The sequence below is a fragment of the Melaminivora jejuensis genome (assembly GCF_017811175.1).
In the GTDB taxonomy this organism is placed as follows: Bacteria; Pseudomonadota; Gammaproteobacteria; order Burkholderiales; family Burkholderiaceae_C; genus Melaminivora; species Melaminivora jejuensis.
Genome location: NZ_JACWIJ010000002.1, coordinates 56,663 through 109,524, shown reverse-complemented (window position 1 = coordinate 109,524; position 52,862 = coordinate 56,663). Strand labels below are relative to the sequence as shown.

The 52,862-nt window shown below is 67.2% G+C and carries 62 protein-coding genes, 1 tRNA gene and 3 pseudogenes (2 of these 66 running past the window's edge); 20 read left to right on the top strand and 46 right to left on the bottom strand.

The window, feature by feature from the left end:
• The 6 genes in view from pilB to IDM45_RS00785 are tightly spaced (at most 58 nt apart) and all read left to right on the top strand, a layout consistent with a single transcriptional unit that may run on beyond the window.
• Nucleotides 1–238: the final stretch of a type IV-A pilus assembly ATPase PilB gene (gene pilB / locus IDM45_RS00810; protein ID WP_209421226.1), read on the top strand. 1,496 nt of this gene lie to the left of the window's left edge; 238 of the gene's 1,734 nt are visible here — the last part of the coding sequence; its start codon lies beyond the left edge, outside the window; it ends in the stop codon at nt 236–238.
• Nucleotides 239–279: 41 nt separating this feature from the next.
• Nucleotides 280–1,497 (top strand): type II secretion system F family protein, encoded by a 1,218-nt coding sequence (locus IDM45_RS00805; protein ID WP_209421225.1) that lies wholly within the window; start codon nt 280–282, stop codon nt 1,495–1,497.
• Entirely contained in the window at nt 1,497–2,396 is a 900-nt protein-coding gene (locus IDM45_RS00800) for a prepilin peptidase (RefSeq protein ID WP_209421224.1), read from the top strand. Before IDM45_RS00805 ends, IDM45_RS00800 begins: the two co-directional genes overlap by 1 nt.
• Nucleotides 2,393–3,007, top strand: a complete 615-nt coding sequence (gene coaE / locus IDM45_RS00795) for a dephospho-CoA kinase (RefSeq protein ID WP_209421223.1) — start codon at nt 2,393–2,395, stop codon at nt 3,005–3,007. Before IDM45_RS00800 ends, coaE begins: the two co-directional genes overlap by 4 nt.
• Before the next feature lie 58 nt (nt 3,008–3,065).
• Complete coding sequence (gene zapD, locus IDM45_RS00790; protein ID WP_209423939.1) at nt 3,066–3,821, top strand: cell division protein ZapD; 756 nt, start codon at nt 3,066–3,068, stop codon at nt 3,819–3,821.
• A 12-nt stretch (nt 3,822–3,833) separates the two neighbouring features.
• The gene (locus tag IDM45_RS00785; protein ID WP_209421222.1) at nt 3,834–4,049 is read left to right on the top strand and encodes a DNA gyrase inhibitor YacG; all 216 of its coding nucleotides are present in this window, start codon (nt 3,834–3,836) and stop codon (nt 4,047–4,049) included.
• On the opposite strand, the gene IDM45_RS00780 is transcribed toward IDM45_RS00785, so the two are convergent.
• The 7 genes and pseudogenes from IDM45_RS00780 to secA form a co-directional block, all read right to left on the bottom strand.
• On the bottom strand, nt 4,037–4,324 hold the full coding sequence (locus IDM45_RS00780) for a DUF1330 domain-containing protein (RefSeq protein ID WP_209421221.1): 288 nt from the start codon (nt 4,322–4,324) through the stop codon (nt 4,037–4,039). The two genes, IDM45_RS00785 and IDM45_RS00780, sit on opposite strands and share 13 nt — an antisense overlap.
• A 28-nt stretch (nt 4,325–4,352) precedes the next feature.
• A pseudogene (locus tag IDM45_RS17380) lies at nt 4,353–4,982 on the bottom strand (ABC transporter ATP-binding protein).
• 65 nt (nt 4,983–5,047) lie between these two features.
• A complete protein-coding gene (locus IDM45_RS00770) occupies nt 5,048–6,142 on the bottom strand; it encodes an ABC transporter ATP-binding protein (protein WP_209421220.1) in 1,095 nt (364 codons plus the stop codon).
• An 85-nt stretch (nt 6,143–6,227) separates the two neighbouring features.
• Nucleotides 6,228–6,659, bottom strand: coding sequence for an NUDIX domain-containing protein (locus IDM45_RS00765; RefSeq protein WP_269783619.1), 432 nt, complete (start codon nt 6,657–6,659; stop codon nt 6,228–6,230).
• Complete coding sequence (locus tag IDM45_RS00760; RefSeq protein ID WP_209421219.1) at nt 6,656–7,528, bottom strand: ATP-binding protein; 873 nt, start codon at nt 7,526–7,528, stop codon at nt 6,656–6,658. Before IDM45_RS00760 ends, IDM45_RS00765 begins: the two co-directional genes overlap by 4 nt.
• A 66-nt stretch (nt 7,529–7,594) precedes the next feature.
• Nucleotides 7,595–8,824 carry a bifunctional glutamate N-acetyltransferase/amino-acid acetyltransferase ArgJ gene (argJ, locus tag IDM45_RS00755; protein ID WP_209421218.1) on the bottom strand — a complete coding sequence of 410 codons (1,230 nt, stop codon included), beginning with the start codon at nt 8,822–8,824 and terminating at the stop codon, nt 7,595–7,597.
• Between the two features lie 84 nt (nt 8,825–8,908).
• Complete coding sequence (secA, locus tag IDM45_RS00750) at nt 8,909–11,671, bottom strand: preprotein translocase subunit SecA (RefSeq protein WP_209421217.1); 2,763 nt, start codon at nt 11,669–11,671, stop codon at nt 8,909–8,911.
• 223 nt (nt 11,672–11,894) lie between these two features.
• Between secA and IDM45_RS00745 the strand changes: the two genes are divergently transcribed.
• Nucleotides 11,895–12,194 carry a hypothetical protein gene (locus tag IDM45_RS00745; protein WP_209421216.1) on the top strand — a complete coding sequence of 100 codons (300 nt, stop codon included), beginning with the start codon at nt 11,895–11,897 and terminating at the stop codon, nt 12,192–12,194.
• A gap of 69 nt (nt 12,195–12,263) precedes the next feature.
• Here IDM45_RS00745 and IDM45_RS00740 read toward each other — a convergent pair.
• The 6 genes from IDM45_RS00740 to petA all read right to left on the bottom strand — a co-directional run bounded on the left by IDM45_RS00740 (nt 12,264) and on the right by petA (nt 16,546).
• Nucleotides 12,264–12,339: transfer RNA gene (locus tag IDM45_RS00740), tRNA-Thr, on the bottom strand.
• A gap of 104 nt (nt 12,340–12,443) precedes the next feature.
• On the bottom strand, nt 12,444–12,983 hold the full coding sequence (locus IDM45_RS00735; RefSeq protein ID WP_209421215.1) for a ClpXP protease specificity-enhancing factor: 540 nt from the start codon (nt 12,981–12,983) through the stop codon (nt 12,444–12,446).
• 29 nt (nt 12,984–13,012) lie between these two features.
• Nucleotides 13,013–13,624, bottom strand: coding sequence for a glutathione S-transferase N-terminal domain-containing protein (locus tag IDM45_RS00730; RefSeq protein WP_209421214.1), 612 nt, complete (start codon nt 13,622–13,624; stop codon nt 13,013–13,015).
• Nucleotides 13,625–13,731: 107 nt separating this feature from the next.
• Complete coding sequence (locus tag IDM45_RS00725) at nt 13,732–14,487, bottom strand: cytochrome c1 (protein WP_209421213.1); 756 nt, start codon at nt 14,485–14,487, stop codon at nt 13,732–13,734.
• Nucleotides 14,488–14,509: 22 nt separating this feature from the next.
• Nucleotides 14,510–15,931 (bottom strand): cytochrome b, encoded by a 1,422-nt coding sequence (locus IDM45_RS00720; RefSeq protein WP_209421212.1) that lies wholly within the window; start codon nt 15,929–15,931, stop codon nt 14,510–14,512.
• Between the two features lie 15 nt (nt 15,932–15,946).
• Nucleotides 15,947–16,546 carry a ubiquinol-cytochrome c reductase iron-sulfur subunit gene (petA, locus tag IDM45_RS00715; protein WP_209421211.1) on the bottom strand — a complete coding sequence of 200 codons (600 nt, stop codon included), beginning with the start codon at nt 16,544–16,546 and terminating at the stop codon, nt 15,947–15,949.
• Nucleotides 16,547–16,680: 134 nt separating this feature from the next.
• On the opposite strand from petA, the gene mscL reads away from it, so the two are divergent.
• On the top strand, nt 16,681–17,136 hold the full coding sequence (gene mscL, locus IDM45_RS00710; protein WP_209421210.1) for a large conductance mechanosensitive channel protein MscL: 456 nt from the start codon (nt 16,681–16,683) through the stop codon (nt 17,134–17,136).
• On the opposite strand, the gene pdxA is transcribed toward mscL, so the two are convergent.
• Nucleotides 17,117–18,187 carry a 4-hydroxythreonine-4-phosphate dehydrogenase PdxA gene (gene pdxA, locus IDM45_RS00705; RefSeq protein ID WP_232653644.1) on the bottom strand — a complete coding sequence of 357 codons (1,071 nt, stop codon included), beginning with the start codon at nt 18,185–18,187 and terminating at the stop codon, nt 17,117–17,119. The two genes, mscL and pdxA, sit on opposite strands and share 20 nt — an antisense overlap.
• Nucleotides 18,188–18,238: 51 nt before the next feature.
• Nucleotides 18,239–18,994, bottom strand: coding sequence for a Nif3-like dinuclear metal center hexameric protein (locus IDM45_RS00700; RefSeq protein ID WP_209421209.1), 756 nt, complete (start codon nt 18,992–18,994; stop codon nt 18,239–18,241).
• An 86-nt stretch (nt 18,995–19,080) separates the two neighbouring features.
• Here IDM45_RS00700 and IDM45_RS00695 point away from each other — a divergent pair, with 86 nt between their 5' ends.
• On the top strand, nt 19,081–20,223 hold the full coding sequence (locus IDM45_RS00695; RefSeq protein WP_209421208.1) for a trypsin-like peptidase domain-containing protein: 1,143 nt from the start codon (nt 19,081–19,083) through the stop codon (nt 20,221–20,223).
• A gap of 104 nt (nt 20,224–20,327) precedes the next feature.
• Here the strand turns inward: IDM45_RS00695 and tatC are convergent, their stop codons facing one another.
• The 24 genes and pseudogenes from tatC to IDM45_RS00575 all read right to left on the bottom strand — a co-directional run bounded on the left by tatC (nt 20,328) and on the right by IDM45_RS00575 (nt 36,704).
• Nucleotides 20,328–21,116 (bottom strand): twin-arginine translocase subunit TatC, encoded by a 789-nt coding sequence (tatC, locus tag IDM45_RS00690; protein ID WP_209421207.1) that lies wholly within the window; start codon nt 21,114–21,116, stop codon nt 20,328–20,330.
• 105 nt (nt 21,117–21,221) lie between these two features.
• On the bottom strand, nt 21,222–21,713 hold the full coding sequence (gene tatB, locus IDM45_RS00685) for a Sec-independent protein translocase protein TatB (protein ID WP_209421206.1): 492 nt from the start codon (nt 21,711–21,713) through the stop codon (nt 21,222–21,224).
• A 51-nt stretch (nt 21,714–21,764) separates the two neighbouring features.
• Complete coding sequence (gene tatA / locus IDM45_RS00680; RefSeq protein WP_209421205.1) at nt 21,765–22,010, bottom strand: Sec-independent protein translocase subunit TatA; 246 nt, start codon at nt 22,008–22,010, stop codon at nt 21,765–21,767.
• Nucleotides 22,011–22,131: 121 nt separating this feature from the next.
• The gene (locus IDM45_RS00675; protein ID WP_209421204.1) at nt 22,132–22,491 is read right to left on the bottom strand and encodes a histidine triad nucleotide-binding protein; all 360 of its coding nucleotides are present in this window, start codon (nt 22,489–22,491) and stop codon (nt 22,132–22,134) included.
• A gap of 133 nt (nt 22,492–22,624) precedes the next feature.
• The gene (locus IDM45_RS00670; RefSeq protein ID WP_209421203.1) at nt 22,625–23,008 is read right to left on the bottom strand and encodes a DUF4870 family protein; all 384 of its coding nucleotides are present in this window, start codon (nt 23,006–23,008) and stop codon (nt 22,625–22,627) included.
• The gene (locus tag IDM45_RS00665; protein WP_209421202.1) at nt 23,005–23,397 is read right to left on the bottom strand and encodes a phosphoribosyl-ATP diphosphatase; all 393 of its coding nucleotides are present in this window, start codon (nt 23,395–23,397) and stop codon (nt 23,005–23,007) included. Before IDM45_RS00665 ends, IDM45_RS00670 begins: the two co-directional genes overlap by 4 nt.
• Nucleotides 23,398–23,403: 6 nt before the next feature.
• Nucleotides 23,404–23,814: a phosphoribosyl-AMP cyclohydrolase gene (gene hisI, locus IDM45_RS00660; protein ID WP_209421201.1), complete on the bottom strand. Its 411-nt coding sequence runs from the start codon at nt 23,812–23,814 to the stop codon at nt 23,404–23,406.
• Between the two features lie 111 nt (nt 23,815–23,925).
• Complete coding sequence (gene hisF / locus IDM45_RS00655; RefSeq protein WP_209421200.1) at nt 23,926–24,705, bottom strand: imidazole glycerol phosphate synthase subunit HisF; 780 nt, start codon at nt 24,703–24,705, stop codon at nt 23,926–23,928.
• Between the two features lie 85 nt (nt 24,706–24,790).
• The gene (hisA, locus tag IDM45_RS00650) at nt 24,791–25,531 is read right to left on the bottom strand and encodes a 1-(5-phosphoribosyl)-5-[(5-phosphoribosylamino)methylideneamino]imidazole-4-carboxamide isomerase (RefSeq protein WP_209421199.1); all 741 of its coding nucleotides are present in this window, start codon (nt 25,529–25,531) and stop codon (nt 24,791–24,793) included.
• A gap of 47 nt (nt 25,532–25,578) precedes the next feature.
• Nucleotides 25,579–26,247, bottom strand: a complete 669-nt coding sequence (hisH, locus tag IDM45_RS00645) for an imidazole glycerol phosphate synthase subunit HisH (protein WP_209421198.1) — start codon at nt 26,245–26,247, stop codon at nt 25,579–25,581.
• A 50-nt stretch (nt 26,248–26,297) separates the two neighbouring features.
• Nucleotides 26,298–26,933, bottom strand: a complete 636-nt coding sequence (gene hisB / locus IDM45_RS00640; protein ID WP_209421197.1) for an imidazoleglycerol-phosphate dehydratase HisB — start codon at nt 26,931–26,933, stop codon at nt 26,298–26,300.
• On the bottom strand, nt 26,930–28,075 hold the full coding sequence (gene hisC, locus IDM45_RS00635; RefSeq protein ID WP_209421196.1) for a histidinol-phosphate transaminase: 1,146 nt from the start codon (nt 28,073–28,075) through the stop codon (nt 26,930–26,932). The genes hisB and hisC overlap by 4 nt, the downstream gene beginning before the upstream one ends.
• Nucleotides 28,076–28,115: 40 nt before the next feature.
• Nucleotides 28,116–29,447, bottom strand: coding sequence for a histidinol dehydrogenase (gene hisD, locus IDM45_RS00630; protein ID WP_209421195.1), 1,332 nt, complete (start codon nt 29,445–29,447; stop codon nt 28,116–28,118).
• Nucleotides 29,448–29,449: 2 nt separating this feature from the next.
• The gene (gene hisG / locus IDM45_RS00625) at nt 29,450–30,127 is read right to left on the bottom strand and encodes an ATP phosphoribosyltransferase (RefSeq protein ID WP_209421194.1); all 678 of its coding nucleotides are present in this window, start codon (nt 30,125–30,127) and stop codon (nt 29,450–29,452) included.
• Nucleotides 30,128–30,216: 89 nt separating this feature from the next.
• Complete coding sequence (locus IDM45_RS00620; protein WP_209423936.1) at nt 30,217–30,465, bottom strand: BolA family protein; 249 nt, start codon at nt 30,463–30,465, stop codon at nt 30,217–30,219.
• Between the two features lie 60 nt (nt 30,466–30,525).
• Nucleotides 30,526–31,281 (bottom strand): ABC transporter permease, encoded by a 756-nt coding sequence (locus tag IDM45_RS00615; RefSeq protein ID WP_209421193.1) that lies wholly within the window; start codon nt 31,279–31,281, stop codon nt 30,526–30,528.
• Nucleotides 31,278–32,207: an ABC transporter ATP-binding protein gene (locus IDM45_RS00610; RefSeq protein ID WP_209421192.1), complete on the bottom strand. Its 930-nt coding sequence runs from the start codon at nt 32,205–32,207 to the stop codon at nt 31,278–31,280. The genes IDM45_RS00615 and IDM45_RS00610 overlap by 4 nt, the downstream gene beginning before the upstream one ends.
• Before the next feature lie 169 nt (nt 32,208–32,376).
• A pseudogene (locus IDM45_RS00605) lies at nt 32,377–32,670 on the bottom strand (STAS domain-containing protein); the annotation flags it as partial.
• A gap of 19 nt (nt 32,671–32,689) precedes the next feature.
• Nucleotides 32,690–33,316, bottom strand: a complete 627-nt coding sequence (locus IDM45_RS00600; RefSeq protein ID WP_209421190.1) for an MlaC/ttg2D family ABC transporter substrate-binding protein — start codon at nt 33,314–33,316, stop codon at nt 32,690–32,692.
• A 38-nt stretch (nt 33,317–33,354) separates the two neighbouring features.
• Nucleotides 33,355–34,134, bottom strand: coding sequence for an MlaA family lipoprotein (locus IDM45_RS00595; protein ID WP_209421189.1), 780 nt, complete (start codon nt 34,132–34,134; stop codon nt 33,355–33,357).
• On the bottom strand, nt 34,131–34,613 hold the full coding sequence (gene mlaD, locus IDM45_RS00590) for an outer membrane lipid asymmetry maintenance protein MlaD (RefSeq protein WP_209421188.1): 483 nt from the start codon (nt 34,611–34,613) through the stop codon (nt 34,131–34,133). The genes IDM45_RS00595 and mlaD overlap by 4 nt, the downstream gene beginning before the upstream one ends.
• 42 nt (nt 34,614–34,655) lie before the next feature.
• Nucleotides 34,656–35,450, bottom strand: coding sequence for a lipid asymmetry maintenance ABC transporter permease subunit MlaE (gene mlaE, locus IDM45_RS00585; RefSeq protein ID WP_209421187.1), 795 nt, complete (start codon nt 35,448–35,450; stop codon nt 34,656–34,658).
• Nucleotides 35,447–36,277, bottom strand: coding sequence for an ABC transporter ATP-binding protein (locus IDM45_RS00580; RefSeq protein ID WP_209421186.1), 831 nt, complete (start codon nt 36,275–36,277; stop codon nt 35,447–35,449). Before IDM45_RS00580 ends, mlaE begins: the two co-directional genes overlap by 4 nt.
• Before the next feature lie 175 nt (nt 36,278–36,452).
• Complete coding sequence (locus IDM45_RS00575; protein WP_209421185.1) at nt 36,453–36,704, bottom strand: hypothetical protein; 252 nt, start codon at nt 36,702–36,704, stop codon at nt 36,453–36,455.
• Between IDM45_RS00575 and speD the strand changes: the two genes are divergently transcribed.
• Complete coding sequence (gene speD, locus IDM45_RS00570) at nt 36,703–37,113, top strand: adenosylmethionine decarboxylase (RefSeq protein ID WP_209421184.1); 411 nt, start codon at nt 36,703–36,705, stop codon at nt 37,111–37,113. The two genes, IDM45_RS00575 and speD, sit on opposite strands and share 2 nt — an antisense overlap.
• Entirely contained in the window at nt 37,110–38,051 is a 942-nt protein-coding gene (speE, locus tag IDM45_RS00565; RefSeq protein WP_209421183.1) for a polyamine aminopropyltransferase, read from the top strand. Before speD ends, speE begins: the two co-directional genes overlap by 4 nt.
• Before the next feature lie 88 nt (nt 38,052–38,139).
• Here the strand turns inward: speE and IDM45_RS00560 are convergent, their stop codons facing one another.
• Complete coding sequence (locus IDM45_RS00560; RefSeq protein WP_209421182.1) at nt 38,140–38,841, bottom strand: ABC transporter ATP-binding protein; 702 nt, start codon at nt 38,839–38,841, stop codon at nt 38,140–38,142.
• Nucleotides 38,834–40,087 (bottom strand): lipoprotein-releasing ABC transporter permease subunit, encoded by a 1,254-nt coding sequence (locus IDM45_RS00555; protein ID WP_209421181.1) that lies wholly within the window; start codon nt 40,085–40,087, stop codon nt 38,834–38,836. Before IDM45_RS00555 ends, IDM45_RS00560 begins: the two co-directional genes overlap by 8 nt.
• A 101-nt stretch (nt 40,088–40,188) precedes the next feature.
• On the opposite strand from IDM45_RS00555, the gene IDM45_RS00550 reads away from it, so the two are divergent.
• From IDM45_RS00550 to IDM45_RS00535, 4 genes are read left to right on the top strand one after another with little or no spacing between them, the layout of a single operon-like run.
• Nucleotides 40,189–41,148, top strand: a complete 960-nt coding sequence (locus IDM45_RS00550) for a phosphoglycerate mutase (protein ID WP_209421180.1) — start codon at nt 40,189–40,191, stop codon at nt 41,146–41,148.
• Nucleotides 41,145–42,860, top strand: coding sequence for a single-stranded-DNA-specific exonuclease RecJ (recJ, locus tag IDM45_RS00545; RefSeq protein WP_209421179.1), 1,716 nt, complete (start codon nt 41,145–41,147; stop codon nt 42,858–42,860). The genes IDM45_RS00550 and recJ overlap by 4 nt, the downstream gene beginning before the upstream one ends.
• 39 nt (nt 42,861–42,899) lie before the next feature.
• A complete protein-coding gene (locus tag IDM45_RS00540; RefSeq protein ID WP_209421178.1) occupies nt 42,900–43,205 on the top strand; it encodes a type II toxin-antitoxin system HigB family toxin in 306 nt (101 codons plus the stop codon).
• A gap of 2 nt (nt 43,206–43,207) precedes the next feature.
• Complete coding sequence (locus IDM45_RS00535; RefSeq protein WP_325168996.1) at nt 43,208–43,591, top strand: helix-turn-helix domain-containing protein; 384 nt, start codon at nt 43,208–43,210, stop codon at nt 43,589–43,591.
• Nucleotides 43,592–43,615: 24 nt separating this feature from the next.
• On the opposite strand, the gene IDM45_RS00530 is transcribed toward IDM45_RS00535, so the two are convergent.
• The 5 genes and pseudogenes from IDM45_RS00530 to IDM45_RS00510 form a co-directional block, all read right to left on the bottom strand.
• Nucleotides 43,616–45,127: a tripartite tricarboxylate transporter permease gene (locus tag IDM45_RS00530; protein WP_209421176.1), complete on the bottom strand. Its 1,512-nt coding sequence runs from the start codon at nt 45,125–45,127 to the stop codon at nt 43,616–43,618.
• Between the two features lie 25 nt (nt 45,128–45,152).
• Complete coding sequence (locus IDM45_RS00525; RefSeq protein ID WP_209421175.1) at nt 45,153–45,647, bottom strand: tripartite tricarboxylate transporter TctB family protein; 495 nt, start codon at nt 45,645–45,647, stop codon at nt 45,153–45,155.
• A 112-nt stretch (nt 45,648–45,759) separates the two neighbouring features.
• Entirely contained in the window at nt 45,760–47,520 is a 1,761-nt protein-coding gene (locus tag IDM45_RS00520; RefSeq protein WP_209423935.1) for a GspE/PulE family protein, read from the bottom strand.
• Nucleotides 47,521–47,647: 127 nt separating this feature from the next.
• Nucleotides 47,648–48,438: pseudogene (locus IDM45_RS00515) on the bottom strand (class I SAM-dependent methyltransferase).
• Between the two features lie 79 nt (nt 48,439–48,517).
• Nucleotides 48,518–49,354: a TatD family hydrolase gene (locus IDM45_RS00510; protein ID WP_209421174.1), complete on the bottom strand. Its 837-nt coding sequence runs from the start codon at nt 49,352–49,354 to the stop codon at nt 48,518–48,520.
• A gap of 302 nt (nt 49,355–49,656) precedes the next feature.
• Between IDM45_RS00510 and IDM45_RS00505 the strand changes: the two genes are divergently transcribed.
• From IDM45_RS00505 to IDM45_RS00485, 5 genes are all read left to right on the top strand, one after another.
• Nucleotides 49,657–50,019, top strand: a complete 363-nt coding sequence (locus IDM45_RS00505) for a roadblock/LC7 domain-containing protein (protein ID WP_209421173.1) — start codon at nt 49,657–49,659, stop codon at nt 50,017–50,019.
• Between the two features lie 11 nt (nt 50,020–50,030).
• The gene (locus IDM45_RS00500; RefSeq protein WP_209421172.1) at nt 50,031–50,525 is read left to right on the top strand and encodes a PAS domain-containing protein; all 495 of its coding nucleotides are present in this window, start codon (nt 50,031–50,033) and stop codon (nt 50,523–50,525) included.
• Complete coding sequence (locus tag IDM45_RS00495; protein WP_209421171.1) at nt 50,522–51,277, top strand: PhnD/SsuA/transferrin family substrate-binding protein; 756 nt, start codon at nt 50,522–50,524, stop codon at nt 51,275–51,277. Before IDM45_RS00500 ends, IDM45_RS00495 begins: the two co-directional genes overlap by 4 nt.
• 3 nt (nt 51,278–51,280) lie before the next feature.
• Nucleotides 51,281–51,853 (top strand): hypothetical protein, encoded by a 573-nt coding sequence (locus tag IDM45_RS00490; protein ID WP_209421170.1) that lies wholly within the window; start codon nt 51,281–51,283, stop codon nt 51,851–51,853.
• Between the two features lie 833 nt (nt 51,854–52,686).
• Nucleotides 52,687–52,862 carry the 5' end (the start) of a hypothetical protein gene (locus tag IDM45_RS00485; protein WP_209421169.1) on the top strand. The gene runs 520 nt beyond the window's last position, so only the first 176 of its 696 coding nucleotides appear in the window; it begins with the start codon at nt 52,687–52,689; its stop codon lies off the right edge, out of view.

Sequence of the window (52,862 nt, the reverse complement as noted above, 5' to 3'; positions counted from 1 at the left end):
TTATCGGGCAGTGGGCTGCTCGGCCTGCAACAACGGCTACAAGGGCCGAGTCGGCATCTACCAAGTCATGCCCATCAGCGAGGAGATGCAGCAGATTATCCTGCGCGACGGCAGTGCGCTGGACATCGCTGCCCAGGCCAGGCGCGAAGGCGTGCGTTCCCTGCGCGAATCGGCTCTGCACAAGGCTAAGTTGGGCGTGACATCGCTGGACGAAGTGCTGGCGGTCACCAATGAGTGATGCAAGCGGTGCAGAAAAAACAATGACGAGGGATTGACGACATGGCCACGACTGCAGCGCGCGACATCAAGGATGTCGTCTATGAATGGGAAGGCAAAGATCGCAGCGGCAAGATCGTTCGCGGCGAACTGCGCGCATCTGGAGAAAACCAGGTCAAGGCCACGCTGCGGCGCCAGGGCGTGCTGCCCACCCGGATCAAGAAGCGGCGCATGCGCTCGGGCAAGAAGATCAAGCCCAAGGACATTGCCCTGTTCACGCGCCAGATGGCCACCATGATGAAGGCCGGCGTGCCCCTGCTGCAATCCTTTGACATCGTCGGGCGCGGCAACGCCAATCCCAGTGTCACCAAACTGCTCAACGACATCCGCTCGGATGTGGAAACCGGCACGTCGCTCAATACCGCGTTCCGCAAATACCCGATGTATTTCGATGCGCTGTACTGCAATCTGGTCGAGGCCGGCGAGGCGGCGGGCATTCTGGAGGCGCTGCTGGATCGACTGGCCCTGTACATGGAAAAGACCGAGGCCATCAAATCCAAGATCCGCTCGGCCCTGATGTATCCGATTTCGGTAATCGTGGTGGCTTTCATCGTGGTCACCATCATCATGATTTTCGTGATTCCGGCGTTCAAGGAGGTCTTCACTTCCTTCGGCGCCGACCTGCCCGCGCCAACCCTGCTTGTCATGGGCATCAGCGAGTTCTTCGTCAGCTATTGGTGGTTGATCTTCGGCGTGATCGGCGGCAGCTTCTATTTCTTTATGCAGGCCTGGAAGCGCAGCGAGCGTATGCAGCAGGTCATGGATAGGGCGCTGCTCAAGCTGCCGATTTTTGGCGTGCTCATCGACAAATCCGCCGTGGCGCGTTGGACGCGCACCCTGTCCACCATGTTTGCTGCCGGCGTGCCTCTGGTGGAGGCCCTGGACTCGGTGGCGGGCGCCAGCGGCAACTACGTGTACGCATCAGCGACGGAAAGGATCCAGCAGGAAGTCTCCATCGGCACCAGCCTGACCGCTGCCATGGGCAACGCCAACGTCTTTCCGTCCATGGTGTTGCAGATGACAGCCATCGGCGAGGAGTCCGGCGCGCTGGATCACATGCTGGGCAAGGCTGCCGATTTCTACGAAGCCGAGGTCGATGAAATGGTGGCCGGCCTGTCCAGCCTGATGGAGCCCATCATCATCGTCTTTCTGGGCTCGCTGATCGGCGGCATCGTGGTGTCGATGTACCTGCCCATCTTCAAGCTCGGTCAGGTGGTCTGATGTTCGGCACACTGCTGGTCGATGCGCTGGTCGTCGGCATCCTGGGTCTGCTGGTGGGCAGCTTCCTGAATGTGGTCATCCATCGCCTGCCACAAATGATGGAGCGCCAGTGGGCTGCCGAATATGCTCAGTACGCGCAGGAAAGCGGGTTGCCGGTGCAGACGGGCGGGCCAGCCAACGCCGTCAATGCTGCAGATGCCGCACCCTTCAATCTGTGGACACCGCGCTCGCGCTGCCCTTCCTGCGGCCATGGAGTGCGTTGGTTCGAGAATATTCCAGTGCTGAGCTGGCTGTTCCTGCGCGGACGCTGCTCGGCCTGCCAGGCTCCTATCGGCCTGCGCTACCCGCTGGTCGAGTTGGCCACCGGCGCACTGTTTCTTGCCTGTGCCTTGCGCTGGGGCTGGACGCCAGTCACAGCGCTATGGTGCGCCTTCTGTGCGACCCTGGTGACCCTGACGGCCATCGACTGGGACACCACTTTGCTGCCCGACGACATCACGCTGCCGCTGCTGTGGGGCGGGCTGCTGGCTGCCGTGGCCGGCCTGACCGGGGTGTCGCCAGCGGACGCCATCATCGGCGCAACAGGCGGCTATCTGTCCCTGTGGGCGGTGTACTGGGCCTTCAGGTTGGCCACTGGCAAGGAGGGCATGGGCTATGGCGACTTCAAGCTGTTCGCTGCCCTGGGGGCGTGGTTCGGCTGGCAAGCCCTGGTGCCCATCATCCTGCTAGCCTCGGTCATCGGCGCCATCGTCGGCATTGCCCTGAAGCTGGCCAGCAATCTGCGCGAGGGCAAATATGTCCCCTTCGGCCCCTTTCTGGCCGGCGGTGGTCTGGCCGCGCTGCTATGGGGGCCGCAGCGCATCATGCAGGCCGTGCTGTCCGTGCTGGGGTTGGCATGACCATTCGCTCCCACATCCGACTGGGCGTCACCGGCGGCATCGGCAGCGGCAAGAGCACTTTCGCTGCCATGCTGCGAGGCTGCGGCGCGGCTCTGGTCGATGCGGATCAGCTGGCCCGTGGGGTCACGCTGCCTGGCGGCTCGGCCATTGAGGAGATCCAGCGCCAGTTCGGCGCTGAATTCATCGACGCCTCAGGCGCGCTGGATCGAGCCCGGATGCGCGCCCTGGCCTTTGCCGACCCGGCAGCCCGCGCCCGCCTGGAGGCCATCGTGCATCCGCTGGTAGGCCAGGCCATTGCCCAGGCCGAAGAAGCGGCGTCGGCTGCTGGCTACGAGTTGGTGGTGCTGGACATCCCCTTGCTGACCGAATCGGCCCACTGGCCACGTCAGCTCGATGCCGTAGTGGTCGTGGACTGCCTGGAGGCGACGCAGATCAGGCGCGTACAGGCGCGCAGCGGGCTGGACGTGGCGGCCATCGAAGCCATCATGGCGACGCAAAGCAGCCGTGCCAGGCGCCGGGCCACAGCCGACTGGGTAATTTTCAACGATGGGCTGTCACTGCAGCAACTGCAGGCGCTGGCGCACAAAGTCGCGTCACACTTCGGGCTATGATCCAAAAGCAAAAGCCGGTCTTGCCGCCATGCGCCCGCCGCCCCAACAACCCCGCAGCGTGATCCTCTACGAATACCCTTTCAACGAACGACTGAGAACCTATTTGCGCCTGGAGCAGTTGTTTCGTCGCCTGGGCGAGCTCATGGGACGCGCCCACTCGCTGGATCATCACTATGCTCTGGTCAGCATTTTCGAGGTCATGGACGTGGCCGCGCGGGCCGACCTGAAGGCCGACGTGCTCAAGGATCTGGAGCGCCACAGGCACCAGTTCGAAGGCTACAGGGGCAATCCGTCAATTTCCGAAAGCGCTCTGGAGAGCGTGATCGGACAGCTCGACGAGTGTTTTGCCCAGCTCAACGCCCAAAACGGCAAGGCTGGTCACTCTCTGACCGAAAACGAGTGGCTGATGAGCATCCGCAGCCGCATCGGCATCCCCGGTGGCACCTGTGGCTTCGACCTGCCGGCCTACTACGCCTGGCAGCAGCTCCCGCCCGAGCGACGCCAGCAGGATCTGCAGCGCTGGTCGGCCACTCTGGCTCCTCTGGCCGATGCCGTCCTGCTGCTGCTGCGCCTGCTGCGCGACGCCGGTCTGCCGCAAAAGGTCGCCGCCCAGAACGGGCAGTTCCAGCAGAACCTGCCGCAGGGCCGCAGCTTTCAGCTGCTGCGCCTGCGCATCGATCCCACGCTGGGCCTGATTCCTGAAATCAGCGGCAACCGCCTGATTGTCTCGGTGCGCCTGATGCGCCAGGAGCCTGGTGGCCGCCTGGTGGCCAGTCATGAAGATGCCTCGTTCGAGCTCACCCTGTGTGCCTGAGGAGGCCTCTCCATGACCAGTGACACCACACCCTTTCCAGCCTCGAAGCAGGTCGCCTGCCCGACCTGCGGCGGCCCCAGCCTGTACAGCGCGGCCAACCCATACCGACCCTTTTGCAGCAGGCGCTGCCGCGACATCGACCTGGGTGCCTGGGCAGCCGAGGAGTTTCGCGTACCCGATGCGGAGCCGGATGCAGGTCTGCCGCCGGATGGCGATCAGGCCTCGTAGATTGACAAGACCACATCGGCGGCACGCTGTCGCAGCGCGATGAGGGCCTGGTACTGCGCCGAGGCGAACCAGCCGCGTGCCGCAACCAGATCGGGAAAGCCGATCACGACCACATCCTCATGCGACTCATGACCCGAGAGCCGATCGGCCCGCGTGCCACGCATTAGCATCTCGCCTTGCCAGGGCAGCAGCGTCTGGCCAACCCGGCTGCGGTACTCGGCCCACAGCCGCTCGTCCAGCACGGTGATGCGACCGATGACTTGGGCCTGGCTCATGGCTCGCCGCTCCTTGCCGCGTCAGACGTCATACGCCGAGATAGCGCTGGATGATCTCGGGCTGGGCCTTCAACTCTGCGGCTGTGCCTTCATGGGCAATGTGGCCATTGTTCAGGATATAGACCCGCTTGGCCAGCGACAGCGTTGCCGCCAGGTTCTGCTCGATCAACAAGATGGTCTGCCCGGCCTGGGCCAGTTCGCGGCAGATGCGCACCAGATCCTTGACGATGACTGGCGCCAGCCCCTCGAAAGGCTCGTCGAGCAGGATGATCTTGGGGTCGCGCACCAGGGCGCGGGCAATGGCCAACATCTGCTGCTCGCCACCCGACAGGTCGGTGCCCCGGCTGCGGCAGCGGTCGCGCAGGCGCGGGAACATCTCGTAGATGCGCGCCAGCGGCCACTTGTTGCTGGCAGTCAGCCCGGCCAGGATGATGTTCTCCTCAACCGTCAGGCTGCCGAAGATGCGCCGCTCCTCATGCACCAGCTACATACCGTGGCGCGCGATGGCATGGGCCTTCTGGCCGGCCAGCTCCACGCCATCGAGCCTGACGCTGCCGCTGCGCGGCTTGACCACGCCCATCAGGCTCTTGAACGTGGTGGATTTGCCGGCGCCGTTGCGCCCCAGCAGCGCCACGACTTCGTTCTTCTCGACGCGCATCGCCACGTCGAACAGGATGTGGCTGTCGCCGTAGTAGCTGTTCAGTCCACTGACTTCGAGCAGGCTCATGCCATCTCCTCATAGACACCACCAAGGTAGGCTTCCTGCACCTTGGCATTGGATTTGATTTCTTCCGGCGTGCCTTCCACCAGCAGACTGCCCTCTTGCAGCACTGTGATGCGCTCCACCAGCTCGAACAGCGAGTCCATGTCGTGGTCGATGACCACCAGAGTTCGGCCCTGGGCGATGGACTTGAGCAGCGCTACGGTCTCGACACGTTCCTCGTGGCTCATGCCGGCCAGGGGTTCATCGAGCAGCAGCAGCGAGGGCGAGGAAGCCAGCGCCAGGCCGATCTCCAGGCGGCGCTTCTCGCCGTAGGCCAGCTCGGATACCGGAGCATCCAGGCGGCGCGTCAGATGCACCAGGGCTGCCGTGCCCTCGACCTGCTCGGTCAGGCCGGGCACGCGATTCATGCTCTTGAGAAAATCCAGCTTGAACTTGCCACGGATTTCCGCCAGTGCCGAGATCTGCAGGTTCTGCCGCACCGTCAGGCGCTCGAACAGCTGGTTGATCTGGTAGCTCTTGGTCAGGCCAAGCTGGCAGGCGTCGACCACGCCCATGCCGGTGATGTCGCGACCCTCGAAGGTGATAGCCCCCGTGGTCGGCTCGACCTCGCAGGTCAGCATCTTGAAGAAGGTGCTCTTGCCGGCGCCATTGGGGCCGATGATGCCGCGAATCTCGCCGTGATCGACGCTGAAGTCGATGTCCTTGTTGGCCAGCAGGCCGCCATAGCGCTTGCTCAGGCCCTTGACCTGCAGGATGGGGCCGCTTTGCCGCCCAGCCGGGCTTTGTCGCTGCTTGAGCGTCACTGCACCCATGCGTTGCGCCGCCGGTACCGTGGCGCTGGCCGGAGCCGTCTGCGCCGGCTGGCGCCCGCGCGTGATCAGCATGTACAGATCGGCCAGGCCGCCGGCAATGCTGCGCCGCAGGAAAACCACCAGCAGCACAAAGACCAGGCCCAGAATCAGCTTCCAGGTCGTGCCCAGCTTGAAGGTGACTTGGAACAGATCGCTCAGATACAGCCAGGTAGCCGCGCCCAGTAGCGGGCCGAACAGGGTGCCGGCACCACCGATGGCCGTGGCACTTTCCGCCAGAAGCAAGAGAGTCAGCGTTTTGTAAGGTTTGGGATTTATTGAAACTTGCACACAGGCCCGACCGGCGGCGGTCGGAAAGCCCGGGGCAGCTTCAGGAAGGCTGGCGTGCGATACCCGGGCGGGCAGCCAGCAAGTCCAGGATGGGATAGGCCCCCGGCAGTACGGGCGCAACATCGGGCGGGCAGGCTTGCCAGCTCAGCTCCTGCCCCTCGCGCGCCTGCAGGGCGCCTTGCCAATGTTCGACGAGGCACCAGTGCAGGCGCACCCGGGCATGGGGATAGTCGTGCTCGGTGACCTGCCAGGTCTGGATGCGCTGGGCGTCCATGCCCAGCTCTTCGTGCAACTCGCGCCGCAGCGCCTGCTCGATCGTCTCGCCAGCCTCGACCTTGCCGCCCGGAAACTCCCAATAGCCCGCGTAGGGCTTGCCCGGCGGACGGGTGGCCAGCAGGAAGCGGCCATCGGCACGCAGCACGATGGCGACTACCACTTCGGTGCGCGGGCGGGCTTGGTCGGCCTGGATCACGCCGGCTGCCGCCCTGCGTAGTCGCGGGCGAACTGCCAGGCGACCCGGCCACTGCGCGAGCCGCGCTCCAGCGCCCAGACCAGCGCCTCGGGGCGCGCCGCCTCGATGGCTTCCTGCGCCACGCCAAAGGCCGACAGCCACTGCGCCACGATGGTCAGATACTCGTCCTGGCTGAAGGGGTAGAAGCTGACCCACAGGCCGAAGCGCTCGGACAGGGAGATCTTTTCCTCCACCACCTCGCCCGGATGGATTTCGCCATCGGCGCTGGTGGTGTAGCTCAGGTTGTCCTTCATCTGCTCGGGCAGCAGGTGGCGGCGGTTGCTGGTGGCATAGACCAGCACGTTGGGCGTGCTTGCCGCCACCGAGCCGTCCAGGATGGACTTGAGCGCCTTGTAGCCGCCCTCGCCTTCCTCGAAGCTCAGGTCGTCGCAGTAGATGATGAATTTCTCGGGCCGCCCGGCCACGACCTCGACGATGTCGGGAAGATCGGTCAGGTCGGCCTTGTCCACCTCGATCAGGCGCAGGCCATCGGCGGCGTAGGCCTGCAGGCAGGCACGGATCAGCGAGGACTTGCCGGTACCGCGCGCGCCGGTCAGCAGCAGGTTGTTGGCGCTGCGCCCATGCACGAACTGCTCGGTGTTGCGCTGCACCTTTTCCTTCTGGGCATCAATCTCCTTGAGATCCTCCAGCCGCATCACCGCCACCTGGCGCACCGGCTCCAGCGCGCCGTGGCCGCTGGCGCGCTTGCGGTAGCGCCAGGCTACGGCTGCCGACCAGTCGGGCGCGGCCAGCGGCCCGGGCAGGACAGCCTCGATGCGCGCCATGAGGCGCTCGGCACGTTCCATCAATTGTTGAAAATTTATGGTCATTTTGGCTTCAATGCCTTGCTGGACAAGCGGTGTCAGCTATTATTTTAGTAGTAAATCAAAGTGATATCAGGAGCGGTAGTCCGCGTTGATGGTCACGTAGTCATGGCTCAGATCACACGTCCAGACGGTGTCCGCCGCCTCGCCCCGGCCCAGCAGCACGCGCACCGTGATCTCGCTCTGGCGCATGACGCGCTGGCCGTCCTCCTCGCGGTAGGCCGGGTTGCGCCCGCCCTGCACGGCCACATGCACATCGTCCAGGTACAGGTCGATCAGCGTCTGATCCAGATCGGCAATACCGGCGTAGCCGACAGCAGCCAGGATGCGGCCCAGGTTCGGGTCGCTGGCGAAGAAGGCCGTCTTGACCAGTGGCGAGTGCGCGATGGCATAGGCCACCTGGCGGCACTCCTCGCCTGTCCTGCCGCCCTCGACGCGCACGGTGATGAACTTGGTCGCACCCTCGCCGTCGCGCACGATGGCCTGCGCCAGCTCCTGCGCCACGGCCAGCAGGGCAGCCTTGAGTTGCTGGCCCGCTTCGCTGCCCAGCTGCGTGATGGGCGCGTGGCCGGCCTGGTGTGTAGCCACCAGCATGAAGGAGTCGTTGGTCGAGGTGTCGCCGTCGATGGTGATGCGGTTGAAGGACGCATCGGCCAGCTCGCACACCAGCGGCTGCAGCAACTCGGGCGCGATGCAGGCATCGGTGGCGACAAAGCCCAGCATGGTGGCCATGTTGGGCCGGATCATGCCGGCGCCCTTGCTAATGCCAGTGATGCTGACCGTGCGCCCTTCGATCTCCACCCGCCGGCTGGCGGCCTTGGGCAGGGTATCGGTGGTCATGATGCCCTCGGCAGCGCGGCCCCAGTGCGCCGGCTGCGCGTCGGTCAGCGCGGCCGGCAGGCCGGCGACGATGCGCTCCACGGGCAGCGGCTCCATGATGACGCCGGTGGAAAACGGCAGCACCTGACTGGTTTCGATGCCCAGTTGCTGCGCCAGCGCCGCGCAGGTGTCCCGCGCCGCCTGCAGCCCGGCGGCGCCGGTGCCGGCATTGGCGTTGCCGGTGTTAACGACCATGGCGCGGATGGCGCTGCCGCCATGCAGGTGCTCGCGGCAGACCTGCACCGGCGCAGCGCAGAAGCGGTTGCTGGTGAAGACACCGGCCACGCTGGCGCCCTCGTCCAGCAGGAACACCGTCAAATCCTTGCGATTGGCCTTGCGCACGCCGGCTTCGGCGACGCCGATGCGGACACCGGCGACGGGGTGCAGACTGCGGACATCGGGGGCGGACAGATTCACGGGCATGGCCTCATCCTTGACAAGTGGCGATGAAATGAAAAAGCCGGCGCCGCCCTGGATGCGTGCGCCGGACTGTGGCGGCTCAGTGCTTCAGGTCAGCTTGCCGTGGCACTGCTTGTACTTCTTGCCGCTGCCACACGGGCAGGGGTCGTTGCGGCCCACACGCACGCCAGGTGTCGCCAGGGCTGCAGTGCCGGCCTGGGCAGCGCCCTCGTTCACCTGCGGGTTGCCGTCCTCGCCCGGCGCGGTGTAGGTCACGTTGGCAATGCTGCCCTCGCCGCGCTGCTCCATGGCCTGGGCGGCCTCGTCCAGTTGGGTGGGCGACTGCACCTGCACCGTCATCATGACGCGGGTGACTTCGTTCTTGACCTGGTCGATCAGCTGGCGGAACAGCTCGAAGGCCTCGCGCTTGTATTCCTGCTTGGGCTGCTTTTGCGCGTAGCCGCGCAGGTGGATGCCCTGGCGCAGATAGTCCAGCGCCGCCAAGTGGTCACGCCAGTTGGTGTCGAAGCTCTGCAGCAGCACCATGCGCTCGAACTGGGTGAAGTTCTCCTGCCCGACCTGCGCCACCTTGGCCTCGAAGGCCTCGCGACCGGCCTTCTGCACCAGCTCCAGGATGTCCTCGTCGGTGATGGCCTCCGAGCCCTCGACCAGCTTTTGCAGCGACAGCTCAATCTGCCAGTCCGTGGCCAGGGCCTTTTCCAGCGCCGGCAGATTCCATTGCTCCTCCACTGACTCGGGCGGCACGTACTGATGCACGACATCGGCCAGGCAATCGTCGCGCATGACGTCGATCAGCTGGGCCAGCTCGGTGGTGTCCAGGATTTCGTTGCGCTGCTGGTAGATGACCTTGCGCTGGTCATTGGCCACGTCGTCGTATTCGAGCAGCTGCTTGCGGATGTCGAAGTTGCGCGCCTCGACCTTGCGCTGGGCGCTCTCGATGCTGCGCGTGACGATGCCGGCCTCGATGGCCTCGCCCTCGGGCATCTTCAGGCGATCCATGATGGCCTTGACGCGGTCGCCGGCAAAGATGCGCATGAGCTGGTCGTCCAGGCTCAGGTAAAAGCGCGAGGAGCCCGGATCGCCCTGGCGGCCCGAGCGACCGCGCAGCTGGTTGTCGATGCGCCGCGACTCATGCCGCTCGGTGGCGATGATGCGCAGGCCGCCCAGGGCCGACACCCGGGCGTTGTCTTCCTTCCACTGGGCGCGCAGTTCTTCGGCGCGGGCGGCGCGCTGTTCGGGCGTCAGACTCTCGTCCTCATCCAGTGCGGCGATGGCCTTTTCCACGTTGCCGCCCAGCACGATGTCGGTGCCGCGCCCGGCCATGTTGGTGGCAATCGTGATCATGCCGGGGCGGCCCGCCTGGGCGACGATGTCGGCCTCGCGGGCGTGCTGCTTGGCGTTGAGCACCTGATGCGGCAAGTTGGCCTGCGTCAGCAGCTGGGCGATGATTTCCGAGTTCTCGATCGAACTCGTGCCTACCAGCACCGGCTGGCCGCGCTCGTGGCACTCGCGGATGTCGGCAATCGCCGCGTCGTATTTCTCGCGCGTGGTCTTGTACACGCGGTCGAGCTGGTCATCGCGCCGGCTGGGCCGATTGGGGGGGATGACCACGGTCTCCAGGCCGTAGATTTCCTGGAATTCGTAGGCCTCGGTGTCCGCCGTGCCGGTCATGCCCGACAGCTTGGCGTACAGGCGGAAGTAGTTCTGGAAGGTGATCGAAGCCAGCGTCTGGTTCTCGGCCTGGATGGTCACGCCCTCCTTGGCCTCCACCGCCTGGTGCAGCCCCTCGCTCCAGCGCCGGCCCGACATCAGGCGACCGGTGAACTCATCGACGATGACGATCTCGCCGCCCTGCACCACGTAATGCTGGTCGCGGTGGTACAGGTGGTGCGCGCGCAGCGCCGCGTACAGGTGGTGTACCAGGGCGATGTTGGCCGGGTCGTACAGCGTCGCGCCTTCGGCAATCAGGCCGTGGCTGGCCAGGATGCGCTCGGCGTTCTCGTGGCCCTGCTCGGTCAGGAAGACCTGGTGTGTCTTTTCATCGACGGTGAAGTCGCCCGGCTTGGTCACGCCCTCGCCAGTGCGCGGGTCGGCCTCGCCCTCCTGGCGCGTGAGCAGCGGCACGATCTTGTTGATGGCCACGTACATGGCCGTGTGGTCATCGGCCTGGCCGCTGATGATCAGCGGCGTGCGCGCCTCGTCGATCAAGATGGAGTCCACCTCATCGACGATGGCGTAGTTCAGCGGCCGCTGCACGCGCTCGCGCGCGTCATAGACCATGTTGTCGCGCAGGTAGTCGAAGCCGTATTCGTTGTTGGTGCCGTAGGTGATGTCGCTAGCATAGGCTGCCTGCTTTTCCTCGCGCGGCATCTGCGGCAGGTTGATGCCCACCGACAGGCCCAGGAAGTTGTACAGCCGGCCCATCCATTGCGCGTCGCGGCTGGCCAGGTAGTCGTTCACCGTGACAACATGCACGCCCTGGCCCGACAGGGCATTCAGATAGACCGGCAGCGTGGCCGTGAGCGTCTTGCCCTCGCCGGTGCGCATCTCGGCGATCTTGCCGTGGTGCAGCGCCATGCCACCGATCAGCTGCACGTCGAAGTGGCGCATCTTCATGACGCGCTTGGAGCCTTCGCGCACCACGGCGAAGGCCTCGGGCAGTAGCGCGTCCAGGGTTTCGCCGCGGGCGATGCGCTCCTTGAACTCCTGCGTCTTGCCGCGCAGTGCTTCGTCGCTCAGTTTTTCGTACTCCGCTTCCATGGCGTTAATGCGCGCGACGGTTTTGCGGTATTGCTTGAGCAGCCGGTCATTGCGGCTGCCGAAGATCTTGGTGAGGAAGTTGGTGGCCATGCGTGCAGGACCGCCGGAGCGCGCCGACTGGGCGGCGCCTAGGCGGGCGCGTTTCCTAGATGAGAGGTGTCCGACTTGCCGCCCCGGATGCCTGTGGACAACACAAGGCACAGGAGCAGCAAAACAGGGCATTCTACATTTGCGCTTTTGCTGCCTCGAATGGCCGCCTGCCGAGCTGGTCGATAATTGCCGCCCCGTCCGTCGCCCCTGCCCTGTCGCCTCCATGAACCGCCGCCACCACGCCATCACCGTCCAGCAGGCCAGCCAGGAAGCGCCCACGCTGGCGCGCCTGACGGCACTCACGCGCGAGTCCAGCGAACGCCTGCGGGCCGTGGAAGTCCTGATTCCGCCGCTGCTGCGTCCGGCCCTGCAGGCCGGCCCGATCGAGGGCGATAGCTGGTGCCTGCTGGTGCGCGGCAATGCTGCCGCCGCCAAGCTGCGGCAATTGCTGCCGGCGCTGCAGGCACATTTGCGCAGTCGGGGCTGGGAAGTGAACTCGATCCGCCTGAAGATCCACAGCTGAAGGCCGGGGCAGCAAGGCCCGCACAATGCCTGTGTGGCGCGGCGAATGAAAAAAGAGGGGGTGGGGAGATGGTGCCGGTTGTCGGATTCGAACTGACGACCTACCGCTTACAAGGCGGGTGCTCTACCAACTGAGCTAAACCGGCATCTGGGCATCTGGGTGAAGGCGGCATTGTAGCCGCCAAAACCGCCCACGACATGCAAAACTGATCATGCCATCCGGTCGGCATCCTGCCTGGGCAGGCTGGGGCTACTTCACACGCTTAAGGGAAGGCCGGGAAACGCCGCCGCCCGGAGGCTGGGGCGGGCGCGGCTCGTCGCCATCGTGCTGGTCGCTCCCCTCGCCCTCCTCTTCCGGCGCCAGGCTGCCCACCGATTGCAGCGCCCGGGGGCCGCGCCCGCTGCCTTCGGCAGGCGCTGCGCCCAGGAGCGCCCCGGCGGTCTGGACTTCGGGTTCATCGTCCAGCGGGAAGGCCATGCCCTGGCCATTCTCACGTGCATAGATGGCGATCACGCGGCGCATCGGCACGATGATGTCGTGTGGCCGACCGCCGAAGCGCGCCTTGAACTCGACGAAGTCATTGCCAAGCTGCAACCCGCCCGTGGCGTCATAGCTGACGTTGAGCACGATCTCGCCGTTATTGACGTACTCGCGCGGCACGCGCACCGACTCGTTGACCCGCACGACCAGATAGGGCGTGAAAGCGTTGTCCGTACACCACTCGTGCAGCGCCCGGATCAGGTAGGGCCGGGTGGACGGAAAGGCCAGGGAATCGTCGTTGGTCGTCATGCGGGCAGGCTCAGGTCAGGCGGTGGCAGTCACTTGCGCATGACTTTTTCGGATGGCGTCAGCGCTTCGATGTAGGCCGGGCGCGAGAAGATGCGCTCGGCGTATTTGAGCAGCGGTGCGGCGTTCTTGGACAGCTCGATGCCGTAGTAGTCCAGGCGCCACAGCAGTGGGGCAATGGCCACGTCCAGCATGGAAAAGCCCTCGCCCATCATGTATTTTTGCTTGAGAAACACCGGGGCGAGTTGCGTCAGACGCTCGCGGATGTGGGCGCGCGCGGCCTCCTGGGCCTTTTCGTTGCCCTTGGTGGCGCGCGACTCCAGCGTGTTCACGTGGACGAACAGCTCTTTCTCGAAATTCAGCAGGAACAGGCGCACGCGCGCGCGATCCACCGGGTCGCCCGGCATCAGCTGCGGGTGCGGGAAGCGCTCGTCGATGTACTCGTTGATGATGTTGGACTCGTACAGGATGAGGTCGCGCTCGACCAGGATGGGCACCTGGCCGTAGGGATTCATCACGCTGATGTCCTCGGGCTTGTTGTACAGATCGACGTCCCGGATCTCGAAATCCATGCCTTTTTCGAACAGCACGAAGCGGCAGCGGTGGGAGAAGGGGCAGGTCGTGCCCGAGTAAAGCACCATCATGGTGTGTGGCTCCTGAAAATCAAAAAGAGTGGACGCGCCGGCGCGACCACTCTGGAATCCGGCCGGACAGCAGGCCTGCACCTGCTGCCCGGCCTGGGTTGCAACGCTTACTTGACGTCCTTCCAGAAGGCGGCATTCAGCCTCCAGGCGATGAAGGTGAACACGGCCAGGAAGGCCAGCACCCAGACGCCGATGCGCACGCGGGTGTTCTGCGCCGGCTCGCCCATCCACTGCAGGTAATTGACCAGATCGCCCACGGCCTGGTCGTACTGCTGCTCGCTCATGCTGCCCGGCGAGATCTGCTCCCAGCTGCGGAACACATGCTCGGTGCTGTCGCCCACGGTGCGCTCCTCGAACACCGGACGGCGCTCGCCTTGCAGCTGCCACAGCGCGTGCGGCATACCGACGCTGGGGAAGGCCAGATTGTTCCAGCCCGTGGCCTTGGTGTCGTCGCGATAGAAGGTGCGCAGGAAGGTGTAGAGGTAGTCGGCACCTGAGCCGCCGGAGCCGGCGCGAGAGCGGGCAATCACCGTCAGGTCGGGCGGGTTGGCGCCGAACCATTCCTTGGCCTTGAGCGGGTCAATGGCCGCCTTCATGGTCTCGCCGACCTTGTCGGTGGTGAACAGCAGGTTGTCCTTGATCTGCTCGTCGGTCAGGCCGATGTCCTTCAGGCGGTTGAAGCGCATGAAGGCTGCCGAGTGGCAGTTCAGGCAGTAGTTGACGAACAGCTTGGCGCCGTTTTGCAGCGATGCGGTATCGCTGACGTTCACGGGCGCCTTGTCCCAGGCCACGCCGCCCTCGGCAGCGTGGGCACCGGCCATCAAGCCCACGGCGGTGAGCAACGCAAAAAGCATCTTCTTCATGTTGATGTTCTCCAGCTCGGGCTCAGTGGGCGGCAAAGGTCACGCGCTCGGGCACGGGCTTGGGTGTGCCCAGGCGGCTCCACCAGGGCATGAGCAGGAAGAAGCCGAAATAGAACAGCGTGCCGACCTGCGAGACGCGCTCGCCGATGGGCGACGGCGGCTGCACGCCCAGATAGGCCAGGATCACGAAGTTGACCACGAACACGGCATAGACCCACTTGTGCCAGTCGGGACGGTAGCGGATGGAGCGCGCCGGGCTCTGATCTAGCCAGGGCAGGAAGAACAGGATCACCACGGCACCGCCCATGACCACCACGCCCCAGAACTTGGCGTCGATGGCCAGCATCAGGGCGATGCCCACCACGGCGGCGCCCAGCACGATGGCCTTCATGATGCCGGGCAGGCGGGCCTTGAGCACGCCAAAGCCGGCACCCAGCACCACGCAGGCGATCAGCGCATACATCATCTCGCTGGTGATGGCACGCAGCATCGAATAGAACGGCGTGAAGTACCAGACCGGGGCGATGTGCGCGGGCGTCTTCAGCGGATCGGCCGGGATGAAGTTGTTGTACTCCAGGAAATAGCCGCCGAACTCGGGCGCAAAGAAGATGATGGCCGAGAAGATGAACAGGAAGATGGCCACGCCGAAGATGTCATGCACCGTGTAATACGGATGGAAGGGCACGCCGTCCAGCGGATGGCCGTTGGCGTCCACTGGCTTGCCCGGGCCCTTGATCTCGATGCCGTCGGGGTTGTTGGAGCCCACGTCGTGCAGCGCCAGCAGGTGCGCCACGACCAGGCCCAGCAGCACCAGCGGCACGGCGATGACGTGGAAGCTGAAGAAGCGGTTCAGCGTTGCATCGCCCACCACGTAGTCACCACGGATCAGCAGCGCCAGGTCGGGGCCGATGAAGGGAATAGCCGAGAACAGGTTCACGATCACCTGCGCGCCCCAGTACGACATCTGGCCCCAGGGCAGCAGATAGCCCATGAAGGCTTCGGCCATCAGCGCCAGGAAGATGGCGCAGCCGAAGATCCAGACCAGCTCGCGCGGCTTGCGGTAGCTGCCGTACAAGAGGCCACGGAACATGTGCAGATAGACCACGACGAAGAACGCCGAGGCGCCCGTGGAGTGCATGTAGCGGATCAGCCAGCCCCAGGGCACGTCGCGCATGATGTACTCGACCGACTCGAACGCCTTGGCAGCGTCGGGCTTGTAGTGCATCACCAGAAAAATGCCGGTGACGATCTGGATCACCAGCACCAGCAGCGCCAGCGAGCCGAAGATGTACCAGAAGTTGAAGTTCTTCGGAGCGTAGTACTCCGACATGTGAACCTTGTAGGCATCGAAGGCCGTCGGAAAACGGTTCTCCAGCCAGTTCATCGTCTTCGCACCCGCCGAGGCATTGGGCGAAAGCTCCTTGAATTCGCGGTAAGCAGCCATCTGTCAGTGCCTCCCTCAGGCTTTCTTGTCTTCGCCGATGAGCAGCCTGGTGTCCGACAGGTACATGTGCGGCGGCACCGGCAGGTTGTCGGGCGAAGGCTTGTTCTTGAACACCCGGCCCGCCATGTCGAAAGTCGAGCCGTGGCAGGGGCACAGGAAGCCGCCGTGCCAGTCATTGGGCAGCGAGGGCTGCGGGCCGGTGGCGAATTTGTCCGAAGGGGAGCAGCCCAGGTGCGGGCAGATGCCCACGGCCACCAGGATTTCCGGCTTGATGGAGCGGTGCTCGTTTTGCGCGTAGGGCGGTGTGAACTCTGCCGGGTTGCGCTGGGACTGCGGATCGGCCAGCTGGCCATCGAGCTTAGGCAGATCGGCCAACTGCTCGGGCGTGCGGCGGATGATCCACACCGGCTTGCCGCGCCACTCGACGGTAATCTTCTCGCCCGGCTTGAGCTGGGAGATATCCACCTCGACCGCAGCGCCGGCCGCCTTGGCCTTCTCGGACGGCTGGAACGTGCTGACAAAGGGAACGGCAACTGCCACGCCGCCCGCCGCGCCAGCGCAGCCGGACGCGATCAGCCACGTCCGCTTGCTGGAGTCGATCGGAGTATCACTCATGGGGATCCTCGGTATGCATCGTTATAAAAGGTCAACGGCAAATTGTAGCGGAGCGAAAAAGTTCCCCGGCCGCGCCGCGCCGCGCCATGCTCGGCAATACTGCCGGCCTTGTTCCAACACACGAAAGGCTGCACATGAGCATTGCACAGGAATTTCGCGAATTTGCCGTCAAGGGCAACGTCATCGATCTGGCCGTAGGCGTGATCATCGGCGGCGCCTTCGGCAAGATCGTGGACTCGGTGGTCAACGATCTGATCATGCCGGTGGTCGGCCTGGTCTTTGGCAAGCTGGATTTTTCCAACCTGTTCATACCGCTGGCGCACATTCCGCCGGACACGCCGCACACACTGGAGGCGGTGCGCAAAGCCGGCGTACCAGTGTTCGCCTATGGCCACTTCATCACCGTGGGCCTGAACTTCTTCATCCTGGCCTTCATCATTTTCATGATGGTCAAGCAGATCAACCGCTTGAAGCGCGAGTTTCCGCACCACGCCGAGGAGCCGAAGAAAGACGAGCCGCCTCCGCCGCCGCCCGAGGACATCGTGCTGCTGCGCGAGATCCGCGACAGTCTCAAGCGCCCGCAGAACTGAGTGCGCGTGCCATGCGCACGGCCTCGATCAGGCTGGCCGCATCGGCCACGCCGCGCCCGGCGATGTCGAAGGCCGTGCCGTGATCCGGGCTGGTGCGCACCAGCGGCAGGCCCAGGGTCACGTTGACGCCCTTGTCCACGCCCAGGTACTTCACCGGGATCAGGCCCTGGTCGTGGTACATGGCCAGCACCACGTCGAACTCGCCTGGCCGCTGCGGAGTGTGCCGGGCGCGCATGAAGACCGTGTCCGGCGCGTACGGGCCATGCGCGTCCAGCCCCGCCGCGCGCGCCGCCGCAATGGCCGGCGCGATGATGTCGAGCTCCTCGCGCCCAAACAGGCCGCCCTCGCCAGCGTGCGGATTCAGCCCGGCCACGGCCATGCGCGGCGCCCGGCCCAGGCTGCGGCCCAGTGCTGCATGGGTGATGTGCAGCGTCTGCAGCACGTTGTCCAGCGTCACGGCAGCAATCGCCTCGCGCAGCGCCATGTGGATGCTGACCAGCACGGTGCGCAGCTCGTCGCTGGCCAGCATCATGCGCACCGGCATCTGCGCAATCGGCACGCCGGCGTGGCGCGCGGCCTCGGCCTGCAGCAGCTCGGTATGGCCCGGATAGGGCACGCCGGCGGCGGCCAGCGCCTCCTTGTGCAGCGGCGCCGTGACCAGGCCGGCCACCTGCCCGGCCAGCGTGGCGCGCGTGGCCCAGAGCACGCAGTCGGCAGCGGCGCGACCCGCCTCGGCGCTGACCACGCCCAGCGGCACGGATTGCGGCAGGCCCGGCAGCTGCCACACCGGCAGGATGTGCGGCGGCAGATCGGCCAGCGTATCCAGATGCTCGATGCGCTGCACTGCCAGCGCCGGGCGGCCAGGCGGCTGCACCAGCGCCAGGGCGCGCGCCAGCGTGGCCGTGTCGCCGACCGCGAAGCAGCCCTGCAGCAGCTCGGGCGCCGTGCAAAAGGCCTGCGCGACGATCTCCGGGCCTATGCCTGCCGGGTCGCCCTGGGTGATGGCCAGGGGTTTGGAATATGCCGAAAAGGCCTGGGAAATATCAGTCAAATCGACCTCCAGCCCTTGCTGGACAAGCGTTGACAGCTATTGAAATCATAGTCAAGCCGGATTGTCGATGTCGATGAATTCATGCTCCAGGCCCAGCTCGGCGGCCACGTAGGCGGCCACGGCCGGTGCGCCGTAGCGCTCGGTCGCATGGTGGCCGGCGGCGATGAAGGCCACGCCACTCTCGCGCGCCAGGTGCGGCTGCGGCTCGGACATCTCGCCGGTGATGAAAGCATCGGCCCCGGCGGCAATCGCCGCCTCGAACCAGTCCTGCGCCCCGCCCGAGCACCAGGCGACGCGCCGGATGGGCCGTGGCGTGCCGTCCGGTGCCACCAGCGTCACCGCCCGGCCCAGCGCCTGCTGCACCAGCTGCGCCAGCACCTGGGCGCTGGCCACCTCGCAAGGCGCGGCAAAGCCCAGGTCATATTCGCCAAAGCGCGCGTCCCACTGCCAGCCCAGGCGGGCGCCCAGCTGCGCGTTGTTGCCCAGTGTCGGGTGCGCGTCCAGCGGCAGGTGGTAGGCGATCAGGTTGATGTCGTGCGCCAGCAGGCGCTGGATGCGCTCTTTGAGCCAGCCGGTGATGCGCCCGTCCATGCCGCGCCAGAACAGGCCGTGATGAACGAACAGCGCGTCGGCATGCGCCGCTATGGCCGCGTCGATCAGCGCCCGGCTGGCCGTTACGCCGCTGACGATGCGGCGGATATGCGGCCTGCCCTCAATCTGCAGGCCATTGGGGCCGTAGTCCTTGAAGCGCGCCGGCTCCAGCAGCGCATCCAGGCGGGCCAGGAGATCTTGTCTTGCAATGCTCATGTATTCATTGTGCCGCGCCCGTCCGACGCCGGGGCTACCCGTGCAGGCGCGACAATCAGGGCCTTTGCCCCCACGCCCCACCTGCCATGAAGCGCTACTGGTTGCTGTTTTCCCAGGCCGTGACGGTACTCGTCGCCGCCTACTTCGTCGTTGCCACACTGCAACCCACCTGGCTGCAGCGCGGCGTGGCCACCACGCGCGCCGGCATCTCAGTCATCGAGGCGCCCGAGGTGCCGGGCGGCCAGCCGGTGGCCGGCAGCTTCAGCGCGGCAGCGCGCAAGGCCTCGCCGGCGGTGGTCAGCATCAACACCAGCAAGGCGGTGCGCCACCCGCGCAGCAACGACCCGTGGTTCCAGTTCTTCTTCGGCGACCAGGGCACGCAGGCGCAAATGGGCCTGGGCAGCGGCGTCATCATCAGCCCCGAGGGCTACATCCTGACCAACAACCACGTGGTCGAGGGCGCCGACGAGATCGAGGTGACGCTCTCGGACAGCCGCCGCGTGCGCGCCAGCGTGATCGGCACCGACCCCGAGACCGATCTGGCCGTGCTGCGCGTGCAGCTGGACAAGCTGCCCGTGATCGTGCTGGGCGACTCCGATCAGCTGGCCGTAGGCGACCAGGTGCTGGCCATTGGCAACCCCTTTGGCGTCGGCCAGACGGTGACCAGCGGCATCGTCTCGGCACTGGGGCGCAGCCAGCTGGGCATCAACACCTTCGAGAACTTCATCCAGACGGATGCCGCCATCAACCCCGGCAACTCGGGCGGCGCGCTGGTCGATGTCAACGGCAATCTGATGGGCATCAACACGGCCATCTATTCACGCTCGGGCGGCAGCATGGGCATAGGCTTTGCCATCCCCGTGTCCACGGCGCGGCTGGTGCTCGATGGCATCGTGCGCGACGGCCAGGTCACGCGCGGCTGGATCGGCGTGGAGCCCAATGAACTCTCGCCCGAGCTGGCGCAGACTTTTGGCGTGCGCGCCACCGAGGGCGTGATCATCACCGGCGTGCTGCAGGGCGGCCCGGCGGCGCAGGCCGGCGTGCGTCCGGGCGACGTCATCCTGCAGGTGGGCGGCAAGCCGACCAACACCGTGCCGCAGCTGCTCACCGCCGTGGCGGCGCTGAAACCCGGCGCGAGTGCGCCCTTCCAGGTGCAGCGCGGCGACGAGCGCATCGAGCTGGCCGTCGTGCCCGGCACCCGCCCGCGCGCCCTGCAGCAGCGCCGTTGAGCATCAATAGAGAACTATCAAAAAATAGCTGCCAACGCTTGTCCCACAAGCCCTGGCAGCCGTTTCGGCTACAAACCCGGCGGTGAAGACCGCCGAAGGCGCGCTCAGCGGGCCGACTCGGTGCCGTCCTCGGGCGCCTTGGTGTGGCGGATGAACAGCTGCGCCGCCCAGATGCCCAGCTCGTACAGCAGGCACATCGGGATGGCCAGCGCCAGTTGCGAGACCACGTCCGGCGGCGTGACGATGGCCGCCACGATGAAAGCGCCGACCACGAAATAGCCACGGATGCTCTTGAGCTTGTCCACGCTCACCACCTCCAGGCGCGCCAGCACGACCACGGCGATCGGCACCTCGAAGGCCAGGCCGAAGGCCAGGAACATGGTCATGACGAAGCCCAGATAGGCCTCGATGTCGGGCGCGGCGGTGATGCTCTTGGGGGCAAAGCCCTGGATGAAGCTGAACACCTGGCCGAAGACGAAAAAGTAGCAGAACGCCACGCCCAGAAAGAACAGCAGCGTGCTGGACACCACCAGCGGCAGCACCAGGCGTTTTTCGTGCGAGTACAGCCCCGGCGCGACAAAGGCCCAGACCTGGTACAGCACGAAGGGCAGCGCGATCAGGAAGGCCGACAGCAGCAAAATCTTGAGCGGCACCATGAAGGGCGAGATGACCGAGGTGGCGATCATGGTCGCGCCCTGGGGCAGATGCGACACCAGCGGCGCGGCCAGCAGGTCGTACAGCCGCCCCGGCCCGGGCCAGAAAAACAACACGGCGGCCACGAGGCCCACGGCGATCAGCGCGCGCACCAGCCGGTCGCGCAGCTCCATCAGGTGCTCGACAAAAGGCTGCTCGGTGCCGGCCAGCTCGTCTTGGGATTTGGTGGGTTCAGACATGGCTTCAGGTGGCGGCGCGCTGCCACCGGCAGCGGGGCGCCGCTGCACCGGCGGTCGTCAAGCGGGCTGCCGGTGCCAGGGTTCAAGGGGAAAGGCCCAGGCCTCTCAGCGGAACTTGCGGGGCCGAAAGCGCGCCACGCGCGCCGCACCCGATTGCACATGGGTGCGCACGCCGGCGCGCGCCTTGTACCAGCGCGGCACGGCGGCGCGCTTGAGGCGCCAGTTCTTGCCCGGATGGCGATAGCTGGGCACCACTGCCGACGCATCGGCAAAGCCGGACGCCGCACCGGCACTGCCGTCGGCGGAGGACTCCAGCCCGGCGACGGCCTGATTCCAGTCCTTCTCGAAATTGCCGGCCTCGGTGCGGATGCTGTGCTCGACATCGCGCGCCGCGCCCTCGATGTCGCTCTTCATCTTGCGCAGCTCGTCGAGCTCCATGGAGCGGTTGACCTCGGCCTTGACGTCGGCGACGTAGCGCTGCGCCTTGCCCAGCAGCGTGCCCACGGTGCGCGCCACGCGCGGCAGTTTCTCCGGGCCGATGACGACCAGCGCCACGGCGCCGATCAATGCCATCTTGGACAGGCCGATGTCGATCATGCGGGCTTCAGCGGACGGTGCAGGGGGCAGATGCAGGCAGCATCAGGCACTTCAGCCCTTGCGCCGGGCTTCGACATCGATGGTGGAGCGGTCGGCGGACGGGGCATTGCCCGTCACCTGGCCCACTGGCGGCTGGGCCGCAGCATCGGCCTCGGCAGAGCCGTCGCGCATACCGTCCTTGAAGCCCTTGACGGCGCCGCCCAGATCGGAGCCGATGTTCTTGAGCTTCTTGGTGCCGAAGACCAGCACCACGATCAAGAGCACCACCAGCCAGTGCCAGATGGAAAACGTACCCATGAAAATCTCCTAATGTTTGCTCGCTCGCTTCAACCCGGACGCCGCTGCCGGCTGACGGGTGCCACGAATCCAGGCCATTTTAGACGCCGGGCCGGCCACGGCCCTGGCGATGCCCATGCGCTCAGCCCTTCTTCCAGGGCCGCGGGCCGCCGATGACGTGCAGGTGCAGGTGGTGGATCTCCTGCCCGCCCTCCTCGCCGGTGTTGATGACCAGGCGAAAGCCGCCCTCGGGATAAGGGTTGCAGCCTTCTTGCTGCGCCAGCCTGGGTGCCAGGGTCAGCATGTGGCCCAGCAGCGCCGAGTGTTCGGGCGTCACCGCTGCCATGGACGGGATGTGCTGCTTGGGGATGACCAGGAAATGCACCGGCGCCCAGGGGGCGATGTCGTGGAAGGCGAAGACCTGCTCGTCCTCATAGACCTTCCTGGACGGGATCTGGCCGGCGGCGATCTTGCAGAACAGGCAATCGGGGTCGTGTTTCATGATGGCGGGAAGAGAAGGTGAGGTTGAGCGTCATGCGTTGTGCGTCGGCGGCCCTTGCGGCTGCTTGCGCCGAACGCCCGACGCTCATCGCACAACCGGCATCCAGCGCGCCGCGCCTAGACGACACCCTACCTCAGGGACGAACGACCTGGTTCTTGTTCATGGCCACCATGCCCAGCACGATGCGATACAGAAACCAGATGGAGATCAGGCCCCAGGCAATCCAGCCCGGGAAGATCAGCAGCCACAGCGGCGCCGTCAGCACGTACAGCACACCGGCCCAGATCACGGTGCGGATGCGCCAGGAGAAATGGCTGGCCTGCCAGGTGCCCTCGGCGTCGCTCTTTTTCACCAGGTCGATGATCAGCGCCACGATCAGCAGCGCCGCACCCGGCTGCGTACCCGGCAGCACTGCACCCAGGGCGACGATCAGGTGCAGCACATAGCTGACCCAGCCGATGGCCTTGAGCGAATTGGCGCGCTGGTCGGGCTCGATATCGATGATGTCGCGGTTCACGGCGTGGCACCTCCTGCGTCCTCGCGCTCGCGCGATTGCACCTTGCGCAGCGCCTTTTCCTCGATGCCGCTGGTGCCTTCGCGGCGCTCCAGCTCGGCGATCACATCGGCCGGCTGCAGGCCGAAGTGCGCCAACGCGATCATGCTGTGGAACCACAGGTCGGCCACTTCATAGACCAGTGTGGCCGCCTCGGCGCTGCCGTGCTGCACGTCCTTGGCGGCCATGACGACCTCGGTGGCCTCCTCGCCGATCTTCTTCAGAAAGGCATCCGGCCCCTTGTGCAGCAGGCGCGCGACGTAGCTGCTCGTGGCGTCGCCGCCGCGCTCGGGCTTGCGGCTGTCGATGATGGCGGCCAGGCGGGCCAGGGAATCGTTGCTGCTGGTGGACATGGGGTGTCAGTTGTAGATGCTGGCCGGGTCTTTCAAGACCGGATCGACGGCCTGCCACTGCCCGTCCCGCAGGACACTGAAGAAGCAGCTGTGCCGCCCGGTGTGGCAGGCTATTGCCGGATCATGGCCTTGCTGGGTCACGCGCAGCAGCACCACGTCGGCGTCGCAGTCCAGGCGGATCTCATGCACCGTCTGCACGTGGCCCGACTCCTCGCCCTTGAACCACAGCTTGCCACGCGAGCGGCTGAAGTACACGGCGCGGCCCAGCTCGGCGGTCTTTTGCAGCGCCTCGCGGTTCATCCAGGCCAGCATCAGCACGTCGCCGCTGCCGGCCTCCTGAGCGATGGCCGGCACCAGGCCGCGCTCGTCCCAGCGCACCCGATCCAGCCAGGCACAGGTGTCATCAGCAGCGTTCATGGAATCCTGTTCATCATCAAAAATGATAGCTGCCACCGCTTGCCAGACAAGGGTTTGCAGCCGATTTGGCTTGAAATACGGCTTGAAACACGGCCGGCAATCCGCTTGCAGTCACAGCCGCACCGGGATGCCGCGCGCGCGCAGATGCTCCTTGGCCTGGCGCACGGTGAACTCGCCGTAGTGGAAGATGCTGGCCGCCAGCACGGCGTCCGCCCCGCCCTCGCTCACGCCATCGGCCAGGTGATCCAGATTGCCCACGCCGCCCGAGGCGATGACCGGCACCTCCACCGCATCGCTCACGGCGCGCGTGAGCTGCAGGTCGAAGCCGCTCTTGGTGCCGTCGCGATCCATGCTGGTCAGCAGGATTTCGCCGGCGCCGCGCCGCGCCATCTCGGCAGCCCATTGCACGGCATCCATGCCGGTGTTCCTGCGCCCGCCGTGGCTATAGACATCCCAGCCTTCGCCGCGCTCGGCCACCTCGCCGCCCTGGCGGCGCTTGGCATCGATGGCCACGACGATGCACTGCGCGCCGTACTTGCCGCTGGCCTCGTCGATGACCTCGGGCGTCTGGATGGCGGCCGAGTTGAAGCTGACCTTGTCGGCACCGGCATTGAGCAGCCGGCGCACGTCGGCCACGCTGCGCACGCCGCCGCCCACGGTGAGCGGGATGAAGACCTGGCTGGCCACGGCCTCGATGATGGGCAGGATCAGGTCGCGCCCGTCGCTGGTGGCGGTGATGTCCAGGAAGGTGAGCTCGTCGGCGCCCTGCTCGTTGTAGCGCGCGGCGATCTCCACCGGGTCGCCGGCGTCGCGCAGTTCGACGAAATTGACGCCCTTGACGACCCGGCCTCCGGTCACGTCCAGGCAGGGGATGATGCGTTTGGCCAGCATGGGCAGGCGGCTCCGATGGGGTGAAAACGGCCCGGGCGCGCAAGGCCCGGACGGGAGGGGAAAAGGCGCGGCGGGCCGGGGCCGCTCAGGCCGTCAGCTCGTCGGCACGCTGCTGGGCGGCGGCAAAGTCCAGGTCGCCCGAGTAGATGGCGCGCCCGCAGATCACGCCCTCGACGCCCTCGCCTTCGACCGCGCACAGGCGCTCGATGTCGGCCAGGCCGGCCAGGCCGCCCGAGGCGATCACGGGAATCGTGAGCGCCTGCGCCAGCCGCACCGTGGCCTCGATGTTGATGCCGCTGAGCATCCCGTCGCGGCCAATGTCGGTGTAGATGATGGACTCGACGCCCCAGTCCTGGAATTTCCGGGCCAGATCGACCACCTCGTGGCCGGTGAGCTTGCTCCAGCCGTCGGTGGCCACCTTGCCGTCCTTGGCGTCCAGGCCGACGATGATGTGGCCGGCAAAGGCGCTGCAGGCGTCCTTCAGAAAGCCGGGGTTCTTCACGGCGGCGGTGCCGATGATGACGTAGGAGATGCCGGCGTCGATGTAGCGCTCGATGGTGTCCAGGTCGCGGATGCCGCCACCCAGCTGCACGGGGATGTCCTCGCCGACCTCGGCCAGGATGGACTTGATGGCCGCCTTGTTCTTGGGCTGGCCGGCAAAGGCGCCATTGAGATCAACCAGATGCAGGCGGCGCGCGCCGGCATCGAGCCAGCGCCGGGCCATGGCGGCAGGGTCTTCGCCGAAGGTGGTCGATTGGTCCATGTCGCCTTGCTTGAGGCGAACGCAGTGGCCGTCCTTGAGGTCGATGGCGGGAATGAGCAGCATGGTCGTGGAGAGAAGGCGCCGGCGGGCCGGAGCGGACAGGACAAGGGTCAGGGTTTCCAGGTCAAGAAATTGCGATAGAGCTGCAGGCCGTGGGCCGCGCTCTTTTCCGGGTGGAACTGGGTGGCAAAAACATTATCGCGTGCGATGGCGGCAGCGAACGGCCCGCCATAGTCGGCCTCGCCGGCGACATGTGCGCTGTCGCGCGGGCGGGCATAGAAGCTGTGTACGAAATAGAAAAAACTGTTGTCCGGCACGCCGGCCCACAGCGGGTGCGCCTGGCCCGTGTGGCGCGCCTGGCGCACGCGGTTCCAGCCCATCTGCGGCACCTTGCAGCGGCTGCCGTCGGGCTGGGTGCGGCCGGCCAGGTCGAACTTGACCACCTCGCCGGGGATCAGGGCGAGGCCGGGCGTATCGCCCTCGGCGCTGTGCTCCAGCAGCATCTGCATCCCCACGCACACGCCGAACAGCGGCTTGTGCTGCGCCGCCTCCAGCAGCGCCTGCAGCAAGCCGCTGGCGCGCAGCTCGGCCATGCAGTCGGGCATGGCGCCCTGGCCGGGCAGCACCAGGCGCTCGGCGGCGGCCACGTCCTCGGGGCGCGAGGTGATGAGCACATGGCACTCCAGCCCCTGCGCCGCCGCCTGCACGGCCTGCGCCACCGAGCGCAGATTGCCCATGCCGTAATCGACCACGGCGACGGTGTTTGCTTGTTTTTTCATAGCTGCTAGCGCAGGCTGGACAAGGGTTTCAGGCTATTTTGCCTATATTTTCAGAGGGCGCCCTTGGTCGAGGGGATGATGCCAGCCATGCGTGCGTCGCGCTCCAGTGCCGTGCGCAGCGCGCGGGCAAAGGCCTTGAACACCGTCTCGCACTGGTGGTGCGCGTTGATGCCCTTGAGGTTGTCGATGTGCAGCGTGGCCTGGGCGTGGTTGGCAAAGCCCTGGAAGAATTCGTAGGTCAGCTGCGTGTCGAAGCCGCCGATGCTGGCTGCCGTGAACGGGATGTGCAGATGCAGGCCCGGCCGACCGGAAAAGTCGATGACCACACGCGTCAGCGCCTCATCGAGCGGCACGTAGGCATGGCCGTAGCGGCTGATGCCCTTCTTGTCGCCCAGCGCGCGCGCAAACGCCTGGCCCAGGGTGATGCCGACATCCTCCACAGTGTGATGGCCGTCGATGTGCAGGTCGCCCTCGCACTCGATGTCCAGGTCGATCAGGCCATGGCGGGCGATCTGCTCGAGCATGTGGTCGAAGAAGCCGATGCCCGTGGCCAGGCGCGACTTGCCCGTGCCGTCCAGGTTGATGCGCACGCGGATGCGCGTCTCGGCGGTGCTGCGCGCCACCTCGGCGGTGCGTTCGGCAAACGGGTCAGGGGATGTGGAAGGAACGAGAGCAGAAGAAGTCATAGCGAAGCCTCAAGCGCTGCCAGCATCTGGTCATTTTCCGCAGCGCTGCCCACCGTGAGGCGCAGGCAGCCGGCCAGCAGCGGGTGCATTGTAGAAACGTTCTTGACAAGGACTTTGCGCGCGCGCATGTCGGCAAAGGTGCGGGCGGCATCCGCCACGCGGATCAGCACCATGTTGGCCTGGCTGTCCCACACGCGCGCAACGCCGGGCATGGCGCGCAGGCGTTCGATCAGCAGCTCGCGCTGGGTGCGCAGCTCGGCGGCCTGCCGGGCGAAGACCTCGGCGTGCTCCAGGGCGAACAGCGCCGCCTCGCAGTTGAGCACGCTGACGTTATAGGGCGGACGCACCTTGTCGATCTCGGCCACCAGCGCCGCCGGGCCGATCAGATAGCCCAGGCGCACGCCGGCCAGGCCGAACTTGGACAGCGTGCGCATCAGCAGCACATGGCCGTTGCGCTCGGGCTGCCCGCGCAGGTTCTCGATCCACGAGCGGCTGGCAAAGGGCTGGTAAGCCTCGTCCATGACCACCAGGCCGCCCTGGGCGCCGGCGGCGTCGATGATGCGCTGCACCACGGCCTCGTCCCACAGCGTGGCCGTGGGGTTGTTGGGGTAGGCGAGGTAGGTGATGGCCGGGCGGTGCTCTTCGATGGCGGCCAGCATGGCGGCCTCGTCGAGCGCAAAGTCCTCGGTCAGCGGCACGCCGACGAAGTCCAGCCCCTGCAGCTGCGCGCTCATGGGGTACATGACAAAACCCGGCATGGGCGCCAGCACCTTGGCGCGGCTGCCGTGCGCCGGCTGGGCGCAGGCCAGGGCCAGCAGCGTGATCAGCTCGTCCGAGCCGTTGCCCAGGATCAGGGCGCTGCCCGCTGGCGCGCCGGCGTGCTGCGCCAGGGCGGCCTTCAGGTCTTCTTGGCGCGCACCGGGGTAGCGGTTGAGCTCCAGCCGCCCCAGACGCTCGCCCAGCGCCTGCTGCAGCTCGGGCGGCAGGGCGAATGGGTTTTCCATGGCATCCATCTTGAGCAGGCCGTCGGATGGCGCGACGTGGTAGGCCTGCATGGCGCGCACATCGGCGCGAATGCGCTGCAGGGCGGCCGTGGTGGTGGGGACTGTGGCAGTGGGCTGAGGGGGCTGAGTGGTGGACATGGGAGACCCTGTACGGCAAGTCAGGCGGGCAAGGGCCGGTTCAGCGGCTGGCCGGCTGCGTCAGCCGCATCTCCGCCGCCCGCGCGTGCCCCTGCAGGCCCTCGCCGTGCGCCAGCACGCTGGCGATGCGGCCCAGGGTCTGGGCGCCCTGCTCGCTGACTTCGATGAGGCTGGAGCGCTTCTGGAAGTCATACACCCCCAGCGGCGAGGAAAAGCGCGCCGTGCCGCTGGTCGGCAGCACGTGGTTGGGGCCGGCGCAGTAGTCGCCCAGGGATTCGCTGGTGTAGGCGCCCAGGAAGATGGCGCCGGCGTGGCGCAGCAGCGGCTCCCAGCGGTGCGGCTCGCGGCTGGCGACTTCCAGGTGCTCGGGCGCGATGCGGTTGGAGATCTCGCAGGCTTCTTCCATGCTGCGCGTGTGGATCAGCGCGCCGCGGTCGGACAGGCTCCTGGCGATGATGGCCGCGCGCGGCATCTCGGGCAGCAGGCGCTCGATGGCGGCCTGGACTTGGTCGATGTAGGCCGCGTCCGGGCACAGCAGGATGGATTGGGCCAGCTCGTCGTGCTCGGCCTGCGAAAACAAGTCCATCGCCACCCAGTCCGGCGGCGTCGAGCCGTCGGCCAGCACCAGGATTTCGCTGGGGCCGGCAATCATGTCGATGCCGACCTGGCCGAACACGCGCTTCTTGGCGCTGGCTACGTAGGCATTGCCCGGGCCGGTGATCTTGTCCACCCTGGGCACGGTTTCGGTGCCATAGGCCAGCGCGGCCACGGCCTGCGCGCCGCCGATGGTGTAGGCGCGCGTCACGCCGGCGATGTGCGCGGCGGCCAGCACCAGGGCATTTTTCGCGCCCTGCGGCGTGGGCACGACCATGACGATCTCGGCCACGCCCGCGACCTGCGCGGGGATGGCGTTCATCAGCACGCTGCTGGGATACGCCGCCTTGCCGCCGGGCACGTAGATGCCGACACGATCGAGCGGCGTGACTTTCTGCCCCAGCAGCGTGCCGTCCGCATCGCGGTAGCTCCAGCTCTCGCCGCTGGCGCGCTTTTGCGCCTCGTGGTAGCGGCGCACGCGCTCGGCGGCGCTCGTCAGGGCGTGCTGCTGCTCGGGCGGCAGGCCGCGATAAGCGGCGCGCAGCTCATCGGGCTGCAGGGCCAGCTCGGCCACGCTGCCCGCGTGCAGGCCGTCGAAGCGCTGGGTGTACTCCAGCAGCGCCCCGTCGCCGCGCGCACGCACGTCGGCCAGGATGTCCGCCACGCGCTGCTCGATGGCCGCGTCCTGCTCGGCAGACCAGTGCAGGCGCGCTGCAAGATCAGCATCAAAAGTGCTTGAAACCGTTGACAGGCGTGCGGGAGCAGCTAGCAATTTCATAGTCATGCAACTCCATTCGAGCGGGCGGCGCCGGTGTCGGCGATGGCAGCGGCAAAGGCGTCGATGATGCGCTTCAAGGGCTGCTGCTTGAGCTTCAGCGCCGCCTGGTTGACCACCAGGTGCGAGCTGATGTCCATGATCTGCTCGACCTCGACCAGGTGGTTGGCCTTGAGGGTGTTGCCGGTGGAGACCAGATCGACGATGGCGTCGGCCAGGCCGGTGAGCGGCGCCAGCTCCATGCTGCCGTAGAGCTTGATCAGATCGACGTGTACGCCCTTGGCCGAGAAGAAGTCGCGCGCGATGGCCGTGTACTTGGTCGCCACCTTCAGGCGCGCGCCCTGGCGCACGGCCTGCGCGTAGTCGAAGTCGGCGCGCACGGCGACGCTGACGCGGCATTTGGCGATCTGCAAATCCAGTGGCCGAAACAGCCCCTGGCCGCCGTGCTCGATCAGCGAGTCCTTGCCGGCCACGCCGATGTCGGCGCCGCCGTACTGCACGTAGGTCGGCACGTCGGTGGCGCGCACCAGCACCACGCGCACCTCGGGCCGGTTGGTGGGCAGGATCAGCTTGCGCGATTTTTCCGGGTCTTCCAGCACCTCGATGCCGGCAGCGGCCAGCAGCGGCAGCGTTTCCTCGAAGATGCGGCCTTTGGACAGGGCCAGGGTGATGTGCGGGGTCATTTGTGGCGAAAAACGGCTGTAGCCCTTGCTGGACAAGCGCTTTCAGCTATCAAAACAATAGTTTCAGGAATCCTGGATCAAGCCCCGGATCAGGCCTGCGTCTGCTCGCTGCGCCACTCCTGCGGCGTCAGCGTCTTCATGGACAGGGCGTGTACCTCGTCGGTCGCCATGCGGCTGCCCAGGGTGGCATAGACGCGCTGGTGGCGCTGGATTTGGCGCTTGCCCTCGAACTCGGGCGAGACGATGGTGGCAAACCAGTGGCGGCCATCGCCGTCCAGCTCGATGTATTCGCACTCCAGGCCGGCGGCAATGATGTCCTTGAGTTGGGCGGCATTCATGGTCATGACAGGCTCCTTCGGAGTAACGGAGTAACGGGGAAACGGGTGCCGAGGCGGGGCTCAGTTGCGGATCTTGTAGCCGCTGCGCAGCAGCTGCAGCGCCAGCAGGCTGACCAGCGCCCAGGCCAGGCCGACGACGCCGAAACTCAGCCAGGGCGAGACGTCGCTCACGCCAAAGAAGCCGTAGCGAAAGCCGTCGATCATGTAGAAAAACGGGTTCAGGTGGCTCACCGCCTGCCAGAACGGTGGCAGCGACTGGATGGAATAGAACACGCCCGACAAAAACGTCATGGGCATGATGATGAAGTTCTGGAAGGCCGCCATCTGGTCGAACTTGTCGGCCCACAGGCCGGCGATCACGCCCAGCGTGCCCATCAGCGCCGCGCCCAGCAGGGCGAAGATGATGATCCACCACGGCGCGGCAAACTGCGGCGCGGCAAAGAACAGCGTGGCGAGAAATACGCCCAGACCCACCATCAGCCCGCGCAGCACCGATGCGCCGACGTAGGCGGCAAACCAGGCGCGGTGCGACAGCGGGGTGAGCAAGATGAACACCAGGCTGCCCATGATCTTGCTCTGGATGAGGCTGGACGAGCTGTTGGCAAAGGCGTTTTGCAACAGGCCCATCATGACCAGGCCCGGCACCAGGAAGGCGGTGTAGGACAGGCGGTCATAGACCAGCACGCGCCCCTCCAGCACATGGCCGAAGATCAGCAGATACAGCAGCGAGGTCAGTACCGGCGCGGCCACGGTCTGGAAGCTCACCTTCCAAAAGCGCAGCACTTCCTTGTAAAAAAGCGTCTGCCAGCCGCTCATGGCCTGCCCTCCCCGCCCTGGCCGGCGGCCTGCGCCATGACGTTCAGAAACACATCCTCCAGGTCGGCCTTGCGGATTTCCACGTCCTCCACGCGCACGCCGGCGGCGCGCAGGGCCGACAGGTGCTGCTCGATCTCCTGGGCATCGGCGGCAGGCAATTGCGCCACGCGGCCCGTCACGCGCGCCAGCCCGGCCAGCGGCAGCGGCAGCGTGTCGTCGGTCTTGAAGCGCAGCACGTTGCTGGACGCCGCGCCCAGCAGCTCGGAGGTGCGTGCCAGCGCCACCACGCGCCCGCGCTTGAGCATGGCCAGGCGGGTACACAGCGCCTCGGCCTCCTCCAGGTAATGCGTGGTCAGCAGCACCGTGTGGCCCTCGCGGTTCAGGCGGGCGACGAACTGCCACAGCGTCTGGCGCAGCTCGACATCGACGCCGGCGGTGGGCTCGTCCAGCACGATGATGGGCGGCTTGTGTACCAGCGCCTGCGCCACCAGCACGCGCCGCTTCATGCCGCCCGACAGCTGGCGCATGTTGGCGCCGGCCTTGTCGGCCAGGCCCAGGTTGTCCAGCAGCTCGTCGATCCAGGCGTCGTTGTTCTTCACGCCGAAGTAGCCGGACTGCAGGCGCAGCGTCTCGCGCACGTTGAAGAAGGGGTCGAACACCAGCTCCTGCGGCACCACGCCAAGCTGGCGGCGCGCAGCAGCGAACTGCGACTGCACGTCATGGCCCAGCACCGAGACGCTGCCGCTGGAGGCGCGCGCCAGGCCGGCCAGGATGCTGATGAGCGTGGTCTTGCCCGCGCCATTGGGGCCGAGCAGGCCGAAGAATTCGCCCTCCTCGATCTGGAAGCTCACGTCGTCGAGCGCCTGAAACTGGCCCTTGGGCGTGGGATAGATCTTGGAGACGGATTGGAAAGAGACTGCAGCCATGTGAACCGGGCATTCTAGCCGGCAGGATTTTTGACCTTGGGAGGCGCGCCCGGGTGGGCGGGCGCCGGGCGTTTGCCGGGCATGGGCACGTCCTGCTCGAACGCGACGCGCACCTGCCATTTCGCCGAGAAAGCGCCGTTCTTGCAAAATTCCGACAGGCCCGGCCAGGTCAGCGCCGGGTCAGCAACTCCTGCACCCCATACAACTCGGCCAGGTTGTGCAGGCCCTCGGGCATAGCCTGCACGGTCAAGGCCCGGCCCTGGGCCAGAGCGGCGCGGCGGCATTCCAGCAGCACGGCCAGCGCCGATGAGTCGAACACCTGCAGCGCGCTGGCGTCCAGCACAACGTGGGGCGCTCCCTCCTGCCCCGGCAGCCCGGACTGGCGCAGCGCCTGCACCAGCTGCTGCGCGCAGGCGCGCGCCTGGGTGAAGGTCAGCTCGGCGGGCAGCGTCAGCACGACGCGCCCCTGCGCTCTCCTGCGCTCACTTGCCGCCGCCCTGGTTGCGCGCGGCCAGCGCGGCGATCAGGCCATCGACGCCGCGTGCGTTCACCTCCTGGGCGAACTGGCTGCGGTAGGTATCGACCAGCCACACGCCCAGCACGTTGAAGTTGTAGATCTGCCAGGCGCCTGCCGGGGTCTTTTCCAGCCGGTAGTCCAGCTGCACCGGGTCGCCCCGGCCCTGGATCTCGGTGCGCACCAGCACGTCGCGGTCGCCCGAGGCGGCACGCAGCGGGCGCACCACGATGCTCTGGTCGGTGACCTGCACCAGCGCACCGGCATAGGTGCGCACCAGCAGCTGCTTGAACTCATCCTGCAAGCGGGACTGCTGCTCGGGCGTGGCGCCGCGCCAGGCCGGGCCGACGGCGGCCGCCGTCATGCGGCGGAAGTTCACGTGCGGCAAGATGGTGCGGTTGACCAGCTCGGTGATGCGGGCGGTGTCGCCCGCCTTGATGGACGAGTCGGCACGCACGGCATCCAGCACCTCGCCCGACAGGCGCCGGATCAGGACGTCCGGGGCTTCGGCGGCGGCGGCGCGGGCCAGCGCCGGCAGGCTCAGCCAGGCGGCAGCGGCCAGCGTGGCGGTGATGAAGGGGCGGCGTTGCAGCATGGCAGGGCTCCTGGATGCGCGCATGGCGCACGGTGGTGTCAATAGTCTTCGGGCAGCTTGCCGGCATCCTCGTCCAGCGGGCGGCTGCGCCAGCGCAGGGCCGGCGCGTCGGGGTCGCTGCGCAGGCCCAGGTAGATGTCGCGCGTGAAGATGTAGGGGTCGAAGGCGATGCTGTCGAGCACCTCCTCGGCGCGCAGCAAATTGGCCCGGCGCTCGACGATGCGGAAGGCATACAGCGAGTTGCGCGCCGAGACTGGATCGACCTGGCGCAGCGCATCGCCCCACCAGTCCACCGGCAGCGCAGCGGTGTCGCGCAGCGTCGATGGCCCCAGCAGCGGCAGCACCAGATAAGGCCCGGTGGGCACGCCCCAGCGGCCCAGGGTCAGGCCGAAGTCCTGCTTGTGGCGGCTGATGCCGGCCTCGCTGGCGATGTCCAGCACGCCGCCCAGGCCGAACACGGTGTTCAGGTTGAAGCGCACCAGGCTCTCCAGCGCTTCGCGCCCGCGCAGTTGCAGCGCGTTGTTGACGAACGACCAGGCATCGCCCAGGTTGCCGAAGAAGTTGTCCACGCCGGTGCGCACGGGCTGCGGCGTCACGTCGCGGTACAGCGTGGCCACGGGCTTGAGCACGGCGTCGTCGAGCCGGTCGTTGAAGCGGGTCATGGCCCGGTTGTAGGGCTCCAGCGGGTCGGTCGGATGGGCCGGATGGACGCCGGGGGCGCTGGCGCAGCCGGCCAGGGCGCCCAGCGCCAGGGTGGCTGTGGCCAGGCGCAGGCCGCGCCGTGCAGCGGGTGGGGCCAGGGTTGCAGAGTGGTTCATGGTTTGCTTGCGGTGGAGGCGGCGCCTTCCTCGGCCTTGCCGTAGAGGAACTGGCCGATCAGGTTTTCCAGTACCACCGCCGACTGGGTAGCGGTGATGGTGTCGCCATCGGCCAGCGGGGCTTCCTCGTAGCCGGCCTCGATGCCGATGTACTGGTCGCCCAGCAGGCCGCTGGTCAGGATTTTCAGCGAGCTGTCGCGTGGGAAGACGTAGCGTTTGTCCATGTCCAGCGTCACCTGTGCCTGATAGGTCTTGTCGTCAAACTGGATGGTCTGCACGCGCCCGACGACTACGCCGGCGCTGCGCACGGCCGCCTTGGGCTTGAGGCCGCCGATGTTGTCGAAGCGTGCCGTGAGCTGGTAGCCGCTGCGCCAGTCCAGCTGCAGCAAGTTGGCCGACTGCAGCGCCAGAAACACCAGCGCCGCCGCGCCCAGCACGACGAAGAGGCCGACCCACAGATCGTTCTTGGAGTGTTGCATTTGGATTTTCCTGTCGTTGTCCGCGCGCTGCTGCCTGCCTGGTCAGATGCGAAACATCAGCGCCGTGAGGATGAAGTCCAGCGCCAGCACCGCCAGCGAGGCCACGACCACGGTGCGCGTGGTGGCGCGCGACACACCCTCGGGCGTGGGCCGGGCCGCCCAGCCCTGCAGCAGCGCCACGAAGGTCACGGCCAGGCCGAACACCAGGCTCTTGACCACGCCGTTGCCCACATCCTGCAGCACATCGACGCCGGCCTGCATCTGGCCCCAGAAGGCGCCGGCATCGACGCCCAGCAGCACCACGCCGACCAGCCAGCCGCCCAGCACGCCCACGGCGCTGAAGACGGCCGCCAGCAGCGGCATGGCCAGCAGCCCGGCGATGAAGCGCGGCGCCAGGATGCGGCGCAGCGGATCAACGGCCATCATCTCCATGGCAGCGAGTTGCTCGCCGGCGCGCATCAGGCCGATCTCGGCGGTGAGCGAGGTGCCGGCGCGCCCGGCAAACAGCAGCGCCGTGATGACCGGCCCCAGCTCGCGTACCAGGCCCAGCGTGACCACCAGGCCCAGCGAATCGGCCGAGCCATACAGCTGCAGCACGTTGTAGCCTTGCAGCGCCAGCACGAAGCCGACGAACAGGCCCGAGGTAGCGATGATGGACAGCGAATGGTTGCCCAGGAAATGCACCTGGTCGCGCACCAGCGCCGGGCGGCGCAGGGCCGGGCCGCTGGCCAGCAGCAGGCGCGCCAGCAGCCGCGCGCCGGCACCGATGTCGGCCAGCTTGTGGCGCACGGCGCGCCCCAGCTTGCGTGCGCCCTGCGCCGGCTGCCAGCCGCTCATGGCGCGCCCCCGAAGTCCTCGGCCACGCCCGGGGCCGGGTAGTGAAACGGCACCGGCCCACTGGGCAGGGCGCGCACGAATTGATGCACCAACGGATCCTGGCTGGCACGCACTTCATCGGGCGTGCCCTGCGCGGCCACGTTGCCCGGGCCGAGGATGATGACCTGGTCGGCCAGCTTGAAGGTCTCGTCCAGGTCGTGCGAGACCACGATGCTGGTCAGGCCCAGGCTGGCGCTCAGGCGGCGGATCAGCTGCGCCGCCGTGCCCAGCGAGATGGGATCAAGGCCGGCAAAGGGTTCATCGAACATGACCAGCTCGGGATCCAGCGCAATCGAGCGCGCCAGCGCCACGCGCCGCGCCATGCCGCCGGAGATCTGCCCCGGCGTCAGGTCGCGCGCGCCGCGCAGGCCCACGGCGTGGAGCTTCATCAGCACCACGTCGCGGATCAGCGCTTCGGGCAGGTCGGTGTGCTCGCGCAGCGGGAAGGCCACGTTGTCGAACACGCTCATGTCGGTGAACAGCGCGCCCATCTGGAACAACATGCCCATGCGCCGGCGCATGGCGTAGAGCTGGGCTTCGTTCATGGCGCCCACATCCTGCCCCTCGACCAGCACCTGGCCGCCTTGTGCGCGGTGCTGGCCGCCGATCAGGCGCAGCACCGTGGTCTTGCCGCCGCCCGAGGCGCCCATGATGGCCGTGACCTTGCCGCGCGGCACCGTGAGCGACAGATCGCGCAGCACCACCCGCTCGCCATACCCGAAGGTGACGTTGCGCAGCTCCACGACGGGGCGGCAGGCGGCAGGATCGGCAGGCGCGGCGATGGACATGGGAAGGGATGAGGGCGACGCCGGCGCGCAGGCCACCCCGGCGGGCATGGCAAGGCCTGTCAGGCGCGCAGGCAAGCCGGCCATGATAGGGGCAAACCCCGATGGGCGCCGACGGCACGGTAACAATTGTCGTAAGCATATGACGTTTTGCTATAATCGCGGGTTTGCAAAAATGTCACGCTCGCCTTGCGAGCGGATTGCTGTCAGCGCTGTCAGGCGTCCATCCCAGGCGCATTGCAGGAAACCAAAGGCGCGGCAATGACGAGAGGGCCAGCAGGCTCTTCATCGACATTTCCCACCCCCCCATTTCCTCGTGCGTGGACGCTGGAGCAGTGCGCCGGTCGGCGACCGCCGCGAGGGGCAGACCCTTGTTGGCCCAGCCGTTGTTTGCCACGCTCAACCTGAGCGAAGAAAGGGTTTGCTCCATGAAGAACTATCAGTCCGTCGTCCCCATCCGCCCGCCTGCCCCGCAGCGCCAGGCCACGGGGCTGCATTTGATCGGCGACCTCTACGGCTGCCTGTGCGACAGCCGCCTGATGCTGGACGCCGAGTATCTGGAAAATTTCTGCAAGGAGCGCGTGGCCGAGGCCGGCCTGACCACCGTCGGCTCGCTGTTCCACAGTTTTGGCGAGGACGGCGGCGTCACCGGCGCAGTGGTGCTGGCCGAATCGCACCTGGCCATCCACACCTGGCCTGAGTCCGGCTATGTGACGCTGGACGTGTACGTGTGCAACTACACCGAGAACAACCGCCCCAAGGCGCAAAAGCTCTTTGACGACCTGCAGGCCGCGTTCAACCCGAACGACCCGCATCTGCACGCCGTCGATCGCGCATGAGCCAGCAGCGCTACCTTGCCGAGCGCCTGAACGCCGACTTCGGCCTGTATCTGTCCGCCAGCGCGCCACTGGCGCAGGCGCAATCCGAGTGGCAGCGCATCGAGGTCTTCGACAACCCGCAGTTCGGGCGCGTGATGCGCATCGACGACGTGTTCATGACCAGCGAACGCGATGAATTCTTCTACCACGAGCCCATGGTGCATCTGCCGGCCATCGCGCACCCGGGCGTCAGGAGCGCCCTGGTGGTGGGCGGCGGCGACGGCGGCGCAGCCGAGGAGCTGCTGAAACTGCCGGGCATGGAGCGCGTGGTGCTGGCCGAGCTCGACGGCCAAGTCATCGCCATGGCGCGCCAGTGGCTGGGCGAGATCCATCGCGGCGCCTTCGACGATGCACGGCTGGAAGTGCGCCTGGGCGATGCGCGGCTGTTCCTGGGCCAGACCGAGGAGCGCTTCGACCAGATCATCCTAGACCTGACCGACCCCTTCGGCCCGGCGGTGGAGCTGTACACCGTGGAGTTCTACGAATCGTGCAGGCGTGCGCTGAACCCGGGCGGCGTGGTCTCGCTGCACCTGGGCTCGCCCGTACACCTGCCGGGCAGCATTGCGCGCATCGCGGCGTCGGTCAGGGCGGTGTTCCCGGTGTTTCGGCCCTATCTGCAGTATGTGCCGCTGTACGGCACGCTGTGGTGCATGGGCATGGCGTCGGATTCGACCGATCCGGCGCTGCTCACGGCAGCGCAGGTGGACGAGCGCATCGCCGCGCGCGGCATTGGCGAGCTGCAGCTGTACAACGGCGCCATGCACCAGGCGCTGCTGGCCCAGCCCAACTTCCTGCAGGCCATCCTGGCGCAGCCGGCGCAGCCGCTGCACAGCGGCGACAGCATCGACGAGGTGCGCGACCCGTCCGAACTGCCGGACATCCACATCACGGCGGGCTGAAAACAGCCACCGGCAAGACGAAAAAGGGGCCAAATTGGCCCCTTTGCCTTGTCTGGCAAGCGCTGACAGCTATCAATTTTGATAGCTCTTAGGCCGTATCCAGCGTCCCGGCCACCAGGCGCACCACGCGGTCGCAGCGCGCAGCCAGCTGCTCGTCGTGCGTGACCATGACAAACGCCGTGCCCTGCTGGCGCGCCAGGCCCAGCATCAGCGCGAACACGCCATCCGCCGTGCCGCGATCGAGGTTGCCCGTCGGCTCGTCGGCCAGCACGCAGGCCGGCTGCGTGACCAGCGCCCGGGCGATGGCCACGCGCTGGCGCTCGCCGCCCGACAGCTCGGCAGGGCGGTGCAGCACGCGCTCCTTCAGGCCCACGGCGTCCAGCATCTGCACCGCCTGCGCTATGCACTGCGCGTAGGGCTGGCGGCGGATGCGCAGCGGCATGGCCACGTTGTCCTGGGCGCTGAACTCGGGCAGCAGGTGGTGGAACTGGTAGATGAAACCCAGCCGCTCGTTGCGCAGCCGGCCCTGCGCCGCCGGGGCCAGCGCCGCCAAGTCCTGACCGCCCAGCAGCACGCTGCCGCTGCTCGGCGCATCCAGCCCGCCCAGCAGGTGCAACAGCGTGCTCTTGCCCGAGCCTGATGCGCCGACGATGGCCAGCGTCTCGCCGGCGCGCACCTCCAGATCGACACCGCGCAGCACCGTGACATCCAGCCGCCCCTCGGTAAAGCGCTTGCTCAGGCCACGTGCCTGCAGGACGACCTGCGAACCCCGTGCCAACGACTCACTCATAGCGCAGCGCCTCCGCCGGATTGACGCGGCTGGCGCGCCAGCTCGGGTACAGGGTGGCGACAAAGGCCAGCACCAGCGAGATCAGCGCGATCGGCACGATGTCGCTCGATTGCGGCTCGCTGGGCATACGGCTGATGAGGTAGATGTCGCGCGGCAGAAAGCTCGTTTGCAGCGCGCGCTCGATGGCCGGCACGATGACGTCGATATTGAAGGCCACGACTAGCCCCAGGCCGAGGCCGGCCAGCGTGCCGATCACGCCGACCATCGCGCCCTGCACCACGAAGGTGCCCATGATGCTGGCCGGGCTGGCGCCCAGGGTGCGCAGGATGGCGATGTCGGCACGCTTGTCCTGCACCGTCATGACCAGGGTGGACACCAGATTGAACGCCGCCACGGCGACGATCAGCGTCAGGATGATGAACATCATGCGTTTTTCCAGCTGCACGGCGGCAAACCAGGTCTTGTTCTGCTGCGTCCAGTCGCGGATCAGCAAATGCCCGGACAGCGTGTCGGCCAGCTGGCGCGCCACCTGCGGCGCCTGGTGCAGATCCTTGAGCTTCAGGCGCACGCCGGTCGGCCCTTCCAGACGAAAAATCCGCTCGGCGCTGCGGTGATGCAGCAGCGCCAGCGCCGAGTCGTACTCGTAGTGGCCCGAGCTGAAGGTGCCCACCACGCGCATCTGCTTGAGGCGCGGCACGATGCCCGCCGGCGTGATCTGGCCCGAGGGCGCGATCAGCGTCACCGCATCGCCCACGCGCACGCCCAGTTGCTGCGCCAGATCCAGCCCCAGGATGACGCCGAACTCATCGGGCAGCAGCGCCTTGAGGCCCTCGACGTTTTCTGCCGCTAGGTCGGTCACCTGGGCTTCGAGCTGCGGGTCGATGCCGCGCACCAGCACGCCGCGCATGTCCTCGCCGCGCGCCAGCAGCGCCTGCGCCGCCACGAAAGGCGCTGCGCCGACGACATTCGGGTTGGCGCGCACCTCGGCCAGCGTGCGCTGCACATCGCCCAGGGCCGCGCCGCCGGGAGCAAAGATCTCGATGTGCGAGACCACCGACAACATGCGGTCGCGCACCTCCTTCTGAAAGCCGTTCATCACCGACAGCACGATGATCAGCGCCGCCACGCCCAGGGCGATGCCCAGCATGGACACGCCCGAGATGAAGGAGATGAAGCCATTGCGCCGCGTGGCGCGCCCGGCCCGGGTGTAGCGCCAGCCCAGCGCCAGTTCGTAGGGAATCTGCATGGAGAGGGATAAGAGAGCCGCCGCGCTTGTCTGGCCCTACCGTAGGGGCTAAGCCGCAGCGCGCAAGCGGGCGCATTGTGGCATCCCGGACAATCGCCGCCATGCCGGACAACTCCCATTTGCTCATCGCGCTGGCCAGCAGCCACGCGCCGGGCTGCCAGCAAGTTCTCGATACCCTGCGCCTGCCTCACCTGGAGCGGCTGCTGGCGCGGCTGCAACCCGTCCTTGCAGCCGATACCGATACTGACACCGGCAGCGAGACCGATTTCTCCCCCCCGCACGAGCGCGCGCTGGCGCGCCACCTGGGCCTGCCCGCCGGCCCGCAGGGCCGCACGCCCTGGGCCGCCTGGCAGTCGGGCGCCGCGCCCGGCACGGCCTGCGCCTGGGTCACGCCCAGCCAGTGGCTGATCGGCGCCGACCAGGTACGCATGGCCGACCCGCAGCAGCTGCAGCTGGATGAGGCCGACTCGCGCGCGCTGCTGGACATCCTGGCACCCTGGTTCGCCCAGGACGGCATCGAGCTGCACTACCACGCGCCCATGCGCTGGCTGGCGCGCGGCGCGGTGCTGGAAGGCCTGGCCTGCGCTTCGCTGGATCGCGTGATCGGCCGCGACGTGCGTGCCTGGCTGCCGGACATCACCAGCGCCCGCGCCCTGCACCGCCTGCACAGCGAGATGCAGATGCTGCTCTACACCCACCCCTTCAACGACGCACGCGCCAGCCGGGGCCTGCCGGCCATCAACGCCTTTTGGCTTCACGGCGCCGGCGCACTGGATGCGGCCTCGACCGCCACCCGGGCCGAGCTGCCCGAGCAGCCCTCGGCCCTGCGCGACGCTGCATTGCACGAGGACTGGCCGGCCTGGGCCGCCGCCTGGCAGGACATCGACGCCGGCCCGGTGGCCCGCCTGGCCGCGCAGGCCGCTGCCGGCGCACCGGTGCGCCTGACGCTGTGCGGCGAGCGCTCGTTCCTGCAATGGCAGGCGGCACGGCGCGGATTTTTTACTCGAATTAACAGTCTTTTTGGGCAAAAACCCTTATCCAGCCTGCGCGAGCAGCTATGAAAATAATAGTACGAGATATCCACCCCCGCGCAGCCTGGACGCTGGAGCAGACCGGCATCCACCCGCTGCTGGCGCGCCTGTATGCAGCACGCGGCGTATCCAGCAAGGAAGAGCTCGACGACGGCCTGGCCCACCTGCTGCGCCCGCAGCAGCTGCGCGGCATCGACAGCGCGGCGCGCGTGCTGGCCGACGCCATGGCCGCCGGCCAGCGCCTGCTGATCGTGGCCGACTACGACTGCGACGGCGCCACCGCCTGCGCCGTGGCCGTACGCGGTCTGCGCCTGCTGGGCGCCGCGCACGTGGACTACCTGGTGCCCGACCGCGTGGTCGATGGCTACGGCCTCACGCCCCCCATTGCCCGGCGCGTACACGAGCGCGGCGCCGACGTCTTGATCACCGTGGACAACGGCATCGCCAGCTGCGCCGGCGTGGCCGAGGCCCGCGCGCTGGGCCTGGCCGTGGTCGTGACCGACCACCACCTGCCCGGCCCCGAGCTGCCCGAGGCCGACGCCATCGTCAACCCCAACCAGCCCGGCTGCACATTCGAGAGCAAGCACATGGCCGGCGTGGGCGTCATGTTCTACGTGCTGCTGGCGCTGCGCGCCGAGCTGCGCGCACGCGGCGTATTCGACGCCGCCAGCCAGCCGCGCCTGGAGCCGCTGCTGCCCCTGGTCGCCCTGGGCACGGTGGCCGACGTGGTGCGCCTGGACAGCAACAACCGCCGCTTGGTGGCGCAGGGCTTGAAGCGCATCCGCGCCGGGCAGATGCAGCCGGGCATCCGGGCGCTGTTCGCCGCCGCCGGGCGCAAGCCCGAGGTGGCCACCACCTTCGACTTCGGCTTCGCCCTGGGCCCGCGCATCAACGCCGCCGGGCGCCTGGCCGACATGACGCTGGGCATCGAATGCCTGCTGACCGAGGACGCCAGCCGCGCCGACGAGCTGGCGCGCCAGCTCGACGCCATCAACCGCGAGCGCCGCGAGCTGGAGGGCGGGATGCGCGAGCAGGCCCTGATCCTGGCCGAGCAGCTGTTCGAGGAGGGCGACGCGCCGCCGCCGGCCATCAGCGTGTTCGATGCGGATTTCCATGAGGGCGTGGTCGGCATCGTCGCCTCGCGCCTGAAGGACATCCACCACCGCCCGACCTTCGTCTTCGCCGCCAGCGCCGCGCCGGGCAGGGAGCACGAGCTCAAGGGCTCGGGCCGCTCCATCCCCGGTTTTCACCTGCGCGATGCGCTCGATCTGGTGGCCAAGCGCCATCCCGGCGTGATCCTGAAGTTCGGCGGCCACGCCATGGCCGCCGGCTGCACCGTGGCCGAGGAGCACTTCGAGACCTTCGAGCGCGCCTTTGCCGAAGTGGCGCGCGAGTGGCTGGACGCCGCCACGCTCACGCGCCGGCTGGAGACCGACGGCCCGCTGGCGCCCGAATGGCGCCGCCCGGATCTGGTCGATGCGCTGGCGCGCGAAGTCTGGGGCCAGGGCTTTGCCCCGCCCACCTTCAGCGAAAAACTGGCCGTCGTGAACCAGCGCCTGGTGGGCGACGGCGGCAAGCACCTGTCGCTCAAGCTGCTGCACCACGGCCAGCCGGTGGACGGCATCTGGTTCGGCCGCACCGAGCTGCTGCCGCGCGAGGCGCTGCTGGCCTTCCGGCTGGATGTCAACGAATGGGGCGGCCAGCGGCGCGTGCAGTTCGTGGTGGAGGGGACGGAGGAGTAAAACAAAGCATCAGTCCCATTGTGGGACTAAAGTCAGGCAATGCGAATCATCGCCCTGTCCACATTGCGTAGCTTCTGGGAAAGGCATCCACAAGCCAGACTGCCCTTGCAAAGCTGGTACTTCGAGGCTCTGCGTGCACAGTGGCGAACACCTGCCGACATCAAGGCCCAATACCGCAACGCAAGCTTCGTCGGCCACAACCGGGTGGCGTTCAACATCAAGGGCAACGACTATCGCCTCGTAGTCGCTGTTGTGTACAAGGCCGGCGCCCTGTTCATCAAATTCGTCAGTACGCACGAAGACCATGAGCAGATCAACGTGGAAACCGTGGAGCACAAGGCATGACCCTGCAACTCAAGCCCATCCGCACCGAAGCCGACTATCAGGCTGCCCTGAAGATGGCTGAAGCGTTCTTCGATGCCCCCCAGGAGCCCGACCCGGACAGCGAGGAAGGGGCCATGTTCGACGCCCTCCTGACGCTGATCGAAGCCTATGAAGGCAAGCACCACGCCATCGATCCGCCTGACCCGATCGAGGCGATCAAGTACCGCATGGAGCAAGAGGGCCTGAGCGCCAAGGACCTGGTGCCCATGATCGGGCAGGCCAATCGGGTCTATGAAGTACTGACCCACAAGCGGCCACTGACGCTGGGCATGATCCGCCGCCTGCACGTCGGGCTGGGCATTCCTGCCTCCATCCTGATCAGCGAATACATGCAGGGCAGCCCCTGAGCCAAGGCAGGCTGTCCGCAAGTCTCACTCCTCGACAAACGCCTCCTCGCGCTTCTTGCTCACCGCGGGCAGCAGCACGATGACCAGCAGCAGCGCGGCGGCGGCCAGCAGGCCGGCGGAGATGGGCCGCGTGGCCAGCACGCTCCAGTCGCCGCGCGACAGCAGCAGCGCGCGGCGCAGGTTTTCTTCCATCATCGGCCCCAGGATGAAGCCCAGCAGCAGCGGCGCCGGCTCCATGCCCAGCTTGTAGAACAGGTAGCCGACGAAGCCGAACAGGCCCACCATCCACACGTCGAACGAATTGTTGTTGGTCGAATACACGCCGATGGCGCAAAACAGCACGATGGACGGGAACAGCCAGCGATACGGCACCGTGAGCAGCTTGATCCAGATGCCAATCAGCGGCAGGTTCAGCACGATCAGCATCAGGTTGCCGATCCACATCGAGGCGATCAGGCCCCAGAACAACTCGGGGTTGCTGGTCATGACCTGCGGGCCGGGCTGGATGTTGTGGATGGTCATGGCGCCGACCATCAGCGCCATCACGGCGTTGGGCGGGATGCCCAGGGTCAAGAGCGGGATGAACGAGGTCTGCGAGCCGGCATTGTTGGCCGACTCGGGCGCCGCGACGCCACGGATGTTGCCCTGGCCGAAGGGCACTTCGCCGGGCTTGAGCCTGGTCTTTTTTTCCACCGTGTAGGCGGCGAACGACGACAGCAACGCGCCGCCGCCGGGCAGGATGCCCAGGGCGCAGCCCAGGCCGGTGCCGCGCAGCATGGCCGGGAACATGCGCTTGAAATCCTCGCGCGTGGGCATCAGACCGGTGACCTTGGCGGCGAATACCTCGCGCTCGTCCTCGGGGCGCGAGAGGTTGGCGATGATCTCGCCGTAGCCGAACACGCCCATGGCGATGACCACGAAGTCGATGCCATCGGTCAGCTCGGGCACATCGAAGGCAAAGCGCGCCACGCCCGAGTTCACGTCCGTGCCGACCAGGCCCAGCAGCAGGCCCAGCACGATCATGCCCACGGCCTTGAGCAGCGAGCCCGAAGCCAGCACCACGGCGCCGATCAGGCCCAGCACCATGAGCGAGAAATACTCCGCCGGGCCGAACTTGAAGGCAATCTCGGTCAGCGGCGGCGCAAAGGCGGCCAGGATGACGGTGCCCACGCAGCCGGCAAAGAACGAGCCGATGCCGGCAGCCGCCAGCGCCGGCCCGGCCCGGCCCTTGCGCGCCATCTGGTAGCCGTCGATCACGGTGACGACAGACGACGATTCACCCGGCAGGTTGACCAAAATGGCTGTCGTGGAGCCGCCGTACTGGGCGCCGTAGTAGATGCCGGCCAGCATGATCAGCGCCGCCACCGGCGGCAGCGCGTAGGTGGCCGGCAGCAGCATGGCGATGGTGGCCACCGGCCCCACACCCGGCAGCACGCCGATCAGGGTGCCCAGCAGGCAGCCGATGAAGCAATACACCAGGTTCTGGAACGTGAAGGCCACGCCAAAACCCATGGAGAGGTGGTCGAACAATTCCATGATCGGATCTCTTTTGCGGGCCTGCTCAGCCCACGATGAAGCTGGGCCAGACGGGAAACTGCAGCTTCAGCGCCCAGACGAAGGCCGCATAGCTGCCGGCGGCCAGCACCGTGGCCAGGATGAAGACCTCTTTGACGCGAAAGTGCTCACCCGCCAGGCTGGCCACGAAAGTCAGGCCGTAGATGGCCACGATCAGGCCCATGGGCGGCACGCCGAAGCTGGGCAGGCCGACCAGCAGCACGCCGAACAGCAAGTTGGCGCCGATGATGAAGAAGATCTGCTTCCAGGCCCACTGGCCCACCGGATCGCCGCCCTCGGTCTCGGTCACGGTCACGGTGGCCTTGAACATGATCACGGCGCCGATCAGCGCCAGCAGGATGCCCAGCATCAGCGGAAAGTAGCCCGGCCCCATGCGCGCGCCCGTGCCTATGCTGTAGCTGGTGGAGCCCCAGGCGAAAGCCCCACCCACGGCCAGATAGAGCAGACCGGAGAAGAAGTCCTTCTGACTTTTGATGAGCATGGATGCCTCCCACGATGGACGAATGACCGCGCGATTGTGGGCGGCGCCCCGCTGCGGGGGGATGTGGATTCCACCTACCGGGAGCTGCAGGTTTCCCCGGATAGGCGGAGTCTCACTCCAGAGGCGGAGTCGTGGCGATCACCTCGTCCAGCGTGGTCAGGCCCTCGGCGGCGCGCAGCGCGCCGGCCAGGCGCAGCGGGCGCATTCCGTCGCGTGTGGCCTGGCGGCGCAGGGCGTCGATGGACGGCGAGCTGTGGATCTCGCCCTTGAGCGCTTCGGTCACCGTGAGCAGCTCGTACAGCCCCATGCGGCCGCGAAAGCCGGTCATGCGGCAGTCCACGCAGCCCACGGGCTTGTAGGCCCGGTAGCCGCCCGAGAGCTTCCAGGGCCGGATCAGATCGGCCAGCACCTGCGGGTCGGCCTCGGGGTCGCGCTGGCGGCACTGCTTGCACAGCGTGCGCACCAAGCGCTGCGCCAGCACGCCCAGGAGCGTCGCGTTGATCAGGTAGGGCGGCACGCCCAGCTCCATCAGCCGCGTGACGGCGCTGGGCGCGTCGTTGGTGTGCAGCGTGGAAAACACCAGGTGCCCGGTCAGCGCCGCCTGCACCGCCATGTCGGCGGTGGCCAGGTCGCGGATCTCGCCGACCATGATGATGTCCGGATCCTGGCGCATCAGCGCGCGCAGGCCTTCGGTGAAGTTGAAGTCCAGTTGCGGCTGCACCTGCGTCTGGTTGAAGCTGGGCTCGATCATCTCGATGGGGTCTTCCACCGTGCTGACGTTGACCTCCTCAGTGGCCACGCGCTTGAGCGTGGAGTACAGCGTGGTGGTCTTGCCCGAGCCGGTCGGGCCGGTGACCAGGATGATGCCGTGCGGACGCTTGACCAGTTGCTCCCAGCGCGCCGCGTCGTGCGGCACAAAGCCCAGCGCGTCCAGATCCTTGAGGGTGTTGTCCGGGTCGAAGATGCGCATGACCAGCTTCTCGCCAAAGGCCGTGGGCAGGGTGGACAAGCGCATTTCCACCTCGTCGCCGTGCGGGTTGCGCGTCTTGATGCGCCCGTCCTGCGGGCGGCGGCGCTCCACCACGTCCATGCGCCCGAGCAGCTTCACGCGCGCCACCATGGCGTTGAGCACGCCCATGGGCATCTGATAGACCGGGTGCAGCACGCCATCGATGCGAAAGCGGATCACGCCCTGCTCGCGCCGTGGCTCCAGGTGGATGTCGCTGGCGCGCTGGTCGAAGGCGTACTGCCACAGCCAGTCCACCACGCGGATCACGCCCTGGTCGTTGGCGTCGAGCTGCCGGCCTGTCTTGCCCAGTTCGACCAGTTGCTCGAAGTTGCTGCCGGCGCTGCTGCCGCCGGCCTTCTGCGCCGCACGCACCGATTTGGCCAGGGCGAAGAACTCGGCCATGTAGCGCGTGATGTCCTGCGGGTTGGCCAGCACCCGGCGCACGCTGCGCTTGGCCTGGCGCTCGACCTCGGCCACCCAGTCGTCGATGAAGGGCTCGGCCGTGGCCACCACCACCTCATGCGGCGTGACCTGCACCGGCAGCACCTTGTGGCGCTCGGCGTAGCCGGCGCTCATGGCGTCGGCCACGCGGCCCACGTCCACCTTGAGCGGGTCGATGCGCAGGTATTGCAGGCCGGTGCGCCCGGCGACGTATTCGGTCAGCGCCTCGGCATCCAGCGGCTTGCCGTCGCTGGCGCGCTGCACTGCCACCGCGCCCAGGCGCACCAGCGGATGCTGGCTGCTCTCGGCGTGCTGGCAGCGGCTGATGACGCGCTGCGCCTCCGCCGCCGTGATGACGCCATCGGCACGCAGCCAGTCCACGATCTGGCGCCAGTGCAGCGGGCCGACCGGAGGCAGGTGCATGGCCGCAGCGCCGGCGGCAGCAGCGGCGCCGGCGGGCAGCGAATCGGGCGCGGGGATGGTGGCGGGCGGTCGGGCAGTGGCCATGTCGGGAGTGCAGTGCGGGCTTGGAGCTGGGCGCCTGGAAGGCTCAGGCAAGGGCGACGGGCTTGAACACGCGCAGCCACTTGGGTGCGGGCAGGCCCCAGCGCGCCTGGATGGCTTCGGCGCGCGCCTGCAGCTCGGCGCGCTTGGGCCGCGTGGGCGTGCGCTGCGCCAGCATCACGGTGTTGCCCTCGCGCGTGGGCTTGAAGGCCCACAGGGCCTGCTCGCCAAAGGCCACGGCCAGGCTGGCGACGCTGTGGTCGTAGCTGCTGGCGCGGCCGAACAGGTTCACCGTCAGGCAGCCGTCGTCGGTCAACAGGGCGCGGCAGTCGGCGTAGAAATCGGCGCTGTCGAGCACCGGCGCGGCGGCCTGGTGGTCGTACAGATCGACGGCCAGGGCGTCGATGGTGCCGGTCAGCTCGGGGCGACGGATCTCCTGCGCCGCATCGGCCAGCCGCACCGACAGGCGCGGCCCCTCGGGCGGCAGCTTGAACCAGGTGCGGCACACCTGCAGCACCTGCGGGTTCAGCTCGATGGCGGTGGTGTCCATGCGCAGCAGCTTATGGCAGAACTTGGTGATGGCCCCGGCCCCAGGCCCAGCTGCAGGGCGCGCCGGCGCGCCACCTCCTCGGGCGGCACGAACAGCAGCCAGGCCATCATGCGCTGCACGTATTCCAGCTCGATGGCAAACGGGTCGTCGATGCGCATCGAGCCTTGAATCCAGGGCGTGCCCAGGTGCAGATGGCGCACGTCGCCGTCCTCGGAAATGCTGACTTCGGGCAGCTCGGTGGTGGTTTTTTTCTTGCGGCTCAAGTCAAACGTCCCGGTCAGGGGCATGGGTGAACGTCGGTTTACTATCATTTTAATAGCTTTTAGCGCTTGCCTGGCAAGGGTTTCAAGGCAAAAACACCTGAAATCACCGCTCCAGCAGGGCTGCCAGCCGGGGCAGCGCAGCGCAGGCATTGTCCCTGCTGGCGCGCGCCAGCTCCTCGGGTGCCAGGCCGCGCAGCCCGGCAAGCACAGCGCCGATGCGCGGCAGCTCGGCGGGGCTGTTGCGCGCCTGGGGCTGGCCGGCCGCGCGCTCGGCGGCGGTGACGTAGAGCCAGTGCGGCGGGATGTCGGGCGCATCGGTCTCCACGACGATCGCCGACAGCGGCACGCTGGCCGCCAGGCGGCGGATCTGGTGCGCGCGCTCGAACGTTGCCGCGCCGCCGAAACCCAGCTTGAAGCCCATGTCGATCAGGATGCGCGCCTGCTGCTCGCTGCCGTTGAAGGCGTGGGCGATGCCGCCGCGCACCGGCAGCTCGCGCAGGCCCTTGAGCACCTGATCGACCGAGCGGCGCGAATGCACGATGACCGGCAGATCATGCCGGCGCGCCAGGCGCAGCTGCTCGCGCCAGATGTGCTGCTGGCGTTCGTCGTCCAGCGTCCTGTCGAAGTAGTCCAGGCCGATCTCGCCCACGGCCACCAGGCGCGGGTCATCGGCGCGCTGCTCCAGCTCGCCCGCCAGCACCTGCAAGTCGGCATCGCCCGCCCGGCGTGTGAACAGCGGGTGAATGCCCAGGGCGTAGCTGTCGCCGTGGCGCTCGGCCAGCTGGCGCACGGCGGCAAAGTTGGCGCACTCCACCGCCGGCAGCACGCAGTGCGCCACGCCGGCCTGCGCGGCGCGCGCTCGCTCGGCATCGGCGTGCGCGGCGCCGCCGTGGTGGAGGAATTCGTCGAGGTGGACGTGGGTGTCTATCCAGGCAGGCATGCGGGCCATCATGCCACCGCGCACCAGTCTGCCGCGTAGGGCGGCCGCGCCGGGTCGAGCGCGCACGCGGGTGGCTTGCGCAAGCGGTACTGCCTCGCTGGTAGGGTCGATCGACCCGCTGGCGCTTACCAGAGTTCGCTCACGAACAAATCAATGGGACTTGCGCAAACAGTAGATTAATTCTTTTTCAGACGTCTCCAGCCCCTGCATGATTCAGGCTGCGTTGATGAGCGCCAAGCGACGCCCCAACGCAGCCCTGGCGGCAGTCAACCAACCACATCCAATCTGAAAGATGAGGGCCTATGCGCACAGACATGTTCCAGCAGGTGCTGGAGGAATTGAAGAGCTCATCGACCGATGTCGAAGCCTCAGCGCTGATCTCCACCGACGGCCTGATGATTGCCTCGGCCCTGCCCCAGGGCATGGACGAGGATCGAGTCGGCGCCATGTCGGCGGCACTCTTGTCGCTGGGCGATCGTGCGGCACGCGAGTTGGCGCGCGGCACGCTGGAACGCGTGCTACTGCAGGGCGAGCGCGGCTACGTCATCATGAGTTCCGCAGGCACGGAGGCCGTCCTCACTGTGCTGGCCAAGCACAACGCCAAGCTGGGCTTGCTGTTCCTGGACATCAGACGCGCAGCCGAAGCTCTCAGCAAGCTGATCTGAGGGGCGCGACCATGGCTCTACCCGACATGCAACCGGCGGCGGACGCCACCCGCGCCGCACCCCAGAGCTTTCACGACGGCAACAGCCGCGTGGCACGCATGAGCGAGCGCGAGATCGCCTACCCAGACGGTCGGCTGATCATCTCGCGCACCGACCTCGCCGGTATCATCACCCACGCCAACGAGGCCTTTGTCGAGCTGTCTGGCTACGCCCGTGAGGAGTTGATCGGTCAGCCGCAGTACATCCTGCGCCACCCCGACATGCCCCGCTCGACCTTCCAGGACTTGTGGCAGACCCTGCAGGCCGGCAACAAGTGGCACGGCTACATCAAGAACCTGTGCAAGGACGGCTCGCACTACTGGGTTTATGCCACGGCGATCCCGAATCGGCGCGGCGGGCAGGTAGTCGGCTACACCTCGGTGCGCCGCAAGCCCTCGCGGCGCAAAGTCAGTGAGATGGCGGCCCTGTACCGGCAGTGGCGGGCCACCGAAGGAGACGCTCCATGAGCACGACACTGACACTGCTGATCGCCCCCGATTTCGCGCCCGAGCGCTTTGCCGGCTGGCACATGCTCAACACACTGCTGCAAAAACGCTCCGGGCTGCACCTGCGCCTGCTCACGCCGGCCAGCGCCGCCGAGCAGGCACAACTGATCGCCGCCGGCCAAGTGGATGCGATCTACGCCAACCCCTTCGATGCCGCCGAGATGATCCGCGAGCGGGGCTTTGCCGCCATCGCGCGACCGGTGGGCAAATCCAACGAGATGCTCATCGCCACCGCCGCCGGCTCGCCGCTGGCCGCGATCGAAGACCTGCGCGCCGGCTGCTCCATCGCCCTGACCGACAACCGGGATGTGAAGCTGATCGGCCTGCGCCTGCTGGAGGCCGCCGACCTGGCCGAGTCCGACATCCAGTGGCGCGCCGTGGACACCTACCAGGCCGCCGCGCGCATGGCCATCAAGGGCGAGGTAGACGCGAGTTTCTTCCTGGCCGAGGCGTTTCATTCGCTGTCGCGCCTGACGCAGGGCCAGATGAAGGTGCTGATCGAAAGCCACCTGGCCGACATCACGCACGTGCTGCTGACGCACCCGCGCATGGCCGCACAGACGCCACAGTTCCAGCAGGCCCTGCTGGGCCTGACCGGCACGCCCGAGGGGCAGCCAGTGCTGGACGAGCTGGGCATCACCGGCGGCTTTGCGGCCATGGAGGCCGAGGACGCCGAGTTCATGATCGACCTGATGGACACCCTGCTGGACTAGGACATGCAGCAGTTGCGTGCGCGCGAGCGCTTCCGGTTGGCTGGGCGACACGTGCTGCGCACACCGGCCGAGCGCGCTGCGCACCAGCTGCGCATCGCGGCGGCCTGTGCGCTCATGGGCACCGAACCATTGCAGGGTGCGCTGGCCGATTTTTGGTATGGCTGCGCGCCCGCCCCGGCGCTGGCCAGCTCGGTACTCGCCGCACCGGCGGTGCGCGAGCGCCTTTCGCCCTTCATCGGCGCAGCACTGCTTGCCCAATCGCACAGCGGAGTACGGCTGACGCGCATCACGACGCTGGCCACGCGCTGGTGTCTACTGGTGTCGCCGTCGCTAGACGTGCCCTCGCGCGCCGTGCTGTGCGGCGTGGACGACTCGCGTGCCATCGCCGCCGCAGCTGTGGCATGTATCGCCGCCGGCAGCACTGGCACCGAGACGGACTTTCTGGCGCACTGCTTGGGCGCGCGCGACGTACTGGCCTTCATGCTGGCGCGCCGCACGCTGCAGCGCCAAGGCTGGGTGCTGGATGCGCGCTGGGACCATGCCATGGAGCAGTTACAAAGCGAGGTGCAGCCATGAAGACTATTTTGCTGGCCGGCTTCTCGGATCGCGAAGCTGCCGCCATCGAGATCATGATCGCCCTGCGCTGGCGCGAACGCCAGTGCGTGTGGCTCAAGCGAGCAGCTGCGCCGGCGCTGGTGGAGCAAGACATGCGCGCCAGGGCGTGCGTCGGTGCTGTGCTTGACTTGTCAGGCCTGGGTCTCGCCAAGTGCACGCCGGATAACGCAGCGCAGCTGCTGGACTACCTGGCAGGGCGCCCGGCGGTGCTGGTTGCTGGCACCGACAGCCTATGGCCACAGGCCGCGTTGACGCTTCGCGCCGGCCAGCGCCTGCACTGGGTGCTGCGGCCCTACGGCAGCGCCGAGCTGCAGGCGGCGTTGCACGACATCGAAAGCACGAGAGTCGAATCCGCTAGCGGTGCAACGCCTACAACTGCTCCGCTGGCAGGAAGCGACGCGCCCGAAACCGTCGGCGCACGCACCCTCCGTGTCGGGGCAGCTGCGGACGCAACCCAGGCGCGGGGCGCTGATGGCACCACAGCGGCACTCAGCGCCGCCAGCAGCAAACTACCCGCCTGGCAGCGAGCACTGCAGTTGGCCGAGCGCCTGAACAGAGAACGCACCGCCACCGCAGAGATCACCGCCGCGCGAACAGCCAGTGCTGCGCCAGCGCCAGCCCCGACGTCAAGCTCGGCCTCTACCTCAGCGCCAGCACCTGATGCCAGCACCGCGGCAGTCGGCGTAGCCTCGTCTGCGCGGCCGCGCCAAAGCCCCGCACATCAGCCCCCACTCCCGGGCACTGCACAGGCTCATCAAGAGCGTCGCGATGCGCTGGCACAGCTCGCGGCCGCCATGCCCGCCCTGCGACAAAGCCCCTTCATCAGCGCCTTGATCGACCTGCTGGCCCAAGGCGGCGTGCATGTGCTGCACGTAAGTCCGGCCAGCTTCGTGGTCGATATGACGAACGGCTGGGTGGCCTCGCGTCTGCCGGTCTCGGCGCTGTTGCGCCTGCTCAATACGCCCGAAGC

Excerpts from the sequence above, each read along its gene's own strand:
- IDM45_RS00805 (WP_209421225.1), top strand. The coding sequence starts at position 280 with ATGGCCACGACTGCAGCGCGCGACATCAAGGATGTCGTCTATGAATGG.
- IDM45_RS00800 (WP_209421224.1), top strand. The coding sequence starts at position 1,497 with ATGTTCGGCACACTGCTGGTCGATGCGCTGGTCGTCGGCATCCTGGGT.
- coaE (WP_209421223.1), top strand. The coding sequence starts at position 2,393 with ATGACCATTCGCTCCCACATCCGACTGGGCGTCACCGGCGGCATCGGC.
- IDM45_RS00785 (WP_209421222.1), top strand. The coding sequence starts at position 3,834 with ATGACCAGTGACACCACACCCTTTCCAGCCTCGAAGCAGGTCGCCTGC.
- IDM45_RS00780 (WP_209421221.1), bottom strand. The coding sequence starts at position 4,324 with ATGAGCCAGGCCCAAGTCATCGGTCGCATCACCGTGCTGGACGAGCGG.
- IDM45_RS00760 (WP_209421219.1), bottom strand. The coding sequence starts at position 7,528 with ATGACCATAAATTTTCAACAATTGATGGAACGTGCCGAGCGCCTCATG.
- argJ (WP_209421218.1), bottom strand. The coding sequence starts at position 8,824 with ATGCCCGTGAATCTGTCCGCCCCCGATGTCCGCAGTCTGCACCCCGTC.
- secA (WP_209421217.1), bottom strand. The coding sequence starts at position 11,671 with ATGGCCACCAACTTCCTCACCAAGATCTTCGGCAGCCGCAATGACCGG.
- IDM45_RS00745 (WP_209421216.1), top strand. The coding sequence starts at position 11,895 with ATGAACCGCCGCCACCACGCCATCACCGTCCAGCAGGCCAGCCAGGAA.
- IDM45_RS00735 (WP_209421215.1), bottom strand. The coding sequence starts at position 12,983 with ATGACGACCAACGACGATTCCCTGGCCTTTCCGTCCACCCGGCCCTAC.
- IDM45_RS00730 (WP_209421214.1), bottom strand. The coding sequence starts at position 13,624 with ATGATGGTGCTTTACTCGGGCACGACCTGCCCCTTCTCCCACCGCTGC.
- IDM45_RS00725 (WP_209421213.1), bottom strand. The coding sequence starts at position 14,487 with ATGAAGAAGATGCTTTTTGCGTTGCTCACCGCCGTGGGCTTGATGGCC.
- IDM45_RS00720 (WP_209421212.1), bottom strand. The coding sequence starts at position 15,931 with ATGGCTGCTTACCGCGAATTCAAGGAGCTTTCGCCCAATGCCTCGGCG.
- petA (WP_209421211.1), bottom strand. The coding sequence starts at position 16,546 with ATGAGTGATACTCCGATCGACTCCAGCAAGCGGACGTGGCTGATCGCG.
- mscL (WP_209421210.1), top strand. The coding sequence starts at position 16,681 with ATGAGCATTGCACAGGAATTTCGCGAATTTGCCGTCAAGGGCAACGTC.
- IDM45_RS00700 (WP_209421209.1), bottom strand. The coding sequence starts at position 18,994 with ATGAGCATTGCAAGACAAGATCTCCTGGCCCGCCTGGATGCGCTGCTG.
- IDM45_RS00695 (WP_209421208.1), top strand. The coding sequence starts at position 19,081 with ATGAAGCGCTACTGGTTGCTGTTTTCCCAGGCCGTGACGGTACTCGTC.
- tatC (WP_209421207.1), bottom strand. The coding sequence starts at position 21,116 with ATGTCTGAACCCACCAAATCCCAAGACGAGCTGGCCGGCACCGAGCAG.
- tatB (WP_209421206.1), bottom strand. The coding sequence starts at position 21,713 with ATGATCGACATCGGCCTGTCCAAGATGGCATTGATCGGCGCCGTGGCG.
- tatA (WP_209421205.1), bottom strand. The coding sequence starts at position 22,010 with ATGGGTACGTTTTCCATCTGGCACTGGCTGGTGGTGCTCTTGATCGTG.
- IDM45_RS00675 (WP_209421204.1), bottom strand. The coding sequence starts at position 22,491 with ATGAAACACGACCCCGATTGCCTGTTCTGCAAGATCGCCGCCGGCCAG.
- IDM45_RS00665 (WP_209421202.1), bottom strand. The coding sequence starts at position 23,397 with ATGTCCACCAGCAGCAACGATTCCCTGGCCCGCCTGGCCGCCATCATC.
- hisI (WP_209421201.1), bottom strand. The coding sequence starts at position 23,814 with ATGAACGCTGCTGATGACACCTGTGCCTGGCTGGATCGGGTGCGCTGG.
- hisF (WP_209421200.1), bottom strand. The coding sequence starts at position 24,705 with ATGCTGGCCAAACGCATCATCCCCTGCCTGGACGTGACCGGAGGCCGG.
- hisA (WP_209421199.1), bottom strand. The coding sequence starts at position 25,531 with ATGCTGCTCATTCCCGCCATCGACCTCAAGGACGGCCACTGCGTTCGC.
- hisH (WP_209421198.1), bottom strand. The coding sequence starts at position 26,247 with ATGAAAAAACAAGCAAACACCGTCGCCGTGGTCGATTACGGCATGGGC.
- hisB (WP_209421197.1), bottom strand. The coding sequence starts at position 26,933 with ATGACTTCTTCTGCTCTCGTTCCTTCCACATCCCCTGACCCGTTTGCC.
- hisC (WP_209421196.1), bottom strand. The coding sequence starts at position 28,075 with ATGTCCACCACTCAGCCCCCTCAGCCCACTGCCACAGTCCCCACCACC.
- hisD (WP_209421195.1), bottom strand. The coding sequence starts at position 29,447 with ATGAAATTGCTAGCTGCTCCCGCACGCCTGTCAACGGTTTCAAGCACT.
- hisG (WP_209421194.1), bottom strand. The coding sequence starts at position 30,127 with ATGACCCCGCACATCACCCTGGCCCTGTCCAAAGGCCGCATCTTCGAG.
- IDM45_RS00620 (WP_209423936.1), bottom strand. The coding sequence starts at position 30,465 with ATGAATGCCGCCCAACTCAAGGACATCATTGCCGCCGGCCTGGAGTGC.
- IDM45_RS00615 (WP_209421193.1), bottom strand. The coding sequence starts at position 31,281 with ATGAGCGGCTGGCAGACGCTTTTTTACAAGGAAGTGCTGCGCTTTTGG.
- IDM45_RS00610 (WP_209421192.1), bottom strand. The coding sequence starts at position 32,207 with ATGGCTGCAGTCTCTTTCCAATCCGTCTCCAAGATCTATCCCACGCCC.
- IDM45_RS00600 (WP_209421190.1), bottom strand. The coding sequence starts at position 33,316 with ATGCTGCAACGCCGCCCCTTCATCACCGCCACGCTGGCCGCTGCCGCC.
- IDM45_RS00595 (WP_209421189.1), bottom strand. The coding sequence starts at position 34,134 with ATGAACCACTCTGCAACCCTGGCCCCACCCGCTGCACGGCGCGGCCTG.
- mlaD (WP_209421188.1), bottom strand. The coding sequence starts at position 34,613 with ATGCAACACTCCAAGAACGATCTGTGGGTCGGCCTCTTCGTCGTGCTG.
- mlaE (WP_209421187.1), bottom strand. The coding sequence starts at position 35,450 with ATGAGCGGCTGGCAGCCGGCGCAGGGCGCACGCAAGCTGGGGCGCGCC.
- IDM45_RS00580 (WP_209421186.1), bottom strand. The coding sequence starts at position 36,277 with ATGTCCATCGCCGCGCCTGCCGATCCTGCCGCCTGCCGCCCCGTCGTG.
- speD (WP_209421184.1), top strand. The coding sequence starts at position 36,703 with ATGAAGAACTATCAGTCCGTCGTCCCCATCCGCCCGCCTGCCCCGCAG.
- IDM45_RS00575 (WP_209421185.1), bottom strand. The coding sequence starts at position 36,704 with ATGGAGCAAACCCTTTCTTCGCTCAGGTTGAGCGTGGCAAACAACGGC.
- speE (WP_209421183.1), top strand. The coding sequence starts at position 37,110 with ATGAGCCAGCAGCGCTACCTTGCCGAGCGCCTGAACGCCGACTTCGGC.
- IDM45_RS00560 (WP_209421182.1), bottom strand. The coding sequence starts at position 38,841 with ATGAGTGAGTCGTTGGCACGGGGTTCGCAGGTCGTCCTGCAGGCACGT.
- IDM45_RS00555 (WP_209421181.1), bottom strand. The coding sequence starts at position 40,087 with ATGCAGATTCCCTACGAACTGGCGCTGGGCTGGCGCTACACCCGGGCC.
- IDM45_RS00550 (WP_209421180.1), top strand. The coding sequence starts at position 40,189 with ATGCCGGACAACTCCCATTTGCTCATCGCGCTGGCCAGCAGCCACGCG.
- recJ (WP_209421179.1), top strand. The coding sequence starts at position 41,145 with ATGAAAATAATAGTACGAGATATCCACCCCCGCGCAGCCTGGACGCTG.
- IDM45_RS00540 (WP_209421178.1), top strand. The coding sequence starts at position 42,900 with ATGCGAATCATCGCCCTGTCCACATTGCGTAGCTTCTGGGAAAGGCAT.
- IDM45_RS00530 (WP_209421176.1), bottom strand. The coding sequence starts at position 45,127 with ATGGAATTGTTCGACCACCTCTCCATGGGTTTTGGCGTGGCCTTCACG.
- IDM45_RS00525 (WP_209421175.1), bottom strand. The coding sequence starts at position 45,647 with ATGCTCATCAAAAGTCAGAAGGACTTCTTCTCCGGTCTGCTCTATCTG.
- IDM45_RS00520 (WP_209423935.1), bottom strand. The coding sequence starts at position 47,520 with ATGCACCTGCCTCCGGTCGGCCCGCTGCACTGGCGCCAGATCGTGGAC.
- IDM45_RS00510 (WP_209421174.1), bottom strand. The coding sequence starts at position 49,354 with ATGCCTGCCTGGATAGACACCCACGTCCACCTCGACGAATTCCTCCAC.
- IDM45_RS00505 (WP_209421173.1), top strand. The coding sequence starts at position 49,657 with ATGCGCACAGACATGTTCCAGCAGGTGCTGGAGGAATTGAAGAGCTCA.
- IDM45_RS00500 (WP_209421172.1), top strand. The coding sequence starts at position 50,031 with ATGGCTCTACCCGACATGCAACCGGCGGCGGACGCCACCCGCGCCGCA.
- IDM45_RS00495 (WP_209421171.1), top strand. The coding sequence starts at position 50,522 with ATGAGCACGACACTGACACTGCTGATCGCCCCCGATTTCGCGCCCGAG.
- IDM45_RS00490 (WP_209421170.1), top strand. The coding sequence starts at position 51,281 with ATGCAGCAGTTGCGTGCGCGCGAGCGCTTCCGGTTGGCTGGGCGACAC.